The sequence below is a fragment of the Micromonospora globosa genome, from assembly GCF_000717585.1.
GTDB classification, from domain to species: Bacteria; Actinomycetota; Actinomycetes; order Mycobacteriales; family Micromonosporaceae; genus Micromonospora; species Micromonospora aurantiaca.
The window spans coordinates 1-56,995 of the sequence record NZ_JNZR01000029.1 but is presented as its reverse complement, the minus strand read 5'-3'; the positions used below and the strand labels follow the sequence as shown (position 1 = coordinate 56,995).

The following is a 56,995-nucleotide window of genomic DNA, read 5'->3' as shown; positions in this document are numbered from 1 at the left end:
TGACGTCAACCGGGAGATCTACACGATCCGGGCGCTGGTGCGCAGCGGCAACTCCGGCGGCCCGCTGGTCTCCTCGAACGGTCTGGTGCTCGGCGTGATCTTCGCGGCGGCGGCGGACGACCCGAACACCGGTTTCGCGGTGACCGCCGCCGAGGCGCGACCGGTGGCGCTCGCGGGCGCGGAGCGTACCCGGGGAGTGGCGACCGGCGACTGCACCTGAGCCGGCCGGCGGCGCTCAGCCACCCGCCGGCGCTCCCGCCGGTGTCGCCTCGTCGCCCGAGCGGGACAGCGGCAGCCGGGCGCGGCCCCAGGTGAGCGTGCGGTCGAGTACCGCCCGCGCCATGATCGCCACGCAGGCACCGCCGTTGAGGAACGAGGCGACCACGTCGCTCGGGTGGTGCATGCCCCGGTACATCCGGGTGAGCGCCACGCCGATCGGCACCAGCACCAGCAGCGTCCACCAGCCGACCTTGGCCGGGGTGCTGCGCGCCCGCAGCGCCAGCAGCACCGCGAGACCGACGTAGAGCGCCGTGGCCGCCGAGGTGTGCCCGGACGGGAAGCTGGACGTGGGCGGGGAGGCGTCCATGTGCGCGACGGCCGGGCGGTTCCGGTCGATGGCCATGGTGGTGAACAGGAAGATCAGCGCCTGCGCGGTCACCGCCGCGCACAGGAACAGCGGCTCCCGCCAGCGGTGCAGCACCAGCCGCAGCACCAGCGCCGCCAGCACCGTCACCACGACGATCATCTGGGTGCTGGCCAGCGTGCTGAACACCAGCGAGACGTCGTTCCACCCCGGCGTCCGGTCGCCGGCCAGCTCACGGTTGACCGTGTCCTCCACGGTGAACGGCCAGGTACGGGCCAGCACCCGGGTCACCAGCAGGCCCAGGCCCACCATCAGCGCGAAGAGCAGGGCCAGCGGCAGCAGGACACGCCTGGTGACTCGGATCACGACATCGGACATGGGCACGCCTGTACCCCGGCGCGGGTCCGGTTACGCCCGGTCGCCCTCCGGCCGCTGGTCGGCCAGCTCCGGCTCGACCCCCTCACGGAGCGCACGGGCGGACGGCCGCCCGGATCCGCTGCGCCAGGTGGCGAAGCCGGCCGCTGTCGCGGCCACCACCGCCGCCCCGAGCACCCAGCCGCCCACCACGTCGCTGGTCCAGTGCACGCCCAGCGCGATCCGGCTGAGCCCGGTCACCACTGCGACCAGCACGGCGGCGGTCCACAGCGCGACCCGGCCCCGGCGGCTGTCCCGCACGAACGGCAGGAACACCAGCAGCAGCACACCCGCCGCCAGCGTGGCGTTGAGCGCGTGACCGGACGGAAACGAGTAACCGGCGGCCCGGGCCACCGGGTCGAGCAGATCCGGCCGGTCCCGGCCGACGAGCAGCTTGAGCAGCGCGCCGAGCAGCCCGCCGGCGGCCATTGTGACGACCACCCAGATCGCGAGCCGGGGCGCGCCGCGCCGGACCAGCCAGACCACCACCACGACCGCGGCCACCCGCAGCGGCCCGGGCCCGAACACGTGCGTCCAGACCGTCATCACACCGACCCAGGCGGAATGGTCCTGTGCGTACCCGTGGAACGCGTCGGCGATCGAGGCGTCCAGCCGCAGCAGAGGCGGCCACGCGCCGAGCACCAGCAGCGCGATCAGGGCGAACGGCACCAGCACCAGGAACGCCGCGACCGCGGCCAGGGTGAGCCGCAGGCCCAGCGAGTGCTCGGGGTCGAGGCGGCGGCTCCGCCACGACCGCTGCCGCGTGACAGTGGCCCTGGTGGTGTCCATGGGGCTCTCCCTACCCATCCGAGGGCGGGATCAGACCGGTTCAGCGACGGGTCTGCCGGAACCGGCGAACCATCAACGCGGTGCCGGTGACGAGTGCGACGAACAGGGCCAGGCCGGTCCAGAGCCGTTCCGGGGCGGAGGCGTCCGTCTGGCCCGCCGGCCGGGCGTTCCAGCCCTCCGAGGAACGCCCCAGCGGGTCACCGCCCCGGCCCGCCGCGGCGGCCCGGGTGTCCCGCGTGTCGCCGGGCGCCGGCCCGAAGCCCACCACGCCGGGGGAGCCGTTGTCGTCGAGCGGGTTGTGGCCCACCGCCGGGACGTCGGCGGTGAGCGCGGCCACCGGATCGACAAGGCCGTAGCCGAACCGGTCGTCCCGGCCGGTCGGGCCGAGATCCCGGGCGGTGGCGATCAGCCGGTTCACCACGTCCCCGGCTGACATCTTCGGATACCGCGCGCGGACCAGGGCAGCTGTCGCAGCGACGAGCGGCGCGGCGAAGCTCGTACCCTGCACCCGCCAGTAGCCCTCCGGCCGGGCGCCGTAGAGCCCGGTGGCCGGGGCGCTGAGCACCGTCTCATGACCCGTGATCGAGCCGGACCAGAGGTTCTCGCTGGTCCGCTCCAGCCCGGCGACCGCGAGCACACCCGGTTCCCGGGCCGGGTACCAGACCTCGGTGGTCGTCGAGGTGGCCAGATTGCCGGTGCAGGCCACCACCACCACGTCCCGGGCGAACGCGTAGTCGAGCGCCGCGGCCAGGGCCGGGTTGTCGCTGCTGCCGCCGAGCGACAGGTTGACCACCTGGGCGCCGTTGTCGACCGCCCAGCGCACCGCCTTGGCGATGATCAGCGCGTCGTCGTAGCGGTTCTCGGCGTCGAGGACCCGGACCGGAAGGATCTTGGCGTCCGGCGCGAGCCCCAGCACGCCCCGGTCGTCGTCGGCCCGCCCGGCGATCAGCCCGGCCACCGTGGTGCCGTGCCCCACCGGGTCCGGGCCGTCCGAGCCGTCCGGCGTCACCAGATCGAGGCCGGGAAGCACCTGGCCCGCCAGGTCGGGGTGGGTGCCGTCCACACCGGAGTCGATCACCGCGACCACCACGCCGCGCCCGGTCGAGGTGCGCCACGCGGTCTTCGCCCGCAACTCCTCCAGCTGCCACTGCTCGTCGCGTACCTGATCGGTGCGCAGCAGGCGGTCGGGGGACACCCAGGGACGCGCCACTGTGGCCGGGGCGGCGGGCGCGGCGTGGGCCGGCGGCGCCAGCGGACCGGCGACGGTGGCCAGCGCCGACACGGCGGCGAGCAGCGCGCGTCCGGCGCGACGCCGGGGCGGCCCACCGGGCGGTCCCTGCCGATCCCCTGTCACATTCCCCAGCCGTTCGGTCGCGTCAGACACATGCTGCACGGAGATTACCGGTTGTCCCGACCGTCACGGGGCAACTCCGCGAGGCGGATCACCCGGGCGGGAGATGCGCCAACTGCACCAGGCGCACCCCCTCCCGGCGCGTGACCAGACGCGCCCGCCCCGGGGGCAGCGGCCCGGCCTTGACCTGACCGACGAGCGCGCCCTCCTCCGGGCCGCCCGACATCACCAGCCCCGCCGTGGACAGCTCGCGCAGCCGCTGCACGATCGGCTCGTACGCGGTCCGCCCGGCACCGCCGGTACGCCGCGCCAGCACCAGGTGCAGCCCGACGTCCCGCGCGTGCGGCAGATGCTCCTCCAACGCCCGCAACGGGTTCGTCGGCCCGCCTGCCACCAGGTCGTAGTCGTCGACGAGCACGAACAGTTCCGGTCCCTGCCACCACGACCGGCTGCGCAGCTGCGCCGGGGTCACCTCCGGCCCCGGCTGCCGCCCCTGGAGATAGCCGGCGGCCGACTCGATCAGCTCGGCGGTGTGCGGCGCCGCGGTCCCGTACCCGATCAGGTGCGGCGTCTCGATCACGCCCATCAGGCTGCGCCGGTAGTCCACGAGCATCACCCGGGCCTGCTCCGGGGTGAACCGGTTGACGATCGAGGTGGCCAGCGCCCGCAGGAACGACGACTTGCCGCACTCGGCGTCGCCGAAGACCAGGAAGTTCGGCTCGGTGGCGAAGTCCAGCACCACCTGGGACAGGTCCGCCTCGGCCACGCCGATCGGGAACGCCAGCCCGCTCGTCGCGCTCTGGTCCAGCTCGGCGTACGGCAGCACCGGCGGAAGCAGCCGCACCCGGGGCGCCGGCGGACCGGTCCACGCGCCGGCGACCGCCTTGACCATGTCGGCGGTCTCCGTGCCCAGTGCCTCGACGCGGGGTTCGGCGGTGAGGAAGTGCAGTCCTCCCGCCGTGATGCCGCGTCCCGGGCGCTCCTCCGGCACGGTTGCCGCCAGCGCGCGCTTGACCACCACCGAGTCGGCCGGGTCGCCGAGACGCAACTCCAGCCGGGAGCCGAACAGGTCACGGATCGCCGGGCGGAAGTCCGACCAGCGCAGCGCGCTCGCCACCACGTGCACCCCGTACGCCAGGCCCCGGGTGGCGAGTTCGGTGACCAGCGGTTCCAGATCCTCGTACTCGCCGCGCAGCGTGTTCCAGCCGTCCACCACAAGGAACACGTCCCCGAACGGGTCCGGCGCGCCCGCCGCCCGCCGCCGTCGCCACGCGGCCATCGACTCCACACCGGCCTCGGCGAAACGCCGCTCCCGCTCGGCCAGCAGGCCGGCGACCTCGCCGACGGTACGGCGCACCGCGGTGCCGTCGGTCCGCCCGCTGACACCGCCCACGTGCGGCAGGTCGCGCAGCGTGCCCAGCGTCCCGCTGCCGAAGTCGAGGCAGTAGACCTGCACCTCGGCCGGGGTGTGGGTGAGCGCGAGCGCGCAGACCAGGGTGCGCAGCAGGCTGGACCGGCCGCTGCGGGTGGTGCCGACCACAGCGACGTGCCCGGCCGCGCCGTCCAGCGCCAGCCAGAGCAGGTCACGCCGCTGCTCGAACGGCTTGTCCACCACCGCCACCGGCACCTGGAGCGCCCCGTGCAGCTCCGGATTCGCCACCGTGAGCCCGCGTACCGGGTCGGCGCCGACCGGGCCGAGCAGCTCGTCCAGGGCGGGCGAGGCGTCCAGCGGTGGCAGCCACACCTGATGCGCCGGTGGGCCCTGCCCGGTCAGCCGGTCCACGAGCAGGTCCAGCAACGTCTCGCCGCTGTCGTCCTCGGCGGGCGGGGCGACGGGCGCGGGCGGCTCGGGCACCGGGACCACGTGGGTGGAGAACGCGAGCACACGCGCCTCACCGGCGCCGGACGCGCCCGCCCCGCCGCCGCGGCGGCGGACCGCGCCGGAGACGTACGCGGCCTTGAACCGGACCAGCGGATCGGTGCCCGAGCGCAGGTAACCGTGCCCCGGGCTGCGCGGCAGCTCGTGCGCGTCCGGCACGCCCAGCACCGTCCGGGACTCCAGCGCCGAGAACGTCCGCAAACCGATCCGGTACGACAGGTGCGTGTCCAGCCCGCGCAGCCGCCCCTCCTCCAGCCGCTGGCTCGCAAGCAGCAGGTGCACCCCGAGCGACCGGCCCAGCCGGCCGATCTGCACGAACAGGTCGATGAAGTCGGGCTTGGCGGACAGCAGCTCGGAGAACTCGTCGCAGATCAGCAGCAGCGACGGCAGCGGGGCCAGCGGCGAACCGGCCGCCCGGGCCCGCTCGTAGTCGCGCACGCTCGCGAAGTTGCCGGCCCGGCGCAGCAGCTCCTGCCGGCGCATCAGCTCCCCGTTGATCGCGTCCACCATCCGGTCCACCAGCGGCAGCGCGTCGGCCAGGTTGGTGATCACGGCGGCGGTGTGCGGCAGCCGCTCGAACGGCGCGAACGTGGCGCCGCCCTTGAAGTCGACTAGGACGAAGTTGAGCTGTTCCGAGCTGTGCGTGGCGGCCAGCCCGAGCACGAGCGTGCGCAGCAGCTCCGACTTGCCCGAGCCGGTCGCGCCGATCAGCAGGCCGTGCGGGCCCATGCCGTCCTGCGCCGACTCCTTCAGGTCGAGGTCGATCGCCCCGCCGTCGGCGCCCACGCCGATCGGCACCCGCAGCCGGTCCCGCGCGGCCCGGGGCGCCCAGCCCTGCTCGGCGGTGAAGCTCTCCGGGTCGCCGAGACCCAGCAGCTCGGGCAGACCCAGCTCGGCGCCGGGCGGCGCGTCCGGTCCGCGTACCGTGCCGGCCAGCCGCAGCGGCGCGAGCCGCCGGGCCACCGCCTCGGCGTCGGCGGGCGCCAGCGCGTCGGCGGCGCCCACTTCGGCGTGCCCCTCCGCGGAGTGCGAGTGCAGCCGGCCGTCGACCAGGTCGAGCAGGAGCGCGTACCGGTCGAGCAGCCGGGGCGGCGGAGTGTCCAGGTCGAGCACTGTGACCGCGTCGATGCCGCCGTCACCGGCCAGGTCGGTCGCGCCGGTCAGGTCACCGCCGTCGAGCACCACCACGACGTGCGGCCCGTCGGTGGCGGTGCCGTGCGGGCTGAACCGGGACCGGGCGCCGAGCACGTCGTCGAGCAGCCGTTCCAGGTCGGCGGCGGAGCTGGTGACCAGCCGCACCGGGCCCAGCGCGTCGGTGCGCGCCGGATGGTGGGCGTGCGGCAGCCACTTCACCCACTCCCAGGCGGTCCGGCGTTCCGGCCCGGCGCAGACCGCGATCAGCAGCTCGTCCGGCGCGTGGAAGACGGCGAGCTGGGTGAGCACCGCCCGGGCCAGCGCCTGCGCGGCGGGCGAGCCGGCGCCGCGTACCGGGCCGGCCGGGCCGCGCACGAAGACCCGGGCGAAACTGCGCAGCGACAGCGCCACCGGCAGGTCCGGCACCACCGAGTACGCGTCCAGGAAGCGCCGCAGCGCCCCGGCCGTCATCGGCTCCAGCTCCTCCAGCGGGCGGGTGATCGGCGGGACCAGCGGGGTGGCGAGCGTCTGCGGGCCCACACCGACCCGGACCACGGCGAAGTCCGGGTCGCCCGGCCGGCGCTCCCACACCCGGTGACTGTCGACTGTCGACCAGAGCCGCCCCGGCTCCGGATGGCGGTAGGACAGCCCGGCCCGCTGGGCGCCGGCGGTCTCCCGCACCCGGCGCCGGAGCGTGGCGAGGTGGCGCAGGTACTCCCGGCGGGCGGCCATCAGCTCGGACTTCTTCGGCCCGGCGCTGCCCCAGGTGGTGACCAGCATCGCCAGCGAGGAGAGGCCGAACATGCCGCCCACCACGTACGAGTACGCACCGCCGCCGCGGCCGAACATCATCGCCATGGCCACCGTCCCGCCGAGCATCGGCAGCACCATCAGCGCCTGCTGCCAGCGCCCACCGGTCGCGGCGGGGATCTCCGGCGGCGCCTCGACGGGCAGCTCACCGACCGGGATCTCCGGTGCCGGGCGGCGTGGCGGCCGCTTGATGACGACAGTGGACACTCACCCTCCCCGGAAGTGGCTCTGGGTAACCCGAGCCTGGCTCATCGTAGGTAAAGTCCTCTCGTCCGTCAGCCCACTCCCTCCGCTCGATATGGAGATGCCTCGATGACAAGCGGGCTCGCCCGGGTCACGATCAGCGCGCCCAGGCGGCGGGTCGACGTGGCCCTCCCGGAGCAGGTGCCCCTGGCCGAGCTGTTGCCCGAGGTGCTCCGGCACGCCGGTGAGGGGCTGGCCGACGACGGGGAACGGCACGGCGGGTGGGTGCTGCGCCGGACCGACGGGGCGGTGCTCGCCACCGCCCAGGCGCTGCTGCCGCAAGGAGTGCGCGACGGCGAGGTGCTGCACCTGGTGCCGGCCCGCGCGCAGTGGCCCGAACTGGAGTACGACGACGTGGTCGAGGCGATCGTGGACGGCGCCCGGCGCCGGGGTGCCGCCTGGTCGGGCCGGGCCACCCGGGCCGCGGCGCTCGCCGGTGCCGCCGTACCCCTGGCGGTCGGCCTGGTCGCCGTGGTCGCGGGCGGGCCGGGCGCGCGCGGCTGGCCGGTCGCCGCGGCGGTCGCCCTGATCCTGGTGCTCACCGCCACCGCGGCGTCCCGGGCGTACGGGGACGGCCCGGTCGGCGCCACGCTCGGCGGGTACGCGCTGCCCTGGGCCGCGGCGGCCGGTGCGCTGGCGGTCACCTCGGGCGACCCGGTCGGCCCGATCCCCGGCCTGCGCTGGGTCGGCGCCCCCGAACTGCTGGTCGGCTCGGTGGCGCTGCTGCTGGTGGCGGTGCTCGGCCTGCTCGGCGTGGCCAGCCGGTCCCGCGTCTCCGTGGCCGGGGTGACCGTCGGCGTGGCAGGCGTGGCGGCCGCGCTCGGCGGGCTGCTGCTCGACCCGGACGGCACCGCCGCGGTCCTGCTCGCCGTGCTGGTGTTCGCGCTCGGCGGGCTGCCGTTGCTGGCCATCCGGGTCGGCAAGCTGCCGCTGCCGCCGCTCACCCTGCCCAGCCCGGCCGGCACCCGGGACCTGCCGGACCGGGGCCGGGTGCACGCGGCGGTGGCCCGCGCCGAGGAGGTGCTCACCGGGATGCTGCTCGGCCACGCGGTGCTCGCGGTCGGCGCGGTCGCGGTGCTCGTCTCCGTCGGCCGGACCGCCGGGCTGCTGCTCGCCGCCGTCGCCTGCGGGGTGCTGCTGCTGCGCTCCCGCCTGTTCGTGGCGGTACGGCACCGGGTGCCCGCTGTCGTCGCCGGGCTGGCCGGGTTCGCCCTGCTCGGCGTGGTGCTGGCGGAGCGGGCCGGTCCCGGTGGCCGCCTGGCGCTGACAGTGGGCGGGCTGGCCCTGGCACTCACGGCCGTCACCGCCGGCGCCACGTACGCCCGGCGCCCGGTCTCCCCGTACCTCGGCCGGCTGGCCGACCTGACCGACACCGCGCTCGTGGTCGCGGTCGTGCCGGTGGCCTGCGCGGTGCTCGACCTCTACGACCGGGCCCGCGACCTGCTCGCCTGAACACGCGCAAGGCCCGGGTCGCGAAGCGCGACCCGGGCCTCCGGCGAAAGCGTGAGCGTCAGTGCAGCGTCTCGCCGCGCTCCTCGGCCTCCTTGGCGCGCCGGTACGACGCGGCGATCTCCGCCTCGGCCTCGACCCGGCCCACCCAGGTCGCGCCCTCGACCGACTTGCCCGGCTCCAGGTCCTTGTAGACCTCGAAGAAGTGCTGGATCTCCAGCCGGTCGAACTCGCCCAGGTGGTGGATGTCGCGCAGGTGCTCCTGACGCGGGTCCTCGTAGGGCACGCAGAGGACCTTGTCGTCGCCGCCCTTCTCGTCCGTCATCCGGAACATGCCGATGGTGCGGCAGCGGATCAGGCAGCCCGGGAACGTCGGCTCCGGCACCAGCACCAGCGCGTCCAGCGGGTCGCCGTCCTCGCCCAGGGTGCCCTCGATGAACCCGTAGTCGGCCGGGTACTGCGTGGAGGTGAAGAGGGTGCGGTCCAGCCGGATGCGGCCGGTCGCGTGGTCTACCTCGTACTTGTTCCGGTGACCCTTGGGGATCTCAACCGTGACGTCGAAATCCATCTTCCACGCTCCCTCGTTTGCCCACGCTGGCTAACGGCAACCAGCGGCTCACCCCCGGCGCGGGGTGAACGCCCCCCGTCGGCTCCGGCCGCCGCATAGTGTTCGGACCGAAGTAGTGTCGCCCAAGGCGATTTCGAGCGGGGAGGAGGGGGCCGTGGGGAGGGAAGATTCACACTACCGCCCCGAGAGGGTTGACGGGCGCGGGTCCGCCGGTTCCGGTTCCGGCGGGGCCACCGGGCGGGTGTCCGTCCCTGGTGCGAACGTCCCCCATCGTCCGGCTCCGGCCACCGGGTCCGCCCGCGTCGGCCCGCCGCACCACGGCTCCGGCCCGGCGAGCGGCTCGGCCCGCGTCGGCCCGTCCCACGACCCGACGGCTCCGCTGAACTGGCCCGGCGCGCCGGACTCGATCCCGGTCAGCCCGCCGGTCCCGCCGGTCGGCGCCGCGCCGCCCGTACCCTCAGGGCCGCCCCCGGGCCGGCCGCGACGCGGCCGGCGGCTCGTCGCGGCGCTCGCCTGCGTGCTCGTGCTGGCCCTGGCGGTGGCCGGGCTCGCCGTGCTGCGCCCCGGCCCGGTCGCCGGGTGGCTGGGCGACGACGACAGCACGGGTACGGCGGTCGCCGCGCCGCCCGAGCCCTCCCCGCAGGCCGTGCTGGCCGGGCCGGACGGCAACGCCCCGCTGCCCACCGAGGCCGGTATCCGATCCGCGCTGGACCCGCTGGTCCGCGCCGCCGCGCTCGGCGACCGGGTGCACGTGTCGGTGGCCGACGTGAGCACCGGCCAGGCGCTCTACGGCACCGGCCAGGACACGCCCACCGTGCCCGCCTCGGTGACCAAGCTGGCGACCGGCGTGGCGGTGCTCGCCGCACGCGGCCCGGCCTACCGGATCCCGACCCGCGCGGTGGCCGGGGCGAACCCGGGCGAGGTGGTCCTGGTCGGCGGCGGTGACCCCACGCTCGCCGTGGACAAGAACGGCTTCTACCCGGGCGCGGCCCGGCTGGACGACCTCGCCGCCCAGGTGCGCGACGCGCTCGGTGGCACCGCGCCGACCAAGGTGATCGTCGACTCGTCGCTGTTCAGCGGCCCGGTCTTCGAGCCCGGCTGGGACGCCGACATCCCCACCGGCGGTTTCGGCGCGGCGATCACCGCGTTGATGACCGACGGCGCCCGGAAGAACGCGGCTGAGGCGCGGCGTACCGCCGAGCAGACCAATCACGCCGCCGAGCGGGTGCCGCAGCCCGACCTGACCGCCGGCCGGCAGTTCGCCAAGCTGCTCGGCCTGACCGGCGGCGCCGCCCAGGTGACCCGGGGCACCGCGCCGGGCGCGTCCGGCGCCACGGGTACGGCCCCCGGCGCCGAGCTCGGAAAGGTCGAATCACTGCCGATGATCCGGCTGGTCGACATCATGATCAGCGACAGCGACAACGTGATCGCCGAGGCGATGGCCCGCCAGGTGGCGCTCGCCAAGGGCAAGCCCGGCTCGTTCGCCGGCGGCGCGGCCGCCACCGACCAGGTGCTCGGCGAGCTGGGCCTGCCCGCCGGCGAGATCAGCCTGGCCGACGGCAGCGGGCTGTCCCGCACCAACCGGATCAGCCCCTCGCTGCTCACCGACCTGATCACGCTCGCCGGCAACGGCAGCCACCCCGAACTCGCCGCGATCTTCGGCGGACTGCCGGTCGGCGGCTGGTCCGGCACGCTCGACGAGCGCTACCGCGCGGCGGCGACCCGCGCCGGAGCGGGTGTCGTCCGGGCCAAGACCGGCACGCTGAGCGGCGTCAACGCGATCGCCGGCACGGTGACCACAGCCGACGGCCGGCTGCTCACGTTCGCCGTGCTCACCGACCGGACCCAGGGCTCGCTGGACGACACCCGGGCGGCGCTGGACCGGATCAGCTCCGCGCTGGCCGGGTGCGGCTGCCGCTGACCGACGGGCGTCGATAGGCCGGCGCGAGCCCGGGTGGGGGTGTTCCGGCGCGGGTACGGTGGGTTCATGGCGCAGTTCGTGGACTGGGATCTGGCCGCCGCGACAGCGGGGGCGCTGAGCAAGTCGGGCCCCCGGGTGTCGTACGCCGAGGCCACCGACGTGGTCGGCGACCTGCGCCGGCTGACCGAGGAGGCGGCCGGTCACGTCGCCGACTACACCGGCCTGCGTGCGCAGGTCGCGCACCCGCCGGTACGCGTGGTCGACCGCCGGGACTGGGCGGCGGCGAACATCGCCGGGCTGCGTGAGGTGGTCTCCCCGCTGGTCGAGCGTCTCTCCGGGGACAAGCGGCCGGGCGCGCTCACCGAGGCGATCGGCTCCCGGGTCACGGGTGTGCAGGCCGGCACCGTGCTGGCTTACCTCTCCGGCCGCGTGCTCGGCCAGTACGAGGTCTTCGCCGGCGACCCCGGCCAGCTGCTGCTGGTGGCCCCGAACATCCTGGAGGTCGAGCGGAAGCTCGGCGCCGACTCGCGTGACTTCCGGCTCTGGGTGTGCCTGCACGAGGTGACCCACCGCACCCAGTTCACCGCCGTGCCGTGGATGCGCGCGTACTTCCTCGGCGAGGTGCAGGCGTTCGTGGACGCCTCCCAGGGCGGCGAGCACCTGCTGGAACGGCTCCGCCGCGGCGTGGCGACGCTCTCCGACGCGGTCAAGGACCCGGAGAGCCGGGCCAGCGTGCTGGACATCGTGCAGACCCCGGCGCAGCGCGCGGTGCTGGACCGGCTGACCGCGCTGATGACACTGCTGGAGGGCCACGCCGAGTTCGTGATGGACGGCGTCGGCCCGCAGGTCATCCCCAGCGTCGAGTCGATCCGGGCGGCGTTCAACCGCCGCCGCGAGTCCGGCAACCCGCTGGAGAAGGCGATCCGGCGGCTGCTCGGCATCGAGGTCAAGATGCGCCAGTACGCCGAGGGCCGCAAGTTCGTGCACGGCGTCGTCGACCGGGTGGGCATGCAGGGCTTCAACAAGATCTTCTCGTCCCCGCTGACGCTGCCCCGCCTGGACGAGCTGGGCGACCCGGACGCCTGGGTGTCACGCGTACACGGGCCCGCCGGTGCCACCCCGCCAGTCGGCTGATCCGGCCGGTTCGGCTGGTCCGCTCGGTCCGGCTTCTTCCGCGGGCCGGGCGGATTCCGGCGCCCGGTCGCGCCGCTCGCCGTCGCCCGCTCCCGCCGTCGCCGCCGTGCGGCTCGCCGTCCGCCGGGTGCTGACCGGCCTGCCCGGCGGCGGCCCGGTGCTGGTGGCCTGCTCCGGCGGGGCCGACTCGCTCGCGCTCGCCGCCGCCACCGCGTTCGTGGCCCCCCGGCTCGGACGGCAGGCCGGCCTGGTGACGGTCGACCACGGCCTGCAAGCCGGGTCGGCGGAACGGGCCGAGGCGGTCGCCGACTGGGCCCGCGCCGAAGGGCTCGACCCGGTCGAGGTGCTTCCGGTACGCGTGGACGGCCGGCCCGGCGGTCCGGAGGCGGCCGCCCGCGAGGCCCGGTACGAGGCGCTGATCGCGGCCGCCCACCGGTTCGACGCAGTCGGTGTGCTGCTCGGGCACACGCGCGACGAGCAGGCCGAGACAGTCCTGCTGGCGCTGGCCCGGGGCGCCGGACCGCGCGGGCTGTCCGGGATGCCGGAGCGGCGCGACGTCGACGGGGTACCCCTGCTGCGCCCACTGCTCGACGTCCCGCGCGCCGACACCCGGGCCGCCTGCGAAGCGCTCGGGCTCGACCCATGGGCGGACCCGCACAACGCCGACCCCGCGTACGCCCGGGCGCGGGTCCGGACCGACGCGCTGCCGGCACTCGTCGACGCGCTCGGGCCGGGAGTGGTGGCGAACCTGGCCCGGACCGCCGGACTGCTCGCGGCCGACAACGCCGCGCTCGACGCGCTCGCCGACGCCGCGCTCGCCGACGCCCGGACCAGGGAGGGCGGGCTGTCCGTAGCCGGGCTCGCCGAGTTGCCGGCCGCCGTCCGTACCCGGGTGCTGCACACCTGGGCCCGCGAGCTGGGCGCCGCGCCGGCCGCGCTGTCCCACAGGCACGTGGCCGCGCTGGACGCCCTGGTCACGGCGTGGCGCGGACAGGGCCCGGTGCACCTACCCGGCAACCACCAGGTACGCCGCCACGCGGGTCACCTCCTGCCCTGACCCGAGCGGACGGCCCCCCCTTGCCCCCGTTGATCAAGGCTTTTTGGTCACGTTCCGGCCCTCCCCAGCCCGCAAACTCCTTGATCACCGCTCCAGAGGCGCCGGCGGTGTGGGCGGGTCAGGTGGTCTGGCGGTCTCGGAAGGTGGTGCGGTAGGCGAGCGGGGTGGTGCCCACCCGGCGGGTGAAGTGGTGCCGCAGCGCTGCCGCGTCGCCGAAACCGGCCTGCTCGGCGACGCCCTCCACGCTCAGTGACGTGTCCTCCAGCAGGTGCCGGGCCAGCAGCACCCGCTGGTTGGTCACCCAGTCGTGCGGGGTGGTGCCGGTCTCGGCGCGGAACCTGCGGGCGAACGTACGTGGGGCCATCCCGGCGCGCGCCGCCAGCTCGTCCACTGTCACCTGTCGCCGCAGGTGTCCCATCAACCATTCCAGCACCGGTTCCAGCGTGGGTGCCTCCGGCGCCTTGGGGATCGGCGCCTCGACGTACTGCGACTGGCCGCCGTCGCGGTGCGGCGGCACCACCATCCGGCGGGCCAGCCGGGTCGCCACCGCGGAGCCGTGCTCCTGGCGTACCAGATGCAGGCAGGCGTCGATGCCGGCGGCGGTGCCTGCGCTGGTGAGCAGCCGGTCGTCCTGCACGTAGAGCGAGTCGCACTGGACCCGGGCGGCCGGGAAGCGCTGCTGGAGTTCGTCGGTGTACCGCCAGTGGGTGGTGCAGTCGCGCCCGTCTAGTACGCCCGCCTCGCCGAGGACGAACGCGCCGGCGCAGACGCTGAGCAGCCAGGCGCCCCGGTCGGCGGCGCGGCGCAGCGCGGCGAGCACCGGCTCGGGGACCGGGGTGCCGTCGGCGTGCGCGGGGACCGCCACCAGGTCGGCGTCCTCGACCGGGCCCAAGCCGGCGGTGGGGGTGAGCAGGAACCCGGAGCGGCTGCGGACCGCGCCGCCGTCGGCGGTGCAGACGTCGAACCGGTATCCGGGGAAGCCGTCGGCGGTGCGGTCGGTGCCGAAGACCTCGGCGAGCACGCCGAGTTCGAAGGCGGCGACGTGGTCCATGGCGATGACGGCGACCGAGCGGAGCATGTGACGAGGGTAACCCGACAGGTGGCAGGAAATCGATGCCCGATGACATTCCTGCCACTGTCCGGATCGGTCGGTGGCCCGCAGAATCAATGGTGTCCGGTGCGCACCGGCGGCGAAAACAGTCTCAACCATGCGAAAGCGAGCGCCGCCATGACCGTTCTGCTGCTCCTGCTCTTCCTGCTCCTTCTCGTCGGCGCCAGCGCCTTCGGGTTCACCGCCGACACCCGCGACTCGGCCGACTGGAAGCCGAGCGACGACGGGCAGCGCTGGCGCTCCCGTACCTGCTGAGGTGATTTATTCAGTTCGCGCCGAAAATCCCCGGCGGGACCGCGCCAAAAGGGGCGGCCCCGCCGACGGCGGCGCGGGGGCGTACGGCAGGCTAGGAGCATGGCTGACGGCTCCTGGTACGACGCCGACATCGACCACGTGATCATCTCGGAGGCGCAGATCCGCGACAAGACCGCGGAGCTGGCCAAGCAGGTCTCGGCGGACTACGCCCACGTCGAGGACGGCCTGCTGCTCGTGTGTGTGCTCAAGGGAGCGGTCATGTTCATGGCCGACTTCGCCCGTGCGCTGGGCCGCCAGGGCCCGCCCGCCGAGCTGGAGTTCATGGCCGTCTCGTCCTACGGCCAGGGCACCACCTCGTCCGGCGTGGTCCGCATCCTCAAGGACCTGGACCGGGACATCGCCGGCCGCCACGTGGTGGTCGTCGAGGACATCGTCGACTCCGGCCTGACGCTGTCCTGGCTGCTGCGCTACCTGGAGTCGCGCTCCGCGGCGAGCGTCGAGGTGGTCGCGCTGTTCCGCAAGCCGGACGCGGTCAAGGTGCAGGTCCCGGTCAAGTACGTCGGGTTCGACATCCCCACCGAGTTCGTCGTGGGCTACGGGCTCGACTTCGGCGAGCGGTACCGCGAGGTGCCCTACGTCGGGGTGCTCAAGCCCGAGGTGTACGCGCGGGCCTGAGGCTTTGCCGAGCCCTTCGTCAGCTGACATTCAGCGGGCTCTCAGTCTTCCGGTCTACGGTAGGGACCGGTGACGTGGAGGCACCCTCCACGCCCGGCCCCTCGAACCGCGTGACCGTGCGGTGTGGGCGGGCCGGGTGGGAGCTCCCCGCCACGCCGGCTCAAACCCGGGTTCGCCCTACGCGTAAGTGCCGGGCTCGCAAGCTCACTCGTCGCGCGTACGGTGTACCGTCGAATGACCGTGGTGCGGCAGTTTGCGTGCCCCGGGGGTCGGGCCGGCCCGCACGGCGGCCCCGGCCGCCGCTCAAGGCGGCGACACCATTCAGACGGTCAGGACGTCGATCAGGAGGATGCGGGCGCCTCGGCACCCGACTACAGCATGGAACGTACGCGTTTCTTCCGCCGACCGGTGGTCTGGATCATCCTGGTCATCCTCGGCGCCGTTGTGCTCAGTCAACTGTTCACCGCTGGTCCCAGCTACCACCGGGTGGACACGTCCGTCGCGCTCGACCAGCTCAACAAGGGTGGCATCGAGAAGGTCGTCTTCCAGGACAAGGAGCAGACGCTCCAGCTCGACCTGAAGGACAAGGCCAAGTTCGACGGCGACACCACCACTGACAAGATCGAGGCGCAGTTCCCGTACGAGGTCGGCGGCCAGGTCTGGAACCAGGTACGCGAGGCCGAGGCGGCGGACCGCATCACCGGCCCGGTCGACACCAAGGTGTCGTCGGACAGCATCTGGGTCAGCCTGCTGGTCAACCTGCTTCCCATCGCGTTGCTCGTGCTCCTGCTGCTGTTCTTCATGTCGCAGATGCAGGGCGGCGGCTCCCGGGTGCTCAACTTCGGCAAGTCCAAGGCGAAGATGATCACCAAGGACACGCCGAAGACCACCTTCGCTGATGTCGCGGGTGCGGACGAGGCCGTCGAGGAACTGCACGAGATCAAGGACTTCCTGCAGAACCCGGCGAAATACCAGGCCCTGGGCGCCAAGATCCCGAAGGGCGTGCTGCTGTTCGGCCCGCCCGGTACCGGTAAGACGCTGCTGGCCCGCGCGGTCGCCGGCGAGGCCGGGGTGCCCTTCTACTCCATCTCCGGCTCCGACTTCGTCGAGATGTTCGTCGGTGTCGGCGCCAGCCGCGTCCGCGACCTGTTCGAGCAGGCCAAGTCGAACGCCCCGGCGATCGTCTTCGTCGACGAGATCGACGCGGTCGGCCGCCACCGTGGCGCCGGCATGGGCGGCGGTCACGACGAGCGGGAGCAGACGCTCAACCAGCTGCTTGTCGAGATGGACGGCTTCGACACCAAGGGCGGCGTCATCCTGATCGCCGCCACCAACCGTCCGGACATCCTCGACCCGGCGCTGCTGCGCCCGGGCCGGTTCGACAGGCAGATCCCGGTCGACGCCCCCGACATGGAGGGCCGCAAGGCCATCCTGCGGGTGCACGCCAAGGGCAAGCCGTTCACGCCCGACGTCGACCTCGACGCGGTCGCCCGGCGTACCCCGGGCTTCAGCGGCGCCGACCTGGCCAACGTGATCAACGAGGCCGCGCTGCTCACCGCTCGTAAGGAGCAGCGGGCGATCACCAACGACTCCCTGGAGGAGTCGATCGACCGGGTGATCGCCGGCCCGCAGCGCCGGACCCGGGTGATGAGCGACCAGGAGAAGAAGATCACCGCGTACCACGAGGGTGGGCACGCGCTGGTCGCCTGGGCGCTGCCGCACGCCGCGCCGGTGCACAAGGTGACCATCCTGTCCCGGGGTCGCTCGCTGGGTCACACGCTCGTCCTCCCGACGGAGGACAAGTACACCCAGACCCGGGCCGAGATGATCGACACCCTGGCGTACGCGCTGGGTGGCCGGGCGGCCGAGGAACTGGTCTTCCACGAGCCGACCACCGGCGCCGGCAACGACATCGAGAAGGCCACGCAGCTGGCCCGCGCGATGATCACGCAGTACGGCATGAGCTCCAAGCTCGGTGCGATCAAGTACGGCACCAGCGGCGACGAGCCGTTCCTCGGCCGCAACATGGGCCACGAGCGGGACTACTCCGACGCGGTGGCCGCCGAGATCGACGGCGAGATGCGCGCGCTGATCGAGCTGGCCCACGACGAGGCCTGGGAGATCCTGGTGGAATACCGGGACGTCCTGGACAACATGGTCCTGGAGCTGATGGAGAAGGAGACGCTCTCCACCGCCGACATGGCCCGGATCTGCGCGCGGGTGGTCAAGCGCCCGCCGATGGCGCCGTACCACGGCTTCGGCAAGCGTCTGCCCTCCACCGAGCCGCCGGTGCTCACGCCGGCCGAGAAGGAGGCGCTGGCGGCGCAGTCCCGCGCCGACGCCGCCGCCTCGATCGGTGGTTCCAGCAACAACTCGGACGGTACGCACTGAACAGCGATCCGACGACGGCCGGCTCCCACCACAGGGAGTCGGCCGTCTCCGCGACCGAGCCCGACGGGGACGACGCGCTCGACTACGTGGCCGCGCGCCTGATCAGCGGCAAGCTCACCGGTGGCCCGGTGGAGGACAGCGTCGACCTCGCCCGGATCGAGAAGGCGGTCCGCGAGATCCTCATCGCTGTCGGCGAGGACCCGGACCGTGACGGCCTCCAGCAGACGCCCGCCCGGGTCGCCCGCGCGTACGCCGAACTCTTCGCCGGCCTGCGGGTCGACCCCGCGCAGGTGCTCCGCACCACGTTCGAGGCCAACCACGAGGAGCTGGTGCTCGTCCGGGACATCGACGTGATGAGCCTCTGCGAGCACCACCTGCTGCCGTTCCGGGGCAGCGCGCACATCGGCTACATCCCCGGCCCGGACGGCCGGATCACCGGCCTGTCCAAGCTGGCCCGGCTGGTCGAGGTGTTCGCCCGCCGGCCGCAGGTGCAGGAGCGGCTGACCTCGCAGATCGCCGACCTGCTGATGTCCAGCCTCGCCCCGCGCGGCGTGATCGTGGTGCTGGAGTGCGAGCACATGTGCATGGCGATGCGCGGCATCCAGAAGTCCGGCGCGAAGACCATCACGTCCGCCGTGCGCGGCGGCCTCCAGAACGACGCGAAGTCGCGGGCCGAGGCGATGGCGCTGATCATGGCCCGCTGACTCCCGACCGACATCGACGGCCGCGTACTCCCGCCCGGGAGGGCGCGGCCGTCGTCAGTCGGGCAGCATGGCGAGCAGCAGGCCGGCGGCGGTGAGCACCGCCGGGACCAGACAGACCAGGGCGCCGAAGCGGGGTGTCCGGTCCACCCGGTCGGTGGGCCGCGGGCGGAAGACACGCCCCACCGCGAGCCAGCCCAGCATGAACGCGACAGCCGGCAGCGGCAGCCCCACGAGCAGCGCCAGCACCGTCACCGGCCCCGGACCGGCGACCGCGTACAGCAGCAACTGGAGCAGCGGCACCACGAGCGCCAGCGGCCCGTACACCAGCAGGTTGCGCGGCCGGGCCGGCCACCGGGCCAGCCGCGGCAGGCCACGCGCGCTCAGCGTGTCGTCCGCCGCGTCCGCCCAGTCCCCGGCCGCGCGCAGCACCGCCAGCACCGCCGACGGCCCACCCGCCATCGACCGGGCCGCCTCGGTCACCTCCGGCGGCGTCGGGACCAGCGACATCGCCGGTACGCCCAGATCACGCAGCCGGGACTGCTGCGGCGCCAGTCGTTCGCGTACCGCTGTCAGCTCCTCGCGGGCCGCGGCCACCGACCGTGCCTGCTCCCCGGCAGCGGTGGCCGCCGCCCGGCGTACGCCGTCGAGCGCCCGCGCGGCAGCGACGTACTCCGCCCAGGCCGACTCGGCGGGGTCCGCCACGGTGGTCGGGCCACCCGAGCGGGGCCCCGGTACGGCCGTGCCGGTCTCGCTCATGCCGCCCCCTCCCCGGCGCGGTCAGTCGCCCGCGGGTCCGGCTCGACCCGCGCGGTCGCCACTTCGGCCGTGCCGAACGGCACGAAGACCGTGCCCTGCTCGTCCGGGCCGTCCCAGAGCACCGCGCGTCCCGGCCGGGGCCGCCACCAGACCGGGCGGTCGAAGAGCTGCTCCAGCCGGCCGCCCGGAACGTCGGTGACCGCCACGGCGGTGAGCTTGTCCACCTCGCCCTCCGGGCCGAGCAGTCCGGCCAGCGGAGCCGGTGTCCGCCACCAGCCGAGCAGGTGCCGGCCGGCGGGCGGACCTTCCAGCAGCAGCGTCCGCAGCAGGTCGGGCGGCAGCTCGGTGGCGTCCGGCACGTCCAGCCCGAACACCACCAGGTAGCCCGGCTCATCCGACTCCATGGCGGTCCGCAACCCGGCCGCGTCGACGGTCTCCACCCGGTGGCGTCCGGCCAGCTCGGCGGCGAGCACCCCGGCAGGCTCGGCCGAGCCGTTCGCCAGCGGCGCCAGCACGAACCGGGCCGCGCCCGGATGCGCTGCCGCCGCGCTGCGTACCGCCGTGACCAGCAGCCGCTCGGCCTCCTCGTCCCGCCCCAGGACAGCCAGGTTCCGCCCCGCGCCCGGCCCCAGCGGCACCGTCACAGTGGACCGCCGCACGTCCACCGCCCGGCCCAGCAACGCGGCGGGCGCGTGGGCCCGGCCGGCGAGCGCGGCCCGGTGCCGCGGATCGTTGGCGAGCAGCGGGCGGGCGTACCCGGCGAAGACCACAGGCGGCGTCGCCGACTCGCCCCGCGCCTCCCAGAGCCGTCGCCGCAGGTCGGTCAGGACCGCGGGATCCTCGTACGGATCCGGGAAACGGATCATCCGCTCGTGCCCCCGGGTCGCGCCGCGCGGACCGCCCAGGCCACCCGCCGTGTTCACCACCGCGCTGCCCACCGGCAGACCGGCCGCCGAGTCATTCGCCGGTTCCAGCACCGCCGAGCCGCCGGGCAGCGCCACCCGCACCGGGAACTGGCCGAGCAGCGGGTCACGCGGACCGCCGATACCCAGGTCACCCTCGCCGGCCAGCACCAGGTGTATCCCGTACGACCGGCCGGCGCGGGCGAGCGCGTCCAGCCGGGCCAGCAGGTCGGCGGCGAGCCGGTCCCGCTCGCGCAGCGCCAGCGGGAAGTTGTCGACCACGCAGACGATGCGTGGGAGCGGCTGGTGCTGGCGCAGCTCGGCGTAGCGCTGCCCACCGGCCCGCCGGGACGCCTCCTCGCGGCGGCGCAGCTCCGCCTCCAGCTCGCCGAACAGGTCGGCCACGTACTCCCGGTCGGCCGCCATCCCGGTGGCGCGCACCTGCGGCACCCAGGAACGGTCCCGCTCGGTCTGGAGGAACTCCACGAACGACTCGCCGTCGGCCAGGTCGGCGAGGTAGAGCGCCAGCTCGTCCGGGCCGTACCGGGCGGCGAGGCCGAACAGTGCGTCGGTCAGGAACGCCGACCGGCCCGCCTGACCCCGGCCGCTCACCAGCCAGTGCGGCGTCAGCTCGGTGAAGCCCAGGCTGACCGGGCGCCCGGCGGCGTCACCCACAGTGGTGCTCAGTCCGTCGGCCGAGCCGGCCGTCCAGAAGCCGTCGGCTGGCAGCAGGTCACGCAGCGAGAGGCGGGAGCCGTCCTCGATCTGCCGGGCCAACCGCGCGCACACGTCCGCGACCAGATCGGCGGGCGGATCCTCGTCGAGGAACACGGGCGAGTTCAAGCCGACCGGCGGCTCGGCGCCGGGACTGCTGAAGCCGGCGCCGGGCGGGTCGCCGACCAGCGCGTACGCGGTGCGGACCGTGACCGGGGTGGCGCGCGGCAGCGGACTGCCGTCCGGCCAGCCGGCGAGCACCAGATGCAGCCCGGCGCGCGGCCCGCCCTCGGCCAGTCCGGCGAGCCGGTCCAGGTCGGCGGTAGTCGTACCGTCGGGCAGCGCGGCCACCACGAGCAGCAGCGTCCGGTCGTGCCCGCGCTGCCGGGCCGTTCCGGCCGCCACCCACTGCTCCGCCTCGGCCAGCACCGCACGCATCCCGGCGAGGTCGGTGGCGGGCGGTGGCAGCAGGCCGGCGTCGGCGAGCGGCGCGTACCCGGCGAACGTCGCACCGGAACCGTCGTCGACCGCGCGGGCCAGCAGCGCGCCCGCCGGGGTCGCGGCGAACACGCGCAGCAGCAGCGCGCGGAGCAGCCCGGCCACCCGGGCGTCGGAGGCGTCGGCGTCGAGGCTCACATGGCCGCTGCCGAGCAACGGCACCAGCGCGGGGAAGCGGGCGTCGTCGAGCGGCGCCGCGGTGCCCACCCGGACCAGCGGCGGCAGGCCGTCACCGGGAGGCGTCGTCGCGCTCAGCGACTCCAGCGGCCCGCCGGCCCAACCCGGCGCAGCTACTTCTGCAGCCGCCCGCAGGCGCTCGGCCAGCTCGTACTGCCGGTGGTGGTCGGCCGGCGCGGGCCGGATCTCGTCGAGGATGCCCGCCGCCGCCGTCGCGGCGGCCTCGGCCCGGCGGTGCAGCGCGGCGGCCCGGCCGGCGCGCGCCTTCGGAGTCGCCACCGCGTCCACCTCTCTTTCCGAGGCCGACATGTCCTCCCCGAGGTGTGACGGTAACCCAGGCGGCGGCCGTCCACCGGGATGTCGGTCGGCGCGGTGAGCTGGTCGGCGGTGAGCAGCCTCACCCCGCCGCCGGTCGGCGTCCGCCCGGCGGTTCGCCACGATCCGCCGGTTCCAGGCATTGGGTACGCGCCGCGCAGCCGATAGCCTCAGGAGGTGGAATCAGTGCAGCCCCCCGCCGGTTCCCAGGTGTCCCGAGTACCGGCGCAGCGGACCCCGCCGGAGCAGTTGGCGCCCCTCGCGCCCGCTCCCGCCCCGGTACGCCCCAAGCGTCCGGTGCGCACAGTGCTCGCTGTCGTCGCGGGGGTGCTGGCGGTGCTGTGCACCGTGGGCGGTGTGGTCGGGTTCGTGCTGTACGACCGCGCGACCGCCCCGGACCGAAGCGCCCCCGACGTCGTGGTGGACAACTATCTCCGAGCCTTCCTCGTGGACCGCAACGACACGAAAACGCAGGAGTTCGTCTGCAAGTCCGAGGGGGACCTTGATGCCCTCCGAAGCCTCCGCGCAGAGATGGAACAGCGGGAGGCCAACTTCAACGTAGTGGTCCGAGCCAGCTGGGGGCCCCTAACCAGGGTCGAGAACGGCGACGGTGAGTCAGTGACCACGACGCTGACCATCTCGAGCTCGGCTGATGGCCAGACGCGAAGCAGTCGCCGGGAGGACTGGCAGTTTCGGGTCGTTGAGCGGGACGGATGGCGCGTCTGCGGGGCAAGTAAGGTCGTTTGACACCTACTCAAGCCAGAGCAGGTGCACCGGCACCTCCAACGTGGTCGGCGCCTGGCCGCGCCAGGCCCACCGGTACCACTCCAGTTCCGGGGCCACCCGCACGCAGATGTCGCCGTCCGCGCCGGAGTAGGTCTCGGTGACGGCACGCAGGTCGCGTCGTTCCACGCCGTTGTCCACGTGCACCACGCGCCGCCCGGTCACCGCGTCGGCCTCGAACACCGGCGTGGGTGGCCGGCGTTCCGGCACGTCCAGCGAGACCAGCCGGAGACCCGGGGCGCTCGCCCCGGCCACCGGCCGTCGCTCACCGATGGTCTCCACCCAGACCCGTTCCACAGGTACCAGCGGCGCGAACACCTCCACCTGCTCGGCCTCGGCCCGGTACCACTCGTGTTCCGGGATCACCGGTACGTAGGTGCGGCTGCCCTGCACCACCCGATCGTCGGCCCGCAGGTCGCCACGCCAGCCGAGGCCGGGCAGGCCGACGAGCACGCGGCGGCCGCGCAGCTCGGTGCCGCCGGTGGCGGGCACGGTCTCCACCGGCCGGGGCGGCAGCGGCGCCCAGTCGGGCCGGTCGGCGAACGGGTCGGGCAGGGGGTTGCTCATCAGCCCGGCCTCACCCGGTCTCGCCGAGGGGCGCGCCCCGCTTGCGCATGAAGGGCACCGGGTTCTCCGCCCCGTTGCTGGACCGGTCGCCGTTCTTGTGCACCTCGAAGTGGAGGTGCGGGCCGGACGAGTTGCCGCTGCTGCCGGAGATCCCGATGACCTCGCCCGCCTCGACCGCCTGACCCGGCACCACGCGAGGTCGTTCGACCATGTGGCAGTAGCGGGTGATGAATCCGCCGGCGTGCAGGATGTCCACGAACCATCCGCAGCCGCCCTTGTTCGGCCAGCCGTCCCGGTCGCAGTCCCGCCGCCCGGAGCGGTCGGGGTCGCAGCGGGCCACCAGCACCCGGCCCGCCGAAGCGGCGTGGATCGGCGTGCCCTTCGAGGCGGCCAGGTCCACGCCGTGGTGGCTGGGGCGGGCCGTGGTGCGGAAACCGGAGACCACACCGCCGGGCAGCGGCGCGGTCCAGCCGGAGGCGGCGATCCGGTCTCCGGCCGCGGCGTCGCACACCGCCTTGCCGGCGATCTCCACGGTCCGGGCGGCGCCGCCGGCCAGCGCGTCGACGATGGCTCCGGCCAGTTCCTCGTGCTTGGCGTAGGCGTCGGGGTAGGCGCTGACCTGGACTTTCTGGGCGACCACAGTGAGCGGGCGCTGCTGCCAGTCCGGCACCTTCTCCATCTTCTGGTAGAACTTGCGGGCCGCGTACGAGGGCGTCATCCGCTGCTCAACGCTGCCCCACCCGGGCCGCTGCTGGAACAGGCCCAGCGAGTCGTGGTCGGCGCCGACCCCCTCGTGCGGCAACGCGAGCGACGCCGGCACCGTGCTGTTGGCGAGGTTGCGCAACGCTGATTCCTGCATCGCGGTGGCCAGCGCGATCACCCAGCCGCGGGCGGGAAGCTTCATGTCCTGGCCGACCTTGATGATGACCGCGGCGTTGCGCAGCTGACGCTCGCCGTACTCGGCGAAGCGCGGCATGTCGCCGGTCAGGTTCACCTGGTAGGCGGGGTCGCAGTTCAGGGCCGCGAGCTTCGGGTCGTCCTCGTCGCCGCCGAGTTCGGTGAGGAGGAAGGCGCCGGCCCCGCCGACGCAGCAGAGCAGGGCGAGCACGCTCGTGACGACGGTGGCGACCACGCCCAGGCGCAGCTTCCGGCGGACCTGTCCGGCGACGGCCGGGCCGGCGGTCACGACCGCTCCCAGTCGATCGCGTCCACCAGCCAGGGTCCGTCCGGTGCGACGAGTTCGAGCCGGAGCGTGCCGTTGTCCAGCGGAACCACCGCCTCCACGAAGGACTCGGTGCGGGGCCGGAGCGTCGGGGTGCCAGTGGTCCTCCGTGCGGGCACTGTCTCCGGGTCGGCATCAGTCATCTTCTCGGCCAGCGCCGGGGTGGAGAGCGGCCGCAGGCGGGCCTGCCACGTGTCGCCGCTGCTGCCCGGGCCGCTCAGCCACGCGGTGGTGAACCGACCGGCGACCTGCTCCGGCGTGTCCTCGCCCGGCCGGGTCTTCGGGGCGACCGCAGTCGGCGGGCTGGCGAGCACGCCGTCGTCACCGGCCTCCGGGTCCGTGGTGCTGATCGGCTGGGTGGGGCGGCTGGTCAGGCCGAGGCCCGGCTCGCCGGGTCCGGCGACGAGGCGGGCCGCGCCGATCACCCCGAAGACCAGCACGGCGATCATGAGAGCGACCCCGATCCGGGACCGGAGGACCCGGGTGAAGAGGAATTCCAGCGCGCGTCGCACCGGACTCACCGGGCCTCGGAGCGGATGCGCGGCGCCGGCCGGGCCGGTGCGGTGCCGCGGCCCGCCGAGTCCGGCCGGTAGACGGCGTAGGAGGGCGCCTCCTCCGGCACGTCCGGCTCGGTCCAGGTCGACGGTGCGCGCCGGGGGCGGGGAGTGCCGCCGGGACGCTCACCCGGCCGTCCGCTCGCGGGCGCCTCCTCCGGCCTTTCCCGCCCGTCCGGCCGTTCCCGCTCGGCGGGTGTGGCGCTGTGCGCCGGATCCTCGTGCCGGGCCTCCGGCCGGAGGCTGCGCTGGTCGGCCGTGACGGTGCGGCGCTTGCCGATCGCCGGTTCGTTGGTGCCGCCGGGCTCGGCCACGTCCAGCCGTGCGGCGATCCGCATGTCCCGGAAGAACCGGCGGTGCCAGGAGCCGGCCGAGCTGACCGCCTCGCTGCTGTCCTTGCCGCCGAGCTGGGTGATCCGGCGGTACGGCCGCAGCAGCAACCAGCCGACCACCCCGCAGAGCCAGACCAGGACCACCTGGAGCCAGCCGGGCAGCGTGGCGGTGTTCATGATCAGGTCGACGGCGAAGAGGTAGATGGCCGCGCCGGTGCCGAAGATGGCGATGTTGAAGACGGCGGCGACCACCGCGTTCGCCAGCCGCCGGAGGCCGGCGCTGGCCGGGCGCATCAGGCCGACAGTGCCGAGGATCGGCGCGGCGATCACCGCCCAGCGGAAGATCAGGAAGCCGAGCAGCACCAGCAGCGACGCCGTGAGGTCGAACATGGCGAACAACACCGAGGCCAGCACCGCGATGAACCCGGCGCCGATCCGGTCCATGTCCTTGGTGCCCTTGAGGTACTCGTACGCCTCCGGGTCCTCGGTCTCGATCTGCTGGGCTACACGGGCCCACTGCTGTTGCTTGGCCTTGATCGTGCCCTCGCGGGTTGCCGGGTTCTGGCGGAGCTTCTCCGACTCCTCCCAGGTGAGCGACTTGGCGTCGTACAGGGCCGGGCCGTACTTCTTCGCGGTCTCGCTGTCCGCCGAACCGAGCACACCGCGCAGCCAGTTCCGGTAGAGCATCGTCTCGGTCGCCGTGTCGCTCGCGCGCACGGCGGGGGGACGGTGATCCTTGCACGCCTGCGGATTTGGGTCGTCACACTGGCCTGGCGGGGTGTCCTTGGTAGACGGGCCGACCGCGTCGTGCACCACGCCCAGCGTGCTGATCAGCGTGTTGTCGGCGATGTTCGCGGACTTGACCGGCCATGCGGCCAGCGCGGTCACCGCCACCATCACCAGCAGCGCCCAGCCCGCGGTGGTCATCGCGTTGCTCATGTCCGACTGGCGGGACCGCCAGAGCAGGTAGAGGCCGACCACGCAGACGGTGATGATGCCGAAGACGCTGAACACCTTCTGGTAGACGGCCTTCGTGGCCTGCTCCACCAGCGGGTCGGCCCAGCTCCACATCGTCCGCGGATCCCAGGCGCGCTCGCGCAGCGCGTTCGAGGCACCGATCACCGCGTTGGCGAACATGAACTCGCCGTTGGCGACCATCGTCGTAAAGCGGTAGTCCGGATGCAGCACGGAGGAAGCGCAGCCGCCGTCGATGTCGTACGTGTTGTAGCTGTACCCGGCGTACCCGTAGTCGCTGTAGAGGCCCTTCGGGCCGGGCTCCTTCGCCGAGTCGGGCCGGGACGCGAACCAGCCGGCCAGGCCCGAGTCCGGCGCGGCGGGCACCGGCGCGTTGCGGCACTCGACCTGGTCCTCGCTGACCGCCTTGAGCCTGCCGACGCAGGACCGGAAGTCGGCCTGCCACTCCTTGGTGCTGCACAGCTCGGCCCGCGCCTGGGTGACCGGCGCGGCGGCGTACGCGGGTGTGGCCGCCCCGATCACCGGCCAGGAGATCGTGGCCCCGGCGAGTACGCCGAGCGCGAGGAGGAGCGCCGCGATCCGTGCCCGGGCCCTCGCCATGTCACGCCTCCAGATCAGCCAGGACGGTCGGCAGTATCCCGGCGGCCTGGGCGACCGCGGCGGGGGTGGTGTCCAGGTGCTCCAGCAGCCCGTCGACGTACGACACGTCGACCCGGACCTTCTGCACGCGCCCGTCGACGTCGCGCATGACGAACTCGCGGAAGCCGAGCCGGTTGGCCGATCCGCTGTCCGCCTGGGAGAGCGAGGCGAGTGTGGCCTCGTAACCGTCGTCGACAGGCACCCGCAGCAGGCGCAGCGCCTCGGAGGCGATCTCGCTGTCCTCGGCGATCCGGCCGACGAAGACGGTGGAGACGAGGTTCTGCACGTCGAGGCCGAGGATGTCCTTCGGGTTCTGCGACGCGACGAGCGCTGCCAGGTTCCACTTACGGGAGTCGCGGGCGAGCCGCACCAGGAACGAGCGCCCGGACCGCCAGCCCTCCATGAAGTGCGCCTCGTCGAGGCCGACCAGCTTCCGGGAGGACATCGACCCGCCGTAGCAGCGGCGTACGGCGAGCCGGTGCGCGGTGTGCAGCATCGGCAGCGCGAGCGCCTCCTCGGCCGACCAGTACTCCCGCTCGATCTTGAGGTCGGGAAGCCGCAGACCGGCCATGGTGATGACGGTGAGCGCGGCGTCGGCGCCGAGCAGCCCTTCCGGCGGCCGACCGAAGAAGAGCATGGCCAGCGGCATCTCGGCGGTGTCGAGCAGCAGGTGTGCCAGTTCGCGCCCGGCGTCGTCGTCGAGCCCCTGGAGGCAGGTCACCACGTCGTCGAGCGTGGAGGTCTCCTCGGCCGGCACCTGGCGTACGGCGTGCCGGAACAGCGTGGCGGTGGACGCCTCCCGGGCCACCTGCGGCGGCACCAGCATCATGCAGATGTCCTGCACCAGCATCCGGCGCTCGGCGCGGGCGTTCGACACGGCGATCTCGAACTCGCGGTCGCCCGCCGGACCGGCGCCGAACTCGCTGCGCAGCGGCGTCGGGATCAGCGCGTACGGCGCGAGCGTGCCCTGTTCCGAGCCGGTCAGGTTGAGCACCCGGGAGTACGGAGCCAGCTCGGGCATGGCGCAGAGGCGGGCCAGCGGGCCGGACGGGTCGAGCAGCGTCACCTGCACGCCGCGGCGCGCGGCCAGGTAGCCGAGCGCGCCGAGCAGCGTCGACTTGCCACCGCCGGGTTCGGCGACGAAGACGGCGAGGCCGGAGCGCTCGCGTACCTCCATCGGGAAGTGCAGGTCGAGGAAGACCGGCCGGCGGCAGGTGCCGGCGGTCCGCCCGATCAGGTCGCCGCGCCGGTCGCCGACTGTGGACGCGGCCTGCGGCAGCGCGGCAGCGAGCAGGTTGACCGGCATCCGCCGGACGTAGCCGGTGTTGGCGATCGGCTCGCCGGGGATGAACTCGCGGGCCAGCCAGTCCTGGTTCTTCGGGTGCTGGAGCGAGATCCGCAGCTCCCGGGAGTAGAGCTGGATGAGCCGCCGGGCCCGTTCCAGGCACTCCTCCCGGGTACGCCCGCCGACCGCGATCCGGTGCCAGCCGTGTGCCCGGGCCGAGTCGACGGGCAGACCGGTGGTCATCTCGTCGCCGATCACCAGCGCGCGCTTGGCCAGCCGTTCCAGCTCGGGCGGGGCGTCGATGCCGTGCTCGGCGTAGTCGAGCTGCTGGGAGCGGATCATCCGGAGCCGGTGTTCGAGGTTCCGGAAGGAGTCGTTGGGGCCGAGGATGTCGACCCGGGTGGACAGCTCCATCGGCCACGGCAGGCGCTCGTGGAAGTGCAGCCAGGGCTCGTGCCGCTCGGGGATCTCCAGCGGCTCCATCCGGCCGACCGCGAGCACGGCGACGTGGCGTTCCTCGCCGGTCATCCGGTTGACCAGCTTCACCGTCGAGCCGTACGGGGTGCGGTAGCGCTCGACCTGCTCGGTGAGGGCCAGCAGGTCGCCGCGTTCCCACCGGCCGTTGGTGATCGGGGACAGGACGCCGGGCGGGGCCATGCACAGCGCCACCGAGCGGTAGAGCAGCCATTCCAGCTCGGGTGCGGTGACCCGGCGCCCGCGCATGCCGAACGCGCCGAGGACCTCGTCGAACTGCTCGACGGTACGGCTCAGCCGGCGCCGCTCGCCGTCGGCGGTGCCCCGGCCGAACGTGCGCAGGAGTCGTTCGGTGAGCGAGTCGCCGAGCGACCGGCGGGCGAACGTGACACCGAGGTAGGTCTGGCCCTCGGCGTGGTTGACCGCCATCAGGTGCCGCTGGGCGGCGACCAGGTGGTCGGCCCAGCCGGTGGTGCCCGGTACGTCGGGCAGCGGCGCGGCGGTGTGCGCGTCGATGGTGCGGGCCCACTCGTCGGCCGGGAAGGGCCGGGTGGTGCGGCGCAGGTGCAGCCGGAACCCGGCGAGCCCGGCGTACTGCTCGGAGATCGCCGAGAGCAGGGCCTCGCGTTCGGCGTCCGGCCGGAACGCCCACCGCACCTCGGGCAGCCAGTACCAGGCGGTGACGGTGTTGGGGGTGAAGGTGAGGTGCCCGGCGATCTCGGTGATGGCCAGCTCGACCGACGGATCCCGGTCGCCGAACTTGATCTTCGGGGCGCGGACCCGGACCGGCTTGGTCGGCCGGTTGCGGCGTTCCGGCGTGCGCTGCCGGGGCGGCGTCACCTCGCGGTGCGCCGGACGGCCGACCTCCCGCGACGGCGCCGCGCCGGCCGCGAGCGGGTCCGCCGCAGCGAGATCCGGTTCACGGTATTCGGCGGGCGCGGGGGCGGGGATCTGCGGGGGCGGCGGGAGCGCCGGCTCGGGCTCGGCCGGGGGGCGGAGAGCGGGCAGCCGGTCACCGGCCTGCTGCGGCACCCGGCTACGCGACGGCGGCGGCGGGGCGAGCGCGGCCGGCGGGTCGGGCAGGGGCGGCTCGACCGGCAGCGGCGCGGCGTGCACGGGCTCGGGCCGGGGGCGCCCGACCGCGCGTACCCCAGGGGTCTGCTCGCGGACCGGCGGTTCCGGCTCGGCCCGGGGCGCCGGCTCGACCGGCACGGCGGGCTGGTGCGGGATCGGCAGGGGCTCGCGGCCGACGCCGCGGCGGGGTGGCGCCACCACCGGCTCGACCGGTGCGGGCGGCGTGGACGCGGCGGGCCGCCGGCGGGGCTGCGCACCGCCGAACAGGTCGAGGAAGGGCGAGTCGATGTCGCCGTCGGGGCGTACCGGCTCGCGCGGGGTCATCGGTCGCGGCGGCTGGAACACGCCGACGCGGCTGTGCCCGGGACTGGTGACGAGCGCGCTGTCGAGGACGACCTCGTCCAGATCCTCGTCCGGTGGGTAGTCGAATGATCGCGCACGGTTACCGTTGGGCCCGGCCGGGCGCCCGGCCGGGGAACCCGGCGTGGAAGAGCGACTCATGCGACCGCCTCACCCGCGTCGTTCGTCTGCACGGTTGTCGTACGCCCGGTCATGCCAGTTCCTCCCGGATCCTGATCCGGCTCGCGACGAGCCGCGGATCCCGCTGCTCGGTGGCCGGTTCCCGGGTGCGTCGCCAGTCGGTCAGCGCGGTCCGGATGACCATGCGCGCGGGCCGGTCCGGGTCGACGTACCGGAAGATGAACGAGGTCGTCACGATCGCCAGCGAGATCTCCCAGGCGGGGAACAGCTCGACCTGGAGCGTGAACAACCAGTGGATGAACATGTAGAGGGGTACGAGCAGCATGAACAGGCCGTACTGGGCGTACGGCAGGTGGACGGGAAGGGTGTACCCGGGCGGCCCCAGGTAGACGAGGCGTGCCCGGTAGATGTCGTCGTCGGTGCGCAGCCGCATCGTCGCCCAGTGCCCTACTCGAAGATCAGGTTGATCAGGTAGTCGCCGACGAAGAAGAGTGTTGCCGCTCCGGCGATGAAGGCCAGGCCGATGATGGCGATGGCCGAGCTGGTCAGCACCTTGGAGATCTCACCCCGGCTGGCCCGGCCGATGAAGATCACCCCGAGGACCGCGAGCAGGATCGGCGCGATCTTGCTGGCGAAGAAGGTGACGACGTTGTCGGTGTCGATGCCCTTCGGTGCCGGCTCGGCGAGTGGAGTCGACGCCAGGGTGTGGAGCGCGTGGTCCACGGCACTGGACGCCGTTGCCATGAGCTCGATGGCGATCACTGGAAACCTCCCCAAGGTCGCGGCCGGCGGCGCCGCGTTGGTGCAAGTAGGCAAGCCTGGCGGGATGGTGCTCGTCAGAGACAGCGCCGTCAACGCTGAGTCCGTCACCCACCACGCAGAGTGGTGAGTTTTGGGGGGATTCTTCCCGCTTCGGCCCTCCCTCCAGGCTTCGCCATCTCGATGCTGGGCAATTCCAAAGCGTACGGCCCGGCCACCTTTGCGACAAGCCGTGAAGAGTCGACCTCCGACGGCCCGGATGACCGATCGTACACCTGTTCCAATGCGCACGTCAGGGGTGCCGCGTCGGGCGCTCGCCCGGTGGCCGGAAGCCCTGCCGGCGAACGGTACTGTCGGGTCCGTGACCGATCTGGTACGGGCGGAGACCCCGGTGGTGATGGGCGTCCTCAACGTCACGCCCGACTCCTTCTCCGACGGCGGCAGATACGCCGATCTGGACGCGGCAGTCGCACACGGGGTGCGACTGCGCGGGGACGGTGCCGACCTGATCGACGTGGGTGGCGAGTCCACCCGGCCCGGCGCCGAGCGGGTCGACGCGGAGACGGAGACCGCCCGGGTGCTGCCCGTGGTCCGCGAGCTGAGCGCCGCCGGCATCCGCGTCAGCATCGACACCAGCCGCGCCCGGGTCGCCGAGGCGGTCCTCGCCGCCGGCGCGTACGTGGTCAACGACGTCTCCGGCGGCCTCGCCGACCCGGACATGGCCCGGGTGGTCCGCGACGCCGGCTGCCCCTGGGTGCTCATGCACTGGCGGGGGCACTCGCGGGGGATGCGGGAGCTGGCCACGTACACCGACGTGGTGGCCGAGGTCCGGGACGAGCTGAGCCGGCGCGTCGACGCCGCGCTCGCCGCCGGGGTGGCCGCCGACCGGATCATCGTGGACCCGGGCCTGGGCTTCGCGAAGACCGCCGCGCACAACTGGGCGCTGAGCGCCCGCCTGCCCGAGCTGGTCGACCTGGGCTTCCCGGTGCTGTTCGGGGCCAGCCGCAAGTCCTACCTGGGCCGGCTGCTCGCCGACCCGGCCGGCGAACCCCGCCCCACCGCCGGGCGGGAGGCCGCGACCGTCGCGACGAGCGTGCTCGCCGTCGCGGCCGGCGCCTGGGGGGTACGCGTGCACGACGTCCGCGGCACCGCCGACGCACTCGCCGTCTGGCGTGCCACCGGCAGCCCCCGGCTCGCCACCGCGACCGGCCCACGGCAAGCGACAGCGCCGCGGACCGCAGCGGCCATGGGCGGTACCCGGCCGGCGGAAGCGGCCACCGGCACGAGCGGAGGCGACAGATGAGCGACCGGATCGAGCTGACCGGCCTGCGCGCGCACGGCCGCCACGGCGTCTACGACTTCGAGCGCGCCCAGGGGCAGGAGTTCGTGGTCGACGCGGTACTCGAACTGGACCTGGGCCCGGCCGCGCGCTCGGACGAGGTGACCGACACCGTGCACTACGGCGAACTCGCCGAACGCCTGGTCGCGGTGATCACCGGCGAACCGGTGAACCTCATCGAGACGCTCGCCGACCGGCTGCTCGCGGTCTGCCTGGCCGAGCCGCTGGTGGCCGCCGCCACGGTGACTGTGCACAAGCCGGAGGCCCCGATCCCGCACGCCTTCCGGGACGTCGCCGTCACGATGCGGCGTACCCGATGACCCGGGCCGTGCTGTCGATCGGCAGCAACCTGGGCGACCGCCTCGGCCACCTGCGCGGCGCGGTGGCCGCGCTCGGCGACCGGGTGCTCGTGGTCTCCGGCGTCTACGAGACTCCACCGTGGGGGGACGCCGACCAGCCCGCGTACCTGAACGCCGCGGTGATGGTCGCGGACCCGGCGGCGGCGCCGGAGGACTGGCTGGCCCGTGCCCGGGCCGCGGAGGCGGCGGCCGGGCGCGACCGCGACCCGCAGCGACGGTACGGGCCGCGCACGCTGGACGTGGACGTGATCGCGGTCTGGGACGACGCCGGCGAGCCGGTGCTCCGCGACGACCCCGAGCTGATCCTGCCGCACCCCCGGGCCCACCTGCGCGCCTTCGTGCTGCGCCCGTGGATCGACATCGAGCCGCACGGCCGGCTGCCCGGGCACGGCTGGCTGACCGATCTGCTCAACGCCGAGCCGCTCGCCGGGGACGCCCTGGAACTGAGCCCGCGACCCGATCTGGCGCTAGAGTCGGACACATGACCCGGTGGATCGTGGCCCGGCAGTGGCGAGCTGAGGAGGTGCGGTGAGCACCGACCGCTCCCCGCAGGGGCCCGACCGCTTCCGGATGGGGCCGACCCGGGCCTCCACGCTCGTGGTGGCCGGCCTGGCCGCCGCCGCGGTGGCCTGGCTGCTGATCAGTAGCTTCTACGGCGACCTCGGCTCTGACCTGCCCTGGCTGCCGGTGATCACGCTGGCCGGGCTGGCCGTGCTGGAGGGCTACGCGGCGGTGAACACCCGGGGCCGGATCGAGCGGCGGCCCGGCCGGGAGCCGGTCAACCCGCTGCTGGTCGCCCGGTTCGTCGTGCTGGCCAAGGCGTCGGCGCTGGCCGGGGCCATCTTCGCCGGCTTCTACGCCGGGCTGACCGGCTGGCTGTTCGTGGAACAGACCAACGCGGCCATGAACGATCGGCCGGCCGCGCTCGGCGGCCTCATCGCCGCGCTGGCGCTGGTCGCGGCCGCGCTCTGGCTGGAACGCTCCTGCCGGGTGCCGGAGCAGGAGGACGACGAGGACCGCGAGCCGGGTGACCGGGAGACGCCCCGCGGGCGTCTCTGAGGGTTCCCCCCACCCCGGCCCGGCGGTACCGTCCCTGGCGACCGGAGAGCGACGGCCGCCACCGGTCCGCCCGCCCGTGGGCCGGACGCGGCCACCTGGGGGAGGCGCGAGCCAATGGCGTACGACGATGCGGGCCGGACAGCGCCGCCGGAGACGTCGTCCGGGGTGCCCGCTGCCGTACTGGAGCACGTCTTCGACGACCCGGCCCACGGCGAACCCGGCCGGGACCGGATCGCGGTGCACGTGCTCTGGGAGTTCGTGCTGCTCGCCGGTCTGGTCGCGATGGCCTGGCTGCTCTGGCGGGAGGACTCGGACGCGCTGCGCGGCGGCTCCCTGAAGACGCTGCTCGTCGACGTGGCGGCGCTCGGCCTGCTCACCCTCGCCGCCGGCCTGAGCCTGCGGGCCGGCGCGGTGAACCTGGCGATCGGGCCGGTCGCGCTGGCCGCCGCGCTGCACTTCGCCGAGCAGGGCGACCGGGGCACGCGGGAGGCGCTGCTGCCGGCGCTGGCGATCGCGGCCGCGGCCGGGCTGGCGCTCGCCCTGGCCGTGGTGGTGCTGCACGTGCCCGGATGGGCGGCGAGCCTGGCCGGGGCGGCCGGCGTGATCGTCTACCTGGAACGGCGGACCGCGCCGGTGACGGTGCAGGGCGACTACGACCCGCGCGGCAGCGCGCTGTACTTCTTCGTCGGCTTCGCCGCGGTCGCCGTCCTCGGTGGCCTGTTCGCCGCGATGAAACCGGTACGCCGGCTGATCGGCCGGTTCCGACCGGTCGCCGATCCGGCCCGGCGGCGCGGCGTGGCAGCCGCCACGGTGACCGCGCTGGCGCTCGTCGGATCCACCGTGCTGGCGATGCTGGGCGGCGTGCTGATCGCGGCGAACGGAGACGGCCAGGTCGCGCCCGGCACCGGACTGGACTGGACCGTGCTGGCGGTCGGCACGGTCATGCTCGCCGGAACCAGCGCGTACGGGCGGCGCGGCGGCATCTTCGGCACCCTGTTCGCGGTCTGCCTGGTGGTGGTGTTCCTGGCCTGGACCGTGCCGCACGGCTGGACGGTCAGCCGGTGGGCGCTCGGCGGCGCCGTGCTCGGCGTGGGCCTGCTCGTCACCCGGCTGGTCGAGACGTTCGGCCGGCCCCGCCCGGCACCGCCGGGTCCGCTCGGCCCGGTCCGCCCGGCCCGGGACGGCGCGCTGAGCGGCGGCTGGACGATGACCCCGCCGCCCGAACCGGCCGACGCCTGGCCCTCGGTGCTCCCGGTACGCCAGCACGACACCCCGGTGGAGGCATGGGAGGCCCCGCGCTGGGACAACGAACCCCGGCGCTGGGACGCCGACGACCGCTGACCCCGGCGGTGGCCGTGCGTCCGGCGCGCCCGGACTGATCTCTCCGGTTAGGCTCGGCGGCATGACCGAAACTCCTGCCCCCGGTGGCCGCACCTTCGACGAGCTCGACAAGCTCTCCACCGAGGAGCTGCGCGAGCAGGCGTTCAACCTGGCGCGCGACCGCCGCGACGTGGGCTTCTTCTGGTCGGTCCTGCGGCACCTGCCCAACGCCGACGAGGCCGCCGCGCTGGACGGCGCGCCGAACTCGATCGGCCCGACCATCGACGAGGCGAACGCGCTCTGGCGTGAGCTGACCGGGCACGGCTACGACGAGTCCGCGCCGCTGCTGCGCGCCGCCTTCATCGACTACCTGATGAAGCACTGAGGTCGATGACTGCCCGTCGGCCGACGGCTGCCGACCGGTTGCGCAGGTTTGCCCGGCGGGACCGGCCGGGAACTGACCGCCGCATGGCTCTGAGCAACCGCCCCCGCACCGTCCCCCGGTACGGCACGGCCGCCGGCACCGGCACGCTCGCCGCGTTCCTGCTCGTCGCCGTCGGCGGCAGTCCGATGTACGTCGACTGGGCGCAGCGGGGCACCGACCCGACCGGCGCGGGTGGCTGGTTCCTGCGGCTGCTCGCCTGGCCGTCCTGGCGGTGGCAGGCCGACGAGGGCGTGTTCGCCACCAACCTGCGGGCGATCCTGCTGCTCGTGCTTGCGGCGGCACTGCTGTACCTGCTGCCCGGGCCGCAGGTCGACCGGGTGACGTCCTCGGGCAGCCAGTTCCTCTCCGGCTGGGGCGCGTACGCGCTCGCGGGCGGGCTCAGCGCCCTGCTCGCCACGCTCCTCGGCCCGCACGGCTCGCTGTTCGCCGCGTTCCAGGCGGCCAGCACCGGCGTCACGTACGGCTTCTTCGCCGGCTGGATCGTCGGGCTGGCCAGCCTCGGCGGCCGGGCCTGACCTCAGTCCACGGCGCCCAGCGCCAGCACCCGGGTGCGGGTGAGCAGCCCCACCGCCCGGCCCCCCTCGGTCACCACCGCGTGCTCCGCGCCGGAGGTGAGCAGCGCGCCGAGTGCGTCGTACGCCGAGTCGCCGAGCGCCACGGTGGGCAGGCCGGTGCCGCCGTCTGCCGGGAGCGGGTCGAGTACCGCGCGGGTCACCGGGGTCACGGCCAGCCGCCGGATGCCCCGGTCGGCGCCGACGAACTCGCGGACGAAGTCCGAGGCGGGCGAGCCGAGCAGCGCGGCGGGCGTGTCGTACTGCTCCAGCCGGCCGCCCTCGGACAGCACCGCGATCCGGTCGCCCAGCCGGACCGCCTCGTCGAGGTCGTGGGTGACCAGCACGATCGTCTTGCGTACCTCGGCCTGTAGGCGCAGGAACTCCTCCTGCAGGCGGGTCCGGACGATCGGGTCCACCGCCGAGAACGGCTCGTCCATCAGCAGCACCACCGGATCGGCGGCCAGTGCCCGGGCCACGCCCACCCGCTGCCGCTGCCCGCCGGACAGTTCGTGCGGGTACCGCCGGCCGAACTGCGCCGGGTCCAGGCCGACGAGTTCCAGCAGCTCGCCGACCCGGTCCCGGGTCCGCTGCTTCGGCCAGCCCAGCAGCCCCGGCACGGTCGCCACGTTCGCGGCGACGGTCTGGTGCGGGAACAGGCCGACGTTCTGGATGACGTACCCGATGCGGCGGCGCAGCGCCACCGGGTCGACCCGGGTGACGTCGTCGTCGCCGAGCAGGATCCGCCCGTCGGTCGGCTCGATCAACCGGTTGATCATGCGCAGCACCGTCGACTTGCCGCAGCCGGACGGGCCGATCAGCACCACCAGTTCGCCGGCGGCGACCTCCAGGCTCAGCTCGCGTACCGCCTCGGTGCCGTCCGGGTAGCGCTTGCGGATGCCTTCCAGCGTGATCGACGCCGCGCCGCCTCCGGCGGTGCCTCCCGGGGTACCGTCCACGTGTGTCCCTCCACCTGAGCTACCGGGCCGACCCGGGTAATCCGTGGTTCTCCTGGCAGTACGTGCGGGACAACTCTGACACGATCCTCGCCGCGCTGCGGGAGCACACCTGGCTGACCGCCCGCGCCGTGGTGATCGCCGCGCTGGTGGCGTTGCCGCTCGCGGTGCTCGCGTACTGGTTCCGGTCGCTGTCGGCCCCGATCCTGGCGGTGACCGGGGTGCTCTACACCGTCCCGTCGCTGGCGTTGTTCGCGTTCCTCGCGCCGTACCTGGGCATCGGCGCGATCACAGTGCTCACCGTGGTCGCGCTGTACGCGCTGCTGGTCATCGTGCGCAACGCGCTGGCCGGGCTGAACCAGGTGCCCCCGGAGGTGCGCGAGGCCGCCGAGGGCATGGGGTACGGCAGGTGGGGCCGGCTGTTCCGGATCGAGCTGCCGCTGGCGCTACCGGGCATCCTCACCGGCGTACGGCTGGCGACCGTGTCCACTGTCGCGCTCGTCACGGTCGGAGTGGTGGTCGGCCGGGGCGGGCTCGGGCAGCTCATCTTCGCGGGCTTCCAGAACAACTTCTACAAGGCGCAGATCATGGCCGGCACGGTGCTGTGCGTGCTGCTGGCGCTGGTGCTCGACCTGGTGCTGGCGGGCGTGGGCCGCCTGCTCACCCCCTGGCTGCGCGGGAGGTCCGCCCGGTGAACCCCGTCGAGCAGGCAGTGGTCTGGCTGAACGACCCGCTGAACTGGACCAACCCCGGCGGCGTGCTGGACCGCCTCGGCGAGCACCTGAGCATGTCCGCGCTGGCGGTGCTGCTGGGCTGCCTGGTGGCCTGGCCGATCGGGCTGTGGCTCGGGCACAGCGGCCGGGGCGGCGGGCTGGTCCTGCTGGTCTCCAACGTCACACTGGCGATCCCGACGCTGGCGCTGCTGACCATCCTGCCGCTGACGTTCCTCGGCTTCGGCCGTCCGGCCGTGGTGGTGGCGCTCGCGGTCTTCGCGGTTCCGCCGCTGCTGGCGAACGCGTTCACCGGGGTGCGGCAGGCCGACCCGGAGGCCCGGGACGCGGCCCGGGGCATGGGTCTGTCCGGCGGGCAGGTGCTGCGGCGGGTGGAGCTGCCGCTCGCGGTGCCCTACCTGGCGGCCGGCTTCCGTACCGCGGCGGTGCAGGTGGTGGCCACCGCCGCGCTCGCCTCGTTCGTCAACGGCGGTGGGCTGGGCCAGATAATCCGGGCCGGGTTCGGGCTCGACATCGCCGCCGGCGGCGGCCAGATCATCGCCGGCGGGGTCCTGGTGGCCGGGTTGGCGCTGCTCGTCGAGGGGGTGCTCGCGCTGGTCGAGCGGGTGGTCACGCCCCGCCCGCTGCGCCGGGAACGCACGCGGGCGAACCGCCGCGCGACGGCGGCGACGACCGGCAACTGAGCCGTCGGTGACGATCGGATGACGAAAACCGCTCCGAGTTTGTCGGTCGGGTCCGGAGGATATTGGCTGGAGTCGCGGGTGGCCGTCCGGATCGCCCGTCGGACACGCGGCCGGCCCGAGGGGGTCGCGCCGGGACACGGAAGGCGGGCACTGATGCGCGCGCGTACGACACTGGCCGCGGGGGCGCTCGGCGCACTCACTGCGGCTGTTCTCCTCACCGGCTGCGGCGACGCCGGCTCGTCCGGCACCGACGCCCCCGAGCAGGGCGCCTCGGGGGCTGGCTGTGCACCGGTGGCCGGTGACCAGCTCGTCGTCCTGACCGACGACAAGAAGCTCCAGAACACCGACAACGTCATCCCGGCGATCAACGCGAAGGCGGCCACGCCGCAGCTCGTCGCCGCGCTGGACAAGGTCTCCGCGAAGCTCGACACCCCGAAGCTGATCCAGCTCAACCGGGCGGTCGACGTCGACCGCAAGACGCCCCAGGTCGCGGCGCAGGAGTTCGCCTCCGCCAACGGCGTGACCGACGGGATCGAGAAGGGCCCGGGCGGTCAGATCACCGTCGGCGCCGGCAACTTCAGCGAGAGCCAGACCATCGCCGAGCTCTACAAGATCGCGCTCACCGCGGCCGGCTACCAGGTCAAGGTGCAGACCATCGGCAACCGGGAGCTCTACGAGCCGGCCCTGGAGAAGGGCCAGATCCAGGTCGTCCCGGAGTACGCCGCCACCATGGCGGAGTTCCTCAACACCAAGGCCAACGGCAAGGACGCCCAGCCCGTCTCCTCGCCGGAGCTGGACAAGACGGTCGCGGCGCTGAAGACCGAGGGTGACAAGGCCGGCCTGGTCTTCGGCCAGCCGTCCCAGGCGCAGGACCAGAACGCGTTCGCGGTCACCAAGGCGTTCGCCGACAAGTACGGCGTGTCCACGCTCTCCGACCTGGCCGCCAAGTGCTCCGGCCAGGCCACCGTGCTGGCCGGGCCGCCGGAGTGCCCGCAGCGGCCGAAGTGCCAGGCCGGTCTGGTCGAGGTCTACGACTTCAAGGCCGGCTCGTTCAGCTCGCTGGACGCGGGCGGCCCGCAGACCAAGAACGCGCTGAAGACCGGCTCGGCGAGCGTCGGCCTGGTCTTCTCCTCCGACGCGGCGCTGGCCACGAGCTGACGTAGCACCGCCGGCCGGCGCCACGCGTGCCGGCCGGCGGCACGGGCAGCCCGTTCGGCGGGCCGCTCATCGGGTGGCGCCGACCCGTTCCCCTCCGGTGGAACTCTCGGTACTCTGCTCAGCCATGCCAGCCTCGGTCGCGCCCGCCGACAAGAGCACGCCCGCCCTGCTCACCGTCCTGTTCTGGGTCGGTGTGGGGCTGGCGCCCCTGGCCGCGCTCATCCTGCTGATCGCCGACGGCAACGGCTCGCTCCGGTTCGGCGCGGTCCTGGCGATCCTCGCGGTCGTGCTCATCGGTCTGTCCATCGCGCTGCGGCCGGAGAGCGGTTCCGAGGGCGCGGCGTCCGAGGAGATGCGCGAGGAGCTGGCGCAGCTGCGGCGGGAGTTGCGGGCCGAGATCGTGGCCGCCGCCCAGCGCGGCAACCAGGCGCTCGACCAGGCACGACGGGCCGAGGAGGTGGCCGGCGCGGTACGGCACCGGCTCGACGCGGCCGCCGCCGGACTGGCCTCCGCGCCCGTGTCCGCCCTGGCGTCGGCGCCGGAGCGCCCGAGCGGTGCGGCCCGGGTGCCGGGCGCCGGCACGCCCGACGTCGGCCGGCCGCAACCGGTCGGCCGGGACGACGACGAACCGGCCCGGCCGGCGTACCCCGGAGGCGGCTACGGAACCGACGCCGACGCGTCCCGGACGGGCCACTACGCCGCTGAGCCGTCCCGGACGGGCCACCACACCCCGGACCCGTCCCGGACGGGCCGATACGAGGCCGAGCCGTCCCGGACCGGCCACTACGACGCCGACTCGCCTGGGGTGGGCCACTACGACTCCGAACCGCTCCGGACCAGCCGCTACGGCGCTGAGTCGCCCCGGGCGGACCACTACGAAACCGAACAGCCCCGGGCCGGTCGCTACGACTCCGAACCGGCACGGACCGGTCGGCACGACGCCGAACCGGCGGCGCGGGCCACCGTACGTCCGGACCGGCCCGCGAGCGGGGTGTACGGCGCGGCGCGGGTGTCCGAGCCGGTGGCCCGGCCGGAGACCCGCCCGGTCGGCGTGGTCCACCACACCGAGACGGTGCACGTCACCACCCGGCACACGATCGTCGGCGGTGAGCCGACCGGCACCCGGTACGGCGGATTCCCCGGCGGCTGGCCGGACGAGGACCGGTCCCGGGGCGCGGACGCGGCCGACCACCGGCACGCGGGACACCGCGACCCGGGCGACCGGCCGGGCCGCCGCGCCGGGTCGGACGACGGCGGCTGGGGTGCCGGCTCCGGCGACGACGGGCACTCGTGGACCGACCCCGGGCGTCCCGGTGCCGAGCATCCATGGGCAGGTGTCGGCCGGGCCGCTGCCGGGGAACAGGGCTGGTCCGGGCGTACCGCCGGGGGCGGCTGGTCGAGCGAGCAGGGCCGGACGGCGGCGGAGGAGCAGCGGCCCTGGTCCGGCGGCGGTGACGACCGGGCCGGCCGGGCGGCGGGCGCCTGGCCCGCGGCCGCAGCGGGCGTACCGGACGTGCCGCCCGGCCGGGCGGGCACCGACGGCGACCAGTGGTCCGAGATGCGTGCCGGCAACCGGTGGGCCGCGGTCCGTGACGACGGCGCGGGCCGGGAGATCCGCCTCGGGGAACGGCGGGCCGCAGTGCACGCCGACGGCGGCGGCACGGAGTACCGGGTCGAGGACCGGTGGGCCTCAGTACGCGGCGGTGGACCGGACGAGAGCGGACCGGACAGACCGGACGCCCGCTGGTCCGGGGAGAGCCACCCGGCGCTGCCGGCCGGCGGTGTGCCGGTGCCGGACGAGTGGCGGCCACCGACGCAGCGCAGCGGCCAGGCGGAATGGCGCCAGCCACCCCCGGAATGGCGTCAGCCCGAGCCGGAGTGGCGTCAGCCCGAACCGGAGTGGCGTCAGCCGGAACCGGAGTGGCGTCAGGTCGAGCCCGAGTGGCGTCAGCCGGAGACGCGGCAGAGCGAGTCGCAGTGGCGTCGGCCCGAGCCGGAATGGCGGCCGGCGGAACCGGAGTGGCGCAGCCCGGAGCGCGGTGGACACGGCGAGCCGTATCGGGACACCGCCGACCGCTGGCGCTGACCCCGCCGGCTACTTGTCGATGTCGCCCACCACGAAGAACATCGAGCCGAGGATGGCGATCAGGTCCGGCACCAGGCAGCCGGGCAGCAGCGACGACAGCGCCTGCACGTTCGCGTACGAGGCGGTGCGCAGCTTCATCCGCCACGGCGTCTTCTCGCCCCGGGACACCAGATAGTAGCCGTTGATGCCGAGCGGGTTCTCGGTCCAGGCGTACGTGTGCCCCTCGGGCGCCTTCAGCACCTTCGGCAGGCGGGTGTTCACCGGCCCGCTGATCCGGTCCACCCGGTCCAGGCACTGCTCGGCGAGGTCGAGCGAGACGTACACCTGGTCGAGCAGCACCTCGAAGCGGGCGTGACAGTCACCGGCGGTCTTCGTCACCACGGGCACGTCGAGCTGGTCGTAGGCCAGGTACGGCTCGTCGCGGCGCAGGTCGAGGTCGAGGCCGGAGGCGCGGGCGACCGGCCCGGACGCGCCGAACGCGGCGGCGTCGGCGGCGGAGAGCACACCGACGCCGACGGTACGGGCCAGGAAGATCTCGTTGCGCCGGATCAGGTTGTCCAGGTCGGGCATCCGGCGGCGTACCTCGGCGATGGCGGCGCGGGCGCGCCCGGTCCAGCCGGACGGCACCTCCTCCTTCAGGCCGCCGACCCGGTTGAACATGTAGTGGATCCGGCCGCCGGAGACCTCCTCCATCACGGCCTGGATGGTCTCCCGTTCCCGGAACGCGTAGAACATCGGCGTGATCGCGCCGATCTCCAGCGGGTACGAGCCGAGGAACATCAGGTGGTTGAGCACCCGGTTCAGCTCGGCCAGCGCCATCCGCAGCCAGGTGGCGCGTTCCGGCACCTCCATGCCCATCAGCCGCTCGACGGCGAGCACCACGCCCAGCTCGTTGGAGAACGCCGACAGCCAGTCGTGCCGGTTCGCCAGCACGATGATCTGCCGGTAGTCGCGTACCTCGAAGAGCTTCTCCGCCCCCCGGTGCATGTAGCCGACGATCGGCTCGGCGGCGACCACCCGCTCCCCGTCGAGCACCAGCTTCAGCCGCAGCACGCCGTGCGTCGAGGGGTGTTGCGGCCCGATGTTGAGCACCATGTCGGTGCCGAGCTGCTCACCGCCGGCGCCGGTACCGACTGTCAGCTCGCGGAGGTCGGCGGCGTCCGTGGTCATGCCCGTCATCGTGCCACGACCGCGTCGAGCGCGACGCCGACCGGCTGCCGCAGCCACAGGTGCCCGCCGAGCCCGGCCGGGTCGGTCAGTTCGGCCGCCGCCGACGCGGCGGCCAGCGCCCGCAGGTAGCCGGCCGGGTCGCGACCGGCCAGGCTCAGTGGTGGTCGCCCGCCGTCGGCCCCGAGTGCCCGCAGCGCCTCGCGTTGTGAGACCAGGGAGTACGCGCACCGCGCGACCCGCTCACCGGCGGAGGCGACCGAGTCCATGGCGACGTGCGCCGTCACGTCGCACGACCCGTCCGGGACCGGCGGCACCTGCCGCCCACCCCGATATCCGGTGAGCGTCCCGTCGGCAGGACGCGAGTCCCGCAGATGCCCGTAGTCCACGGCGAGCGCCAGCCCTCGCGCCACCTTTCCCACAGCCTCAGCCCAGGCCAGATCCCGCGACCACCCGATCTCCGCCCTCCAACCGCCCCCGCCCTCGCCCTCACCCGCCCCGTTGATCAAGGAGTTTGTGTCCTGATCCGGGCCCTCCGAGGCCACAAACTCCTTGATCACCGGGGCGTTGGGCGGGGCGGCCGAGGGCCACCAGTGGGTGAGCCAGGTGGTGTCGGTGGGGGACGGGGGCGGGCCGATCGTCTCCTCGCCGGTTTTCGGGTTCACCAGGAGGAGGCGCCAGCCCTCGGGGGTGTGGACCGCCACGTCCACTGGGACGTTGTCCAGCCATTCCGTCGCCAGGAGCAGGCCGGTGATGCCGTCGGGGATGTCGGGGCGCCAGGCGATCTCCGGCGGCAGGTCCGGCGGGCGGGTGGCCCGTTCCACGGCTACCGGGTGGAGCCGGGCGGCCAGCTCGGGTGCGGCCTGCGCCAGCAGCGCCCGGAGCAGTTCGCCCCGGCCCGCGCCCACGTCCACCACGTCCAGCCGGGCCGGGTGGCCCAGCGCCGCGTCCACCGTCTCGAGCTGCCGCAGCACGCAGGCGGTGAAGACGGGCGAGGCGTGCACGCTCGTGCGGAAGTGCGCGGCGGGCCCGGCACCGGAGACGAAGAAGCCGTCCGGCCCGTACAGCGCCCGCTCCATCGCGTCGCGCCAGCGCAGCGGGGAGGTCACCGGGCCGACCCTACGGGACGTACCCGAACGGGCGGTTTGCCCGCCACCGCAGCAGCGGCTTCCGGCGGTCGGTGAAGGTTTTCACACCTTCTTGTTTCGGGTCTGTCACCCGGGCGCATACTTGCCATCGACCGGTACCCCCTTCGAGGACTGGATCGCTGCCATGAGCGCACCGCTGCGCCCCCGGGCCACCGCTGCCCCGCTCGTCTTCCCGCGTACCCTCGCCGTCGGCGTCCTCGGCGCCGGCCGGGTCGGCGCCGTGCTGGGCGCGGCCCTCGCCGCAGCCGGTCACCGGGTGGTCGCCGCATCCGGCGCCTCGGGCGCGACGAAGGCCCGGCTGGCGCTGCTGCTGCCGCAGACCCCGCACCGCTCCGCGTCCGCCGTGGCGCGTGCCGCCGCCGACCTGCTGATCGTCGCGGTCCCGGACGACGCGCTCGCGGGCGTGGTAGCGGACCTGGCCGCGAGCGGCGCGCTGCGCCCCGGCCAGGTGGTGGCGCACACGTCCGGCGCGCACGGGCTCGCCGCGCTGGCCCCGGCCGTCGAGGCGGGCGCCCGGCCGCTCGCGCTGCACCCGGCGATGACCTTCACCGGTACGCCGGACGACCTGTCCCGCCTGCCCGGCATCTCCTACGGGGTGACCGCCCCGGCCGAGCTGCGCCCGTTCGCGGCCCGGCTGGTGGCCGACCTGGGCGGCGTACCGGAGTGGGTCGGTGAGAACGACCGGCCGCTCTACCACGCGGCCCTCGCGCACGGCGCGAACCACCTGGTGACGCTCGTCAACGAGGCCGCCGACCGGCTGCGTGACGCCGGGGTGGAGCGGCCGGAGAAGGTGCTCGCCCCGCTGCTGCGGGCCGCCCTGGAGAACGCGCTGCGGCTGGGCGACGACGCGCTCACCGGCCCGGTGTCGCGCGGCGACGCGGGCACCGTACGCCGGCATCTGGACCGGCTGGCGCGGACCGCGCCGGAATCCGTACCCGCGTATCTGGCGTTGGCACGACGGACGGCGGACCGTGCCGTCGCGGTCGGCCGCCTTCGCCCGGCGGACGCGGCCGCGCTGCGCAACGTGCTCGACGGAATCGAGGTGGCGGCCTGATGGCCGAGGTGCTGCACACGCGCAAGGAACTGGCGGCCGCCCGCGAGGCGATGGCCGGCCCGGTCGGCGTGGTGATGACCATGGGCGCGCTGCACGCCGGGCACGAGGCGCTGCTGCGGGCCGCCCGCGAGCGCGCCGGCCACGTCATCGTCACGATCTTCGTGAACCCGCTGCAGTTCGGCCCGAACGAGGACTTCGACCGCTACCCGCGCACGCTCGACTCCGACCTGGAGATCTGCCGCCGGGCCGGGGTGGATGTGGTGTTCGCGCCCTCGGTGACCGAGATGTACCCGGAGGGCCGCCCGACGGTGCGGCTCGACCCGGGTCCGCTCGGCGAGGACCTGGAGGGCCTCAGCCGTCCCGGCTTCTTCCACGGCGTGCTCACCGTGGTGATGAAGCTGATCCAGCTCACCCGCCCCGACCTGGCGTTCTTCGGCGAGAAGGACTACCAGCAGCTCACCCTGGTCCGCCGGATGGTCCGCGACCTCGACGTGCCGGCCGAGATCGTCGGCGTGCCGACCGTACGGGAACCGGACGGGCTGGCCATGTCCAGCCGCAACCGGTACCTGTCGGCGCCCGAGCGGGAGACCGCGCTGAGCCTGTCCGCCGCGTTGCGGGCCGGCGCGACGGCGGCCGAGCGGGGTGAGGACGCGGGCGCGGTGCTGGCCGCCGCGCACCGGGCCTTCGACGCGCCGGACGCGCGCCTGGACTACCTGGTGCTCACCGACACCGAGCTGGAACCCGGCCCGGTCGCCGGCCCGGCCCGGCTGCTGATCGCGGCCTGGGTCGGCGCCACCCGTCTGATCGACAACACGGCGATCCACCTCGCGCCGCGTCCCTGAACTCCACCACGAATGCGGAAAGGCACCCCGATGCTGCGGACCATGCTCAAGTCGAAGATCCATCGGGCCACCGTGACCCAGGCCGACCTGCACTACGTCGGCTCGGTGACTGTGGACGAGGACCTGCTCGACGCGGCGGACCTGATCCCCGGCGAGCAGGTCGCGATCGTGGACATCACCAACGGCGCCCGGCTGGAGACGTACGTGATCCCGGGGCAGCGGGGCAGCGGCGTGATCGGCATCAACGGCGCCGCCGCGCACCTGGTGCACCCCGGTGACCTGGTCATCCTGATCTCGTACGGGCAGATGGACGACGCCGAGGCCCGCGCGTACCGCCCCCGGGTGGTGCACGTCGACGCCGACAACAAGGTCGTCGACCTCTCGGCGGACCCGGCGACCGCGGCCCCCGGCACCGCAGGCGCCCCCGTCCCCAACCCCCTCGCCGCCGCGTCTCACCGTTGATCTTGCAGTTGCGGCCCCCTCGTCGCCCCTTTTGTCGGGTTTGCGAGGGCGGCTAGTGCAAGATCGACGGGGCGGACGGGCGGGAAACGCGGTCTGTCACCGGAAGGTCATTTTCGGCTACCCTGGGCGGACCGTCGGGGATCGACGGTCGTCGGCTGGGGGAGGCCGCGATGCGCCGTGCGATGAGCTTCCTGGTCGCCGCGATGGTCGCGAGCGCCGCCCTGACCGGCTGCGCCGGCGCCGGCGGTCTGGACGGCGACCTCACCGACGACTGGGCCGCGATGGCCGCACCCGGGCCGTTCACCCCGGCGGCCGGGGTCTGCCAGGTCGCCGACTTCACAGCGAGCGTCGGCCTGGCCGCGTACGCGCCGGTCGGCTGCGAGCTGCCGCACCGGGTGGAGACCGTGCACGTCGGGGCGTTCACCACCGACCGGCCCACCCCGCCGCCGCTCGCCTCGCCCGAGCTGCGTACCGCGTTCGCCGACTGCGACAAGCGGGCCACCGGGTACGTGGGTGACGACTGGCGCGCCGGGCGGCTCCGGCTGGCAGTGGCGGTGCCGACGGGTGCCGGCTGGACGGCGGGCTCCCGCTGGTACCGGTGCGACCTGACCGAGCTGACCACCGTCGAGGCGGCGGCCACCGTGGTCACCCGGACGGGCAGCCTGCGCGACGCGCTCAAGACGCCCTCCCCGCTGCGGCTGGGCTGCCAGCGCTCGGTGCGGGACACGAACCGCGTGGAGCGGCTCAACCCGGTCGACTGTGCTGCCGCGCACGACGCCGAGTTCGTCGGCGTGTGGGCCGCGCCGGACCGCCCGTACCCGAAGAAGCCGGAGGACTGGGTGCCGCTCTACGACGGCTGCTTCGGCGTGATCGCCCGGTACGCCGGGGTGCCGGCCGACGGGCTCCTGCGCTACCGCAGCGACGTGGTGGTCCGTCCGCCCGCTGCCGGTCGCTGGGCGGTCGGCGACCGGGGCGTCCGCTGCTACCTGTGGCTCAGCGACCGTACGGTCACCACCTCGCTCAAGGGCGCCGGACCGGCCGGCCTCCCGCGCCGGACGAGGTAGCGGACCGCACTCGTCACGCCCCCCGCGCCCGAGCCGAGTGCGCTTCGGGTTGACTGTGCTCATGGACCTACCGACCGTCGACCTGCCGGCGCTGCCCCGGCTGCTCGCCGCGCCCGCCCCCGGCTGGGTGGAGACGACAGACGTGATCGTGGTCGGCTCCGGCGTGGCCGGGTTGACCGCCGCGCTGCACCTGCGCGAGGCCGGCCTGCACGTCACGGTGGTCACCAAGGTCGACATGGACGAGGGCTCGACCCGCTGGGCGCAGGGCGGGATCGCCGCCGTGCTGGACCCGGCGGACACGCCGGACGCGCACGCGTACGACACGGAGGTCGCCGGCGTCGGCCTCTGCGACCCGGCGGCGGTCCGTGCACTGGTGGCCGAGGGGCCGACCCGGCTGCGTGAGCTGATGCGGATCGGGGCGGAGTTCGACCGCAACCCGGACGGCTCGCTGATGCTGACCCGGGAGGGCGGCCACCGGGCCGACCGGATCGTGCACGCGGGCGGCGACGCCACCGGTGCGGAGGTGCAGCGGGCGCTGCACGACGCGGTCCGCCGCGATCCGTGGATCCGGCTGGTCGAGCACGCGCTGGTGCTGGACCTGCTGCGCGCTCCCGGCGACGGGCCGGGCGGGCTCGGCCCGGCCTGCGGGATCACGCTGCACGTGCTCGGCGAGGGCAGCGAGGACGGCGTCGGCGCGATCCTCGGCCGCGCGGTGGTGCTGGCCACCGGCGGGATGGGGCAGGTCTTCGCCGCCACCACCAACCCGGCGGTCTCCACCGGGGACGGGGTGGCGCTGGCGCTGCGCGCGGGCGCTGCAGTCACCGACGTGGAGTTCGTCCAGTTCCACCCGACCGCGCTCATCGTGCCGGCCGGTGGGCCGGGCGCGGGGCTGGCCCAGCAGCCGCTGGTCTCCGAGGCGCTGCGCGGCGAGGGTGCGCACCTGGTCGACGGCGACGGCAAGCGGTTCATGGTCGGCCAGCACGAACTGGCCGAGCTGGCGCCCCGGGACGTGGTCGCCAAGGGCATCCACCGGGTGCTGCTCGCGTCCGGCGCCGACCACGTCTTCCTGGACGCCCGGCACCTGGGCGGCGACTTCCTCGCCCGGCGGTTCCCCACCATCGTGGCGTCCTGCCTGGCCATCGGCGTGGACCCGGCGACCGACCTGATCCCGGTCGCGCCGGCCGCGCACTACGCCTCCGGCGGCGTCCGGACCGACCTGCGGGGGCGCACCTCCATCCCCGGCCTGTACGCGTGCGGCGAGGTCGCCTGCACCGGCGTGCACGGCGCCAACCGGCTCGCCAGCAACTCGCTGCTGGAGGGGCTGGTCTTCTCCCGCCGGATCGCCGAGGACATCGCCGCCGGGCTGCCCGAGCAGGCCCGCCCGGCGGAGACCGGCGCCTGGGTGGGCGGTCCGGGCGCGCTGGTGCCGGCGGCCGGTACGGCGGAGCTGCAACGGGCGATGACGCGGGGCGCGGGAGTGCTCCGGTCGGCGCAGACGCTGGAGGCCACCGCCGCCACGCTCACCGGGCTGGGCGCGGGCCGGGGCGTGCCGCGTACCGCCGACTGGGAGGCGACGAACCTGCTGACTGTGGCGTCGACGCTGGTCGCCGCCGCGTACGCGCGCCAGGAGACGCGGGGCTGCCACTGGCGGGAGGACTTCCCGGCGGCCGACGAGCGGTGGCTGGGCCACCTGGTGGCCGAGGTGGGTACGGACGGCCGGGTGGCCGAGCGCTGGGAGGAGAACCAGTCATGAGGGAGTCGACGGAGCGGGCGCTGCGGGACGGCGGCCTGGACCCGGAGCGGGTCCGGCACGTCATCGTCGACACGCTGCACGAGGATCTGGGGCCCGGCTTCCTCGACGTGACGAGCGTGGCCACCATCCCTGACGACCAGCACGACACGGCCGATCTGGTGGCGCGCGCCGACGGCGTGGTGGCCGGGCTGCCCGTCGCCGCCGCCGTGTTCGAGCTGGTCGGCGAGGTCACCGGCGCGGGGCGTACGGTCGAGGTCTCGCTCGTGGCTCACGACGGGCAGCGGGTGGCGCGCGGCGACGTGCTGGCCACCGTGACCGGGCCGACCCGGCTGCTGCTGACCGCCGAGCGGACGGCGCTGAACCTGCTGTCCCGCATGTCCGGGGTGGCGACGCACACCCGGGCCTGGGCCGACGCGCTGGCCGGCACGAAGGCGATGGTGCTGGACACCCGCAAGACCACGCCGGGCCTGCGGGCACTGGAGAAGTACGCGGTCCGGGCCGGTGGCGGCACCAACAAGCGGATGGGCCTGTACGACGTCGCCATGATCAAGGACAACCACAAGGTCGCCGCGGGCGGGATCGCTGCCGCGTTCCGCCGGGTCCGGGAGGCGTTCCCCGACGTCGCGGTGCAGGTGGAGGTGGACACGCCGGCCGAGGCGGTGGAGGCGGTCGAGGCGGGGGCGCGGTTCCTGCTGCTGGACAACATGACCCCGGCGCAGCTGCGCGAGGTGGTGGCGTCGGTGGGCGACCGGGCGGAACTGGAGGCCACCGGAGGGCTGACGCTGCCGATGGCCGCCGAGTACGGCGCGACGGGCGTCGACTTCCTCTCGGTCGGCGCGCTCACCCACTCCTCGCCGATCCTGGACATCGCCCTCGACCTGCGTGACGTCTAGGCTGCCGCTGTGCTGCTCTGCATCGACATCGGAAACACGAACACCGTGCTGGCGACCTTCGACGGCGACAAGCTGGTGCATTCGTGGCGGATCAAGACCGACGCCCGCTCCACAGCGGACGAGCTGGGTCTGATGTTCCGTGGACTGCTCGCCGGGGACGCCGTGGAGATCACCGGCGTGGCCGCCTGCTCGACCGTGCCGGCCGCGCTGCGCTCGCTGCGCACCATGCTCGACAGGTACTACGCGGACCTGCCCAGCGTGATCGTCGAGCCGGGCGTCCGGACGGGCGTGCAGCTCGCCATCGACAACCCGAAGGAGGTGGGCGCGGACCGGGTGGTGAACACGCTGGCCGCGTACACGCTCTACGGCGGGCCGTCGATCGTCGTCGACTTCGGCACCACCACCAACTTCGACCTGGTCAGCAGCCGTGGGGAGTTCCTCGGCGGGGCGTTCGCGCCCGGCATCGAGATCTCCTTCGACGCGCTGGCCGCCCGCGCGGCCCAGCTGCGCAAGGTGGAGGCGACCCGCCCGCGCTCGGTGATCGGCAAGAACACCGTCGAGTGCCTCCAGGCCGGGCTGTACTTCGGCTTCGCCGGCCAGGTGGACCGGATCGTCGAGCGGATGTCCGAGGAGCTGGGCGGCGTGAAGGCGGTCATCGCCACCGGCGGCCTGGCCTCGCTGGTGCTCGGCGAGTGCCACACCATCACCCACCACGAGCCGATGATCACGCTGATCGGCCTGCGGATGGTCTACGACCGCAACGTCTGAGGTGCAAGGAAGGGCCCCCTGTTAACGCCTCCGGTAGAGGAGGGGCCCCTTCTTAACGCCGGCGCGCCCTGAGCACCATCGTGCGGTACGGCAGCTCCACGGCGTCCCGGCCGGCCAGGTCGGGGTGGCCGGCGAACAGCTCCGCCAGCTCCGCGTCGACCCGCCGCCGCTCGTCCGTGTCGGCGGTCAGCCAGAACGAGCGGGTGTGCAGCATGCCCACCACCTCGTCCGGCGTGAGCGTGGTGGCGTGCGGGAACTCGCCCACCTCGACAGCGGTGAAGGCGGCGCCGAAGTCCGCGTACCGCTGGGTCACGTCGCCGGCGTTGTCGCCGAGGTGGGCGATCCGGGTCAGCTCCGCCACCCAGCCGACCCGCTCGTCCCGGATGTTCCAGACCGGCGCGAACGTGCCGCCCGGGCGCAGCACGCGGGCCACCTCGGCGTGCGCCCGCTCCCTGTCGAACCAGTGGTAGGCCTGCCCGGCCAGCACCGCGTCCGCCGACCCGTCCGGCAGCGGCACCGCCTCGGCGCTGCCGGCGAGCGCCGTCGTGCCGGGCGTGGCGGCGGCCAGTTGCGCCCGCATCCCCGGATCCGGTTCCACGGGTACGACGTGCGCCACCGGCCCGGTCAGCGCCAGCAGTCCCCGGGTGAGGATGCCGGTGCCGGCGCCGAGGTCCACGACCTGCGCGTCGAGCAGTCCGTCCAGCGCCCAGCGCAGCGCCGCCTCCGGATAACGGGGACGGAAACGGTCGTACTCGGCCGCGGCCGCACCGAACGAGAGCGCCGCAGTGGGGTCGGTCATGGCGGGCAGGTTATCCCGTAACGGCCGCCACGGCGCTTGAGTACGCTCATGTGCTGACCCCGCCGATGTCCCCAAGGCCTGAGGAAGCGTGCCGTGACCGAGCAGAACGCCCTGCCAACAGACCCCGCCGACGACCTTCCCGAGCAGATGAAGGTCCGCCGGGAGAAGCGGGACCGGATGCTCGCCGAGGGCGTCGAGCCGTACCCGGTGGGTTTCCCGCGGACCACCACGCTCGCGCAGCTGCGGGAGCGCTACGGCGACCTGCCCACCGACACCGCCACCGGCGACCGGGCCTCGGTCACCGGCCGGGTGATCTTCATTCGCAACACCGGCAAGCTCTGCTTCGCGACGCTGCGGGACGGTGACGGCACCGAGGTCCAGGCGATGCTCTCGCTGGACCGGGTCGGCGCCGAGCGGCTGGGGGACTGGAAGCGTCTGGTCGACCTCGGCGACCACGTGGGCGTGACCGGCGAGGTGATCACCAGCCGGCGCGGCGAGCTGTCCGTTCTCGCCGAGGAGTGGGCGGTGACCGCCAAGGCGCTGCGCCCGCTGCCGGTGGCGCACAAGCCGCTCAGCGAGGAGTCCCGGGTCCGCCAGCGCTACGTGGACCTGGTGGTCCGCCCGCAGGCCCGGCAGATGGTCCGCACCCGGGCCACCGCCGTCCGCAGTCTGCGCGACACCCTGCACGGGCAGGACTTCATCGAGGTCGAGACGCCGATGCTGCAACTGCTGCACGGCGGCGCGGCGGCCCGCCCATTCGTGACCCACAGCAATGCGCTCGACACGGATCTGTATCTGCGAATCGCGCCGGAACTGTTTCTCAAGCGTGCGGTGGTCGGTGGCGTCGACCGCGTCTTCGAGATCAACCGCAACTTCCGTAATGAGGGCATCGACTCTTCGCACTCGCCCGAGTTCGCGATGCTGGAGGCGTACCAGGCGTACGGCGACTACCACACGATGGCCGAGCTGACCCGAAATCTCGTACAGCAGGCCGCAGTGGCGGTCGCCGGCTCCACGGTGGTGACCCACGCCGACGGGCGTGAGTTCGATCTGGGCGGCGAGTGGCGGTCGGTGTCGCTGTTCGGTGTTCTTTCCGAAGCGCTCGGTGAGGAGGTCACCGTCCGCACCGAAAGGGCACGCCTGGTCGAGTACGCGGACAAGGTCGGTCTCTCCGTCGACCCGAAGTGGGGACCGGGCAAGCTGGCCGAGGAGTTGTTCGAGGAACTGGTCGTGCCTTCCCTTCGGGCGCCGACGTTCGTCATGGACTACCCGGAGGAGACCAGCCCGTTGACCCGGGCCCACCGCAGCGAGCCGGGCCTGGCCGAGAAGTGGGACCTCTACGTGCTCGGATTCGAGCTGGGCACCGCGTACTCGGAGCTGGTCGACCCGGTCGTGCAGCGGGAACGGCTGGTGGCCCAGGCGCAGCTCGCGGCGCGCGGCGACGACGAGGCGATGCGACTGGACGAGGACTTTCTCCGGGCCATGGAGTACGGAATGCCGCCGTCCGGCGGCATGGGAATGGGAATCGACCGGCTGCTGATGGCACTGACGGGGCTCGGAATTCGGGAAACGATCCTGTTCCCGTTGGTCCGGCCCGAGTAGGTGCTCCCCGCAAGCCTTCTCCGGCTCGTTACCCCGTCCTATTGACGGAACAAGCGCCGGACGGGTTATTGTGCTCGGTGTATTGCAGGAGTACAACCCTGCTCGAAAGGAATGTGGGACGTGGCCAAGCAGATCATTCACAAGCTGGTCGATGACCTGGACGGCGGGGACGCTGACGAGACCGTCAAGTTCGCGCTCGACGGCGTGCAGTACGAGATCGACCTCTCCGCTTCCAACGCCGGGAAATTGCGCGACGTATTCGCGCCGTACATCGCGAACGGAACGAAGGTCGGTCGCGGGGGTGTGGTCGTCGGTGGCCGGGCCGCTCGGGGCCGGGGCGGCGCGACCGCCGACCGCGAGCAGAACCGGGCCATCCGCGAGTGGGCCAAGAAGGCCGGCAAGGACATCTCCGACCGGGGGCGGATCCCGCAGGAGATCGTGGACGAGTACCACGCGAAGGCGGGGCACTGACCCCACCCTCGTCACGGGCGACGCGACGCCGGACCGGAGTGCCACTCCGGGCCGGCGTCGCCGTTTCCGTACCGGGGTCACGGTTGCGCCCAGCCGTCCCGTTCCCGTCGCCCCTGTGCCGGATGTCCGGTCCGGCCCACCGGGCCGCCCTCGCTCGCGGCGGACGGGAAGAAACCCCCGCCGGGGATGGTTGTCCACAGGCGGTGGAGACTTCATCCACAGGCTGTGGACGGCCCGGCGGACGCATCGGTTGCCGCCTCCGGTCCACTCGGCCGGCCGTTCGGGTGCCGGTCGAATTTCGCTCTGCGCGTACAGGCAGGGGCCCCGGAACACCTCCTGAGCGTGGACGGTTGTCAGAAACGACGTCGGAACGGGCATTCGCGGGGGCACACGACCTCAGCGAAGACGGTCCGCGGCGATAGAGTAAGGAGGCACGGACGCCCGTCCCGGACGTCCGCGCACCGGCCCCGCCGAGATCTGACCATCAAGGCGCACGGCACGTGAGGAGCACGAGGGCATGTTCGAGCGGTTCACCGACCGAGCGCGACGGGTTGTCGTCCTGGCCCAAGAAGAGGCCCGGATGCTCAACCACAACTACATCGGTACGGAACACATCCTGCTGGGCCTGATCCACGAGGGTGAGGGTGTCGCGGCCAAGGCCCTGGAGAGCCTCGGCATCTCCCTGGAGGGCGTGCGCCAGCAGGTCGAGGAGATCATCGGCCAGGGCCAGCAGGCGCCGAGCGGGCACATCCCGTTCACGCCGCGGGCCAAGAAGGTGCTGGAGCTGTCGCTGCGCGAGGCGCTGCAGCTCGGCCACAACTACATCGGCACCGAGCACATCCTGCTCGGCCTGATCCGCGAGGGCGAGGGCGTCGCCGCCCAGGTCCTGGTGAAGCTGGGCGCCGACCTGAACCGGGTGCGCCAGCAGGTCATCCAGCTGCTCTCCGGCTACCAGGGCAAGGAGCCGGCCGCCGCCGGTGCCGCCCCGGGTGAGGCCGCGCCGTCGACCAGCCTCGTGCTGGACCAGTTCGGCCGCAACCTGACCCAGGCCGCCCGCGAGGGCAAGCTCGACCCGGTCATCGGGCGCGAGAAGGAGATCGAGCGGGTCATGCAGGTGCTGTCCCGCCGCACCAAGAACAACCCGGTGCTGATCGGTGAGCCCGGCGTCGGCAAGACCGCCGTGGTGGAGGGCCTGTCCCAGAAGATCATCAAGGGCGAGGTGCCCGAGACGCTGAAGGACAAGCAGCTCTACACCCTCGACCTCGGTGCCCTGGTCGCCGGTTCCCGCTACCGCGGTGACTTCGAGGAGCGCCTGAAGAAGGTGCTCAAGGAGATCCGTACGCGCGGCGACATCATCCTGTTCATCGACGAGATCCACACCCTCGTCGGTGCGGGTGCGGCCGAGGGCGCGATCGACGCCGCCAGCATCCTCAAGCCGATGCTGGCCCGTGGTGAGCTGCAGACCATCGGCGCCACCACGCTCGACGAGTACCGCAAGCACCTGGAGAAGGACGCCGCTCTGGAGCGTCGTTTCCAGCCGATCCAGGTGGGTGAGCCGTCGCTGGCCCACACCATCGAGATCCTCAAGGGCCTGCGGGACCGCTACGAGGCGCACCACCGCGTCTCCATCACCGACGCCGCGCTGGTCGCCGCCGCCACGCTCGCCGACCGGTACATCTCCGACCGGTTCCTGCCGGACAAGGCGATCGACCTGATCGACGAGGCGGGCGCGCGGATGCGCATCCGCCGGATGACCGCGCCGCCGGACCTGCGCGACTTCGACGAGCGCATCGCCCAGGTGCGCCGCGACAAGGAGTCCGCGATCGACGCGCAGGACTTCGAGCGGGCCGCCCAGCTGCGCGACACCGAGAAGCAGCTGCTGGGGCAGAAGGCTCAGCGGGAGAAGGAGTGGAAGGCCGGTGACCTGGACGTCGTCAGCGAGGTCGACGACGAGCAGATCGCCGAGGTGCTCGGCAACTGGACCGGTATCCCGGTCTACAAGCTGACCGAGGAGGAGACCTCGCGCCTGCTGCGCATGGAGGACGAGCTGCACAAGCGCGTCATCGGCCAGGAGGACGCGGTCAAGGCCGTCTCGAAGGCGATCCGGCGTACCCGCGCCGGCCTGAAGGACCCGAAGCGCCCCTCCGGCTCGTTCATCTTCGCCGGTCCGTCCGGTGTCGGTAAGACCGAGCTGTCCAAGGCGCTGGCCGAGTTCCTGTTCGGCAGCGAGGACGCCCTCATCCAGCTGGACATGTCGGAGTTCCACGACCGGTACACGGTGTCCCGGCTCGTCGGTGCCCCTCCCGGCTACGTCGGCTACGACGAGGGCGGGCAGCTGACCGAGAAGGTGCGTCGCCGGCCGTTCTCGGTGGTCCTCTTCGACGAGATCGAGAAGGCCCACCCGGACGTGTTCAACACGCTCCTCCAGATCCTGGAGGACGGGCGCCTCACCGACGGCCAGGGCCGGATCGTGGACTTCAAGAACACGGTCATCATCCTGACAACCAACCTCGGTACGCGCGACGTCGCCAAGGCGGTCTCGCTGGGCTTCCAGGCCTCTGAGGACTCCGAGTCGAACTACGACCGGATGAAGCAGAAGGTCAACGACGAGCTCAAGCAGCACTTCCGGCCCGAGTTCCTGAACCGGATCGACGACACCATCGTCTTCCACCAGCTGCGTCAGCTGGAGATCCTGTCGATCGTCGACATCATGATCGCCCGGATCGAGACCCAGCTGCGGAACAAGGACATGGGTCTGGAGCTGACCGACAACGCGAAGAAGTACCTCGCGAAGAAGGGCTTCGACCCGGTGCTGGGTGCGCGGCCGCTGCGCCGCACGATCCAGCGCGACATCGAGGACAACCTGTCCGAGCGGATCCTCTTCAACGAGCTGACCCCGGGTCAGATCGTGGTCGTGGACTGCGAGGGCGACCCGGAGGACATCGACAAGTCCAAGCTCGTCTTCCGGGGCGCGGACCGGCCGGACGCCGTGCCGGACGCGGTCCCGGCGGACCTCGGCGGCACCGCCGCCACCGGCGCTGACGACGCCGCATAAGTCCGCACAGTTCGAGGGCGACGGCCCCGGTAGGCGAAAGCCACCGGGGCCGTCGCCTTTCCGATGCCCACCCACCGCTCCCCAGGGTGCCGGCCGCCCGGCCTTGGCGCCGCCGCCCGCCCGCCCCAGCCCTGCCCGCCCCAGCCCTGCCCGCCCCAGCCCTGCCCGCCTTTGCCCTGGTCGATCATGAAGTTGACCGCACTTGGTGCCCTATTTGTCGCCGCTAACTTCATGATCAACGGGGCGAGCCGAGGGC

The 56,995-nt window shown here is 73.7% G+C and carries 50 protein-coding genes (1 of these 50 cut by a window edge); 31 read left to right on the top strand and 19 right to left on the bottom strand.

Features of this window, described 5'->3' with window-relative positions:
* Positions 1-220, top strand: partial view of a MarP family serine protease gene (locus tag IF06_RS0124265; RefSeq protein ID WP_013289000.1) — the final stretch only. The gene continues 959 nt to the left of window position 1, outside the view; only the last 220 of its 1,179 coding nucleotides appear in the window; its start codon lies off the left edge, out of view; the stop codon is at positions 218-220.
* A 15-nt stretch (positions 221-235) separates the two neighbouring features.
* Here IF06_RS0124265 and IF06_RS0124260 read toward each other — a convergent pair whose 3' ends face one another.
* The 4 genes from IF06_RS0124260 to IF06_RS0124245 form a co-directional block, all read right to left on the bottom strand.
* Entirely contained in the window at positions 236-961 is a 726-nt protein-coding gene (locus tag IF06_RS0124260; protein WP_030273753.1) for a phosphatase PAP2 family protein, read from the bottom strand.
* Positions 962-991: 30 nt separating this feature from the next.
* Positions 992-1,786: a phosphatase PAP2 family protein gene (locus IF06_RS0124255; RefSeq protein ID WP_030273752.1), complete on the bottom strand. Its 795-nt coding sequence runs from the start codon at positions 1,784-1,786 to the stop codon at positions 992-994.
* Positions 1,787-1,826: 40 nt separating this feature from the next.
* Positions 1,827-3,140 carry a type VII secretion-associated serine protease mycosin gene (mycP, locus tag IF06_RS0124250; protein ID WP_030273750.1) on the bottom strand — a complete coding sequence of 438 codons (1,314 nt, stop codon included), beginning with the start codon at positions 3,138-3,140 and terminating at the stop codon, positions 1,827-1,829.
* 88 nt (positions 3,141-3,228) lie between these two features.
* A complete protein-coding gene (locus tag IF06_RS0124245; RefSeq protein WP_030273748.1) occupies positions 3,229-7,167 on the bottom strand; it encodes a type VII secretion protein EccC in 3,939 nt (1,312 codons plus the stop codon).
* Between the two features lie 105 nt (positions 7,168-7,272).
* Here IF06_RS0124245 and eccD point away from each other — a divergent pair, with 105 nt between their 5' ends.
* On the top strand, positions 7,273-8,655 hold the full coding sequence (eccD, locus tag IF06_RS0124240; RefSeq protein ID WP_013474990.1) for a type VII secretion integral membrane protein EccD: 1,383 nt from the start codon (positions 7,273-7,275) through the stop codon (positions 8,653-8,655).
* Between the two features lie 58 nt (positions 8,656-8,713).
* Here eccD and IF06_RS0124235 read toward each other — a convergent pair whose 3' ends face one another.
* On the bottom strand, positions 8,714-9,220 hold the full coding sequence (locus IF06_RS0124235) for an inorganic diphosphatase (RefSeq protein WP_013288994.1): 507 nt from the start codon (positions 9,218-9,220) through the stop codon (positions 8,714-8,716).
* A 517-nt stretch (positions 9,221-9,737) separates the two neighbouring features.
* Between IF06_RS0124235 and dacB the strand changes: the two genes are divergently transcribed.
* The 3 genes from dacB (at position 9,738) to tilS (ending at position 13,332) form a co-directional block, all read left to right on the top strand.
* Positions 9,738-11,141 carry a D-alanyl-D-alanine carboxypeptidase/D-alanyl-D-alanine-endopeptidase gene (gene dacB / locus IF06_RS0124230; RefSeq protein ID WP_186466403.1) on the top strand — a complete coding sequence of 468 codons (1,404 nt, stop codon included), beginning with the start codon at positions 9,738-9,740 and terminating at the stop codon, positions 11,139-11,141.
* Positions 11,142-11,207: 66 nt separating this feature from the next.
* A complete protein-coding gene (locus IF06_RS0124225; protein ID WP_013288992.1) occupies positions 11,208-12,275 on the top strand; it encodes a zinc-dependent metalloprotease in 1,068 nt (355 codons plus the stop codon).
* Positions 12,276-12,381: 106 nt separating this feature from the next.
* Positions 12,382-13,332, top strand: coding sequence for a tRNA lysidine(34) synthetase TilS (gene tilS, locus IF06_RS0124220; protein ID WP_030273744.1), 951 nt, complete (start codon positions 12,382-12,384; stop codon positions 13,330-13,332).
* 118 nt (positions 13,333-13,450) lie between these two features.
* Here tilS and IF06_RS0124215 read toward each other — a convergent pair whose 3' ends face one another.
* Positions 13,451-14,410, bottom strand: a complete 960-nt coding sequence (locus tag IF06_RS0124215) for a GlxA family transcriptional regulator (protein ID WP_013474994.1) — start codon at positions 14,408-14,410, stop codon at positions 13,451-13,453.
* Between the two features lie 150 nt (positions 14,411-14,560).
* On the opposite strand from IF06_RS0124215, the gene IF06_RS34020 reads away from it, so the two are divergent.
* The 4 genes from IF06_RS34020 to folE all read left to right on the top strand — a co-directional run bounded on the left by IF06_RS34020 (position 14,561) and on the right by folE (position 18,468).
* Positions 14,561-14,698, top strand: coding sequence for a hypothetical protein (locus IF06_RS34020; RefSeq protein ID WP_018786602.1), 138 nt, complete (start codon positions 14,561-14,563; stop codon positions 14,696-14,698).
* A gap of 99 nt (positions 14,699-14,797) precedes the next feature.
* On the top strand, positions 14,798-15,373 hold the full coding sequence (hpt, locus tag IF06_RS0124205) for a hypoxanthine phosphoribosyltransferase (RefSeq protein WP_013288988.1): 576 nt from the start codon (positions 14,798-14,800) through the stop codon (positions 15,371-15,373).
* 378 nt (positions 15,374-15,751) lie between these two features.
* Complete coding sequence (gene ftsH, locus IF06_RS0124200; RefSeq protein ID WP_013288987.1) at positions 15,752-17,764, top strand: ATP-dependent zinc metalloprotease FtsH; 2,013 nt, start codon at positions 15,752-15,754, stop codon at positions 17,762-17,764.
* Positions 17,765-17,850: 86 nt separating this feature from the next.
* On the top strand, positions 17,851-18,468 hold the full coding sequence (gene folE, locus IF06_RS0124195; RefSeq protein ID WP_013288986.1) for a GTP cyclohydrolase I FolE: 618 nt from the start codon (positions 17,851-17,853) through the stop codon (positions 18,466-18,468).
* 54 nt (positions 18,469-18,522) lie between these two features.
* Here the strand turns inward: folE and IF06_RS0124190 are convergent, their stop codons facing one another.
* Together IF06_RS0124190 and IF06_RS0124185 are read right to left on the bottom strand one after the other, a co-directional pair.
* Positions 18,523-19,224 carry a hypothetical protein gene (locus IF06_RS0124190; RefSeq protein ID WP_030273742.1) on the bottom strand — a complete coding sequence of 234 codons (702 nt, stop codon included), beginning with the start codon at positions 19,222-19,224 and terminating at the stop codon, positions 18,523-18,525.
* Positions 19,221-21,803, bottom strand: coding sequence for an FtsK/SpoIIIE domain-containing protein (locus tag IF06_RS0124185; RefSeq protein WP_176739872.1), 2,583 nt, complete (start codon positions 21,801-21,803; stop codon positions 19,221-19,223). Before IF06_RS0124185 ends, IF06_RS0124190 begins: the two co-directional genes overlap by 4 nt.
* A gap of 213 nt (positions 21,804-22,016) precedes the next feature.
* On the opposite strand from IF06_RS0124185, the gene IF06_RS0124180 reads away from it, so the two are divergent.
* Positions 22,017-22,577, top strand: a complete 561-nt coding sequence (locus IF06_RS0124180; protein ID WP_030273738.1) for a hypothetical protein — start codon at positions 22,017-22,019, stop codon at positions 22,575-22,577.
* A 3-nt stretch (positions 22,578-22,580) separates the two neighbouring features.
* Here the strand turns inward: IF06_RS0124180 and IF06_RS0124175 are convergent, their stop codons facing one another.
* From IF06_RS0124175 to IF06_RS0124145, 7 genes are read right to left on the bottom strand one after another with little or no spacing between them, the layout of a single operon-like run.
* Positions 22,581-23,180 carry a hypothetical protein gene (locus IF06_RS0124175; RefSeq protein ID WP_013288982.1) on the bottom strand — a complete coding sequence of 200 codons (600 nt, stop codon included), beginning with the start codon at positions 23,178-23,180 and terminating at the stop codon, positions 22,581-22,583.
* A 10-nt stretch (positions 23,181-23,190) separates the two neighbouring features.
* Positions 23,191-24,366 carry a M23 family metallopeptidase gene (locus IF06_RS0124170; RefSeq protein ID WP_013288981.1) on the bottom strand — a complete coding sequence of 392 codons (1,176 nt, stop codon included), beginning with the start codon at positions 24,364-24,366 and terminating at the stop codon, positions 23,191-23,193.
* Entirely contained in the window at positions 24,363-24,923 is a 561-nt protein-coding gene (locus IF06_RS0124165) for a hypothetical protein (protein WP_030273736.1), read from the bottom strand. The genes IF06_RS0124170 and IF06_RS0124165 overlap by 4 nt, the downstream gene beginning before the upstream one ends.
* Entirely contained in the window at positions 24,920-26,863 is a 1,944-nt protein-coding gene (locus IF06_RS0124160; protein WP_030273734.1) for a hypothetical protein, read from the bottom strand. Before IF06_RS0124160 ends, IF06_RS0124165 begins: the two co-directional genes overlap by 4 nt.
* Before the next feature lies 1 nt (position 26,864).
* Positions 26,865-30,236, bottom strand: coding sequence for an ATP-binding protein (locus IF06_RS0124155; protein WP_030273731.1), 3,372 nt, complete (start codon positions 30,234-30,236; stop codon positions 26,865-26,867).
* Positions 30,237-30,285: 49 nt separating this feature from the next.
* A complete protein-coding gene (locus IF06_RS0124150) occupies positions 30,286-30,648 on the bottom strand; it encodes a hypothetical protein (RefSeq protein WP_013288977.1) in 363 nt (120 codons plus the stop codon).
* Positions 30,649-30,662: 14 nt separating this feature from the next.
* On the bottom strand, positions 30,663-30,977 hold the full coding sequence (locus IF06_RS0124145) for a hypothetical protein (protein WP_013288976.1): 315 nt from the start codon (positions 30,975-30,977) through the stop codon (positions 30,663-30,665).
* A gap of 358 nt (positions 30,978-31,335) precedes the next feature.
* Here IF06_RS0124145 and folP point away from each other — a divergent pair, with 358 nt between their 5' ends.
* The 7 genes from folP to IF06_RS0124110 all read left to right on the top strand — a co-directional run bounded on the left by folP (position 31,336) and on the right by IF06_RS0124110 (position 36,011).
* The gene (gene folP, locus IF06_RS0124140) at positions 31,336-32,277 is read left to right on the top strand and encodes a dihydropteroate synthase (protein WP_030273729.1); all 942 of its coding nucleotides are present in this window, start codon (positions 31,336-31,338) and stop codon (positions 32,275-32,277) included.
* On the top strand, positions 32,274-32,633 hold the full coding sequence (gene folB / locus IF06_RS0124135) for a dihydroneopterin aldolase (protein ID WP_013288974.1): 360 nt from the start codon (positions 32,274-32,276) through the stop codon (positions 32,631-32,633). Before folP ends, folB begins: the two co-directional genes overlap by 4 nt.
* Complete coding sequence (folK, locus tag IF06_RS0124130; RefSeq protein WP_030273727.1) at positions 32,630-33,157, top strand: 2-amino-4-hydroxy-6-hydroxymethyldihydropteridine diphosphokinase; 528 nt, start codon at positions 32,630-32,632, stop codon at positions 33,155-33,157. The genes folB and folK overlap by 4 nt, the downstream gene beginning before the upstream one ends.
* An 85-nt stretch (positions 33,158-33,242) precedes the next feature.
* Positions 33,243-33,731 (top strand): DUF3180 domain-containing protein, encoded by a 489-nt coding sequence (locus IF06_RS0124125; protein WP_085983675.1) that lies wholly within the window; start codon positions 33,243-33,245, stop codon positions 33,729-33,731.
* A 114-nt stretch (positions 33,732-33,845) separates the two neighbouring features.
* Positions 33,846-35,072 carry an ABC transporter permease gene (locus IF06_RS0124120; protein ID WP_030273726.1) on the top strand — a complete coding sequence of 409 codons (1,227 nt, stop codon included), beginning with the start codon at positions 33,846-33,848 and terminating at the stop codon, positions 35,070-35,072.
* A gap of 61 nt (positions 35,073-35,133) precedes the next feature.
* Entirely contained in the window at positions 35,134-35,436 is a 303-nt protein-coding gene (locus tag IF06_RS0124115; RefSeq protein WP_013288970.1) for a hypothetical protein, read from the top strand.
* 83 nt (positions 35,437-35,519) lie between these two features.
* A complete protein-coding gene (locus IF06_RS0124110; RefSeq protein WP_013288969.1) occupies positions 35,520-36,011 on the top strand; it encodes a hypothetical protein in 492 nt (163 codons plus the stop codon).
* Positions 36,012-36,013: 2 nt separating this feature from the next.
* Here IF06_RS0124110 and IF06_RS0124105 read toward each other — a convergent pair whose 3' ends face one another.
* Positions 36,014-37,006 (bottom strand): ABC transporter ATP-binding protein, encoded by a 993-nt coding sequence (locus IF06_RS0124105; protein WP_030273724.1) that lies wholly within the window; start codon positions 37,004-37,006, stop codon positions 36,014-36,016.
* A gap of 2 nt (positions 37,007-37,008) precedes the next feature.
* Here IF06_RS0124105 and IF06_RS0124100 point away from each other — a divergent pair, with 2 nt between their 5' ends.
* From IF06_RS0124100 to IF06_RS0124085, 4 genes are all read left to right on the top strand, one after another.
* A complete protein-coding gene (locus IF06_RS0124100) occupies positions 37,009-37,698 on the top strand; it encodes an ABC transporter permease (RefSeq protein WP_013288967.1) in 690 nt (229 codons plus the stop codon).
* On the top strand, positions 37,695-38,417 hold the full coding sequence (locus tag IF06_RS0124095) for an ABC transporter permease (RefSeq protein WP_013475008.1): 723 nt from the start codon (positions 37,695-37,697) through the stop codon (positions 38,415-38,417). Before IF06_RS0124100 ends, IF06_RS0124095 begins: the two co-directional genes overlap by 4 nt.
* Positions 38,418-38,570: 153 nt before the next feature.
* Positions 38,571-39,575, top strand: coding sequence for a glycine betaine ABC transporter substrate-binding protein (locus tag IF06_RS0124090; RefSeq protein WP_013288965.1), 1,005 nt, complete (start codon positions 38,571-38,573; stop codon positions 39,573-39,575).
* A gap of 124 nt (positions 39,576-39,699) precedes the next feature.
* Positions 39,700-41,661, top strand: coding sequence for a hypothetical protein (locus IF06_RS0124085; RefSeq protein WP_030273720.1), 1,962 nt, complete (start codon positions 39,700-39,702; stop codon positions 41,659-41,661).
* Positions 41,662-41,670: 9 nt separating this feature from the next.
* Here the strand turns inward: IF06_RS0124085 and IF06_RS0124080 are convergent, their stop codons facing one another.
* Together IF06_RS0124080 and IF06_RS0124075 are read right to left on the bottom strand one after the other, a co-directional pair.
* Positions 41,671-42,840 (bottom strand): NADH-quinone oxidoreductase subunit D, encoded by a 1,170-nt coding sequence (locus IF06_RS0124080; RefSeq protein ID WP_013288963.1) that lies wholly within the window; start codon positions 42,838-42,840, stop codon positions 41,671-41,673.
* Positions 42,837-43,907 (bottom strand): SAM-dependent methyltransferase, encoded by a 1,071-nt coding sequence (locus IF06_RS0124075; protein WP_052166212.1) that lies wholly within the window; start codon positions 43,905-43,907, stop codon positions 42,837-42,839. Before IF06_RS0124075 ends, IF06_RS0124080 begins: the two co-directional genes overlap by 4 nt.
* A 193-nt stretch (positions 43,908-44,100) precedes the next feature.
* On the opposite strand from IF06_RS0124075, the gene IF06_RS0124060 reads away from it, so the two are divergent.
* From IF06_RS0124060 to IF06_RS0124030, 7 genes are all read left to right on the top strand, one after another.
* Entirely contained in the window at positions 44,101-45,030 is a 930-nt protein-coding gene (locus tag IF06_RS0124060; RefSeq protein ID WP_030273714.1) for a Rossmann-like and DUF2520 domain-containing protein, read from the top strand.
* The gene (gene panC / locus IF06_RS0124055; protein ID WP_030273712.1) at positions 45,030-45,872 is read left to right on the top strand and encodes a pantoate--beta-alanine ligase; all 843 of its coding nucleotides are present in this window, start codon (positions 45,030-45,032) and stop codon (positions 45,870-45,872) included. The genes IF06_RS0124060 and panC overlap by 1 nt, the downstream gene beginning before the upstream one ends.
* Before the next feature lie 30 nt (positions 45,873-45,902).
* Positions 45,903-46,334, top strand: a complete 432-nt coding sequence (panD, locus tag IF06_RS0124050) for an aspartate 1-decarboxylase (RefSeq protein ID WP_013475013.1) — start codon at positions 45,903-45,905, stop codon at positions 46,332-46,334.
* Positions 46,335-46,504: 170 nt separating this feature from the next.
* Positions 46,505-47,398 carry a septum formation family protein gene (locus IF06_RS0124045; protein ID WP_030273710.1) on the top strand — a complete coding sequence of 298 codons (894 nt, stop codon included), beginning with the start codon at positions 46,505-46,507 and terminating at the stop codon, positions 47,396-47,398.
* A 61-nt stretch (positions 47,399-47,459) separates the two neighbouring features.
* The gene (locus tag IF06_RS0124040; RefSeq protein WP_030273708.1) at positions 47,460-49,151 is read left to right on the top strand and encodes an L-aspartate oxidase; all 1,692 of its coding nucleotides are present in this window, start codon (positions 47,460-47,462) and stop codon (positions 49,149-49,151) included.
* Complete coding sequence (gene nadC, locus IF06_RS0124035; RefSeq protein WP_030273705.1) at positions 49,148-50,044, top strand: carboxylating nicotinate-nucleotide diphosphorylase; 897 nt, start codon at positions 49,148-49,150, stop codon at positions 50,042-50,044. Before IF06_RS0124040 ends, nadC begins: the two co-directional genes overlap by 4 nt.
* Before the next feature lie 9 nt (positions 50,045-50,053).
* Positions 50,054-50,812, top strand: coding sequence for a type III pantothenate kinase (locus IF06_RS0124030; RefSeq protein ID WP_013288955.1), 759 nt, complete (start codon positions 50,054-50,056; stop codon positions 50,810-50,812).
* A 52-nt stretch (positions 50,813-50,864) separates the two neighbouring features.
* Here IF06_RS0124030 and IF06_RS0124025 read toward each other — a convergent pair whose 3' ends face one another.
* Positions 50,865-51,611, bottom strand: a complete 747-nt coding sequence (locus IF06_RS0124025) for a class I SAM-dependent methyltransferase (protein WP_030273704.1) — start codon at positions 51,609-51,611, stop codon at positions 50,865-50,867.
* A gap of 93 nt (positions 51,612-51,704) precedes the next feature.
* Between IF06_RS0124025 and lysS the strand changes: the two genes are divergently transcribed.
* From lysS to IF06_RS0124010, 3 genes are all read left to right on the top strand, one after another.
* Entirely contained in the window at positions 51,705-53,213 is a 1,509-nt protein-coding gene (lysS, locus tag IF06_RS0124020; protein WP_030273703.1) for a lysine--tRNA ligase, read from the top strand.
* Positions 53,214-53,333: 120 nt separating this feature from the next.
* The gene (locus tag IF06_RS0124015) at positions 53,334-53,684 is read left to right on the top strand and encodes a histone-like nucleoid-structuring protein Lsr2 (protein ID WP_013288952.1); all 351 of its coding nucleotides are present in this window, start codon (positions 53,334-53,336) and stop codon (positions 53,682-53,684) included.
* A gap of 517 nt (positions 53,685-54,201) precedes the next feature.
* On the top strand, positions 54,202-56,739 hold the full coding sequence (locus tag IF06_RS0124010; protein WP_013288951.1) for an ATP-dependent Clp protease ATP-binding subunit: 2,538 nt from the start codon (positions 54,202-54,204) through the stop codon (positions 56,737-56,739).
* Positions 56,740-56,995 lie beyond the last annotated feature (256 nt).

Excerpts from the sequence above, each read along its gene's own strand:
- IF06_RS0124125 (WP_085983675.1), top strand. The coding sequence starts at position 33,243 with ATGGGGCCGACCCGGGCCTCCACGCTCGTGGTGGCCGGCCTGGCCGCC.
- IF06_RS0124075 (WP_052166212.1), bottom strand. The coding sequence starts at position 43,907 with ATGGAGCGGGCGCTGTACGGGCCGGACGGCTTCTTCGTCTCCGGTGCC.
- IF06_RS0124150 (WP_013288977.1), bottom strand. The coding sequence starts at position 30,648 with ATGCGGCTGCGCACCGACGACGACATCTACCGGGCACGCCTCGTCTAC.
- IF06_RS0124190 (WP_030273742.1), bottom strand. The coding sequence starts at position 19,224 with ATGAGCGAGACCGGCACGGCCGTACCGGGGCCCCGCTCGGGTGGCCCG.
- IF06_RS0124110 (WP_013288969.1), top strand. The coding sequence starts at position 35,520 with ATGGCTCTGAGCAACCGCCCCCGCACCGTCCCCCGGTACGGCACGGCC.
- IF06_RS0124090 (WP_013288965.1), top strand. The coding sequence starts at position 38,571 with ATGCGCGCGCGTACGACACTGGCCGCGGGGGCGCTCGGCGCACTCACT.
- IF06_RS0124160 (WP_030273734.1), bottom strand. The coding sequence starts at position 26,863 with ATGGCGAGGGCCCGGGCACGGATCGCGGCGCTCCTCCTCGCGCTCGGC.
- IF06_RS0124080 (WP_013288963.1), bottom strand. The coding sequence starts at position 42,840 with ATGACGGGCATGACCACGGACGCCGCCGACCTCCGCGAGCTGACAGTC.
- IF06_RS0124155 (WP_030273731.1), bottom strand. The coding sequence starts at position 30,236 with ATGAGTCGCTCTTCCACGCCGGGTTCCCCGGCCGGGCGCCCGGCCGGG.
- IF06_RS0124060 (WP_030273714.1), top strand. The coding sequence starts at position 44,101 with ATGAGCGCACCGCTGCGCCCCCGGGCCACCGCTGCCCCGCTCGTCTTC.
- IF06_RS0124260 (WP_030273753.1), bottom strand. The coding sequence starts at position 961 with ATGTCCGATGTCGTGATCCGAGTCACCAGGCGTGTCCTGCTGCCGCTG.
- nadC (WP_030273705.1), top strand. The coding sequence starts at position 49,148 with ATGAGGGAGTCGACGGAGCGGGCGCTGCGGGACGGCGGCCTGGACCCG.
- IF06_RS0124255 (WP_030273752.1), bottom strand. The coding sequence starts at position 1,786 with ATGGACACCACCAGGGCCACTGTCACGCGGCAGCGGTCGTGGCGGAGC.
- IF06_RS0124040 (WP_030273708.1), top strand. The coding sequence starts at position 47,460 with ATGGACCTACCGACCGTCGACCTGCCGGCGCTGCCCCGGCTGCTCGCC.
- IF06_RS0124225 (WP_013288992.1), top strand. The coding sequence starts at position 11,208 with ATGGCGCAGTTCGTGGACTGGGATCTGGCCGCCGCGACAGCGGGGGCG.
- IF06_RS0124115 (WP_013288970.1), top strand. The coding sequence starts at position 35,134 with ATGACCGAAACTCCTGCCCCCGGTGGCCGCACCTTCGACGAGCTCGAC.
- IF06_RS0124215 (WP_013474994.1), bottom strand. The coding sequence starts at position 14,410 with ATGCTCCGCTCGGTCGCCGTCATCGCCATGGACCACGTCGCCGCCTTC.
- eccD (WP_013474990.1), top strand. The coding sequence starts at position 7,273 with ATGACAAGCGGGCTCGCCCGGGTCACGATCAGCGCGCCCAGGCGGCGG.
- folK (WP_030273727.1), top strand. The coding sequence starts at position 32,630 with ATGACCCGGGCCGTGCTGTCGATCGGCAGCAACCTGGGCGACCGCCTC.
- IF06_RS0124120 (WP_030273726.1), top strand. The coding sequence starts at position 33,846 with ATGGCGTACGACGATGCGGGCCGGACAGCGCCGCCGGAGACGTCGTCC.
- panC (WP_030273712.1), top strand. The coding sequence starts at position 45,030 with ATGGCCGAGGTGCTGCACACGCGCAAGGAACTGGCGGCCGCCCGCGAG.
- panD (WP_013475013.1), top strand. The coding sequence starts at position 45,903 with ATGCTGCGGACCATGCTCAAGTCGAAGATCCATCGGGCCACCGTGACC.
- IF06_RS0124045 (WP_030273710.1), top strand. The coding sequence starts at position 46,505 with ATGCGCCGTGCGATGAGCTTCCTGGTCGCCGCGATGGTCGCGAGCGCC.
- IF06_RS0124010 (WP_013288951.1), top strand. The coding sequence starts at position 54,202 with ATGTTCGAGCGGTTCACCGACCGAGCGCGACGGGTTGTCGTCCTGGCC.
- IF06_RS0124085 (WP_030273720.1), top strand. The coding sequence starts at position 39,700 with ATGCCAGCCTCGGTCGCGCCCGCCGACAAGAGCACGCCCGCCCTGCTC.
- IF06_RS0124235 (WP_013288994.1), bottom strand. The coding sequence starts at position 9,220 with ATGGATTTCGACGTCACGGTTGAGATCCCCAAGGGTCACCGGAACAAG.
- IF06_RS0124175 (WP_013288982.1), bottom strand. The coding sequence starts at position 23,180 with ATGAGCAACCCCCTGCCCGACCCGTTCGCCGACCGGCCCGACTGGGCG.
- hpt (WP_013288988.1), top strand. The coding sequence starts at position 14,798 with ATGGCTGACGGCTCCTGGTACGACGCCGACATCGACCACGTGATCATC.
- IF06_RS0124025 (WP_030273704.1), bottom strand. The coding sequence starts at position 51,611 with ATGACCGACCCCACTGCGGCGCTCTCGTTCGGTGCGGCCGCGGCCGAG.
- folB (WP_013288974.1), top strand. The coding sequence starts at position 32,274 with ATGAGCGACCGGATCGAGCTGACCGGCCTGCGCGCGCACGGCCGCCAC.
- IF06_RS34020 (WP_018786602.1), top strand. The coding sequence starts at position 14,561 with ATGACCGTTCTGCTGCTCCTGCTCTTCCTGCTCCTTCTCGTCGGCGCC.
- ftsH (WP_013288987.1), top strand. The coding sequence starts at position 15,752 with ATGGAACGTACGCGTTTCTTCCGCCGACCGGTGGTCTGGATCATCCTG.